The 57,671-nt window shown below is 47.8% G+C and carries 42 protein-coding genes and 1 tRNA gene (1 of these 43 running past the window's edge); 26 read left to right on the forward strand and 17 right to left on the reverse strand.

Features of this window, described 5'->3' with window-relative positions; translation table 11 throughout:
- Positions 1-76 precede the first annotated feature (76 nt).
- From DWY55_RS16710 to DWY55_RS16740, 7 genes are all read right to left on the reverse strand, one after another.
- Positions 77-829, reverse strand: a complete 753-nt coding sequence (locus DWY55_RS16710) for a carbohydrate-binding family 9-like protein (RefSeq protein ID WP_119993114.1) — start codon at positions 827-829, stop codon at positions 77-79.
- Positions 826-2,226: a family 10 glycosylhydrolase gene (locus DWY55_RS16715; RefSeq protein WP_008662717.1), complete on the reverse strand. Its 1,401-nt coding sequence runs from the start codon at positions 2,224-2,226 to the stop codon at positions 826-828. The genes DWY55_RS16710 and DWY55_RS16715 overlap by 4 nt, the downstream gene beginning before the upstream one ends.
- Positions 2,227-2,231: 5 nt before the next feature.
- Complete coding sequence (locus DWY55_RS16720) at positions 2,232-3,458, reverse strand: DUF5009 domain-containing protein (protein ID WP_008662716.1); 1,227 nt, start codon at positions 3,456-3,458, stop codon at positions 2,232-2,234.
- Between the two features lie 11 nt (positions 3,459-3,469).
- The gene (locus tag DWY55_RS16725) at positions 3,470-5,920 is read right to left on the reverse strand and encodes a glycoside hydrolase family 9 protein (protein WP_120178160.1); all 2,451 of its coding nucleotides are present in this window, start codon (positions 5,918-5,920) and stop codon (positions 3,470-3,472) included.
- 424 nt (positions 5,921-6,344) lie between these two features.
- Positions 6,345-7,946, reverse strand: coding sequence for a SusD/RagB family nutrient-binding outer membrane lipoprotein (locus DWY55_RS16730; protein WP_005834583.1), 1,602 nt, complete (start codon positions 7,944-7,946; stop codon positions 6,345-6,347).
- A 15-nt stretch (positions 7,947-7,961) separates the two neighbouring features.
- Entirely contained in the window at positions 7,962-11,051 is a 3,090-nt protein-coding gene (locus tag DWY55_RS16735) for a SusC/RagA family TonB-linked outer membrane protein (protein WP_005830357.1), read from the reverse strand.
- Between the two features lie 947 nt (positions 11,052-11,998).
- Entirely contained in the window at positions 11,999-13,804 is a 1,806-nt protein-coding gene (locus DWY55_RS16740; protein WP_119958541.1) for an AMP-dependent synthetase/ligase, read from the reverse strand.
- Positions 13,805-14,021: 217 nt separating this feature from the next.
- Between DWY55_RS16740 and DWY55_RS16745 the strand changes: the two genes are divergently transcribed.
- On the forward strand, positions 14,022-14,639 hold the full coding sequence (locus DWY55_RS16745; RefSeq protein WP_005834577.1) for a porin family protein: 618 nt from the start codon (positions 14,022-14,024) through the stop codon (positions 14,637-14,639).
- Between the two features lie 90 nt (positions 14,640-14,729).
- On the forward strand, positions 14,730-15,800 hold the full coding sequence (locus tag DWY55_RS16750; protein ID WP_005830364.1) for a M20 family metallo-hydrolase: 1,071 nt from the start codon (positions 14,730-14,732) through the stop codon (positions 15,798-15,800).
- A 7-nt stretch (positions 15,801-15,807) separates the two neighbouring features.
- Here the strand turns inward: DWY55_RS16750 and DWY55_RS16755 are convergent, their stop codons facing one another.
- From DWY55_RS16755 to dut, 4 genes are read right to left on the reverse strand one after another with little or no spacing between them, the layout of a single operon-like run.
- Positions 15,808-17,109, reverse strand: coding sequence for a murein hydrolase activator EnvC family protein (locus DWY55_RS16755; protein WP_057253814.1), 1,302 nt, complete (start codon positions 17,107-17,109; stop codon positions 15,808-15,810).
- 49 nt (positions 17,110-17,158) lie between these two features.
- Positions 17,159-17,746: a DUF4292 domain-containing protein gene (locus tag DWY55_RS16760; RefSeq protein ID WP_119958693.1), complete on the reverse strand. Its 588-nt coding sequence runs from the start codon at positions 17,744-17,746 to the stop codon at positions 17,159-17,161.
- Positions 17,724-19,574 (reverse strand): tetratricopeptide repeat protein, encoded by a 1,851-nt coding sequence (locus tag DWY55_RS16765; RefSeq protein ID WP_005830367.1) that lies wholly within the window; start codon positions 19,572-19,574, stop codon positions 17,724-17,726. The genes DWY55_RS16760 and DWY55_RS16765 overlap by 23 nt, the downstream gene beginning before the upstream one ends.
- 46 nt (positions 19,575-19,620) lie before the next feature.
- Entirely contained in the window at positions 19,621-20,055 is a 435-nt protein-coding gene (gene dut / locus DWY55_RS16770) for a dUTP diphosphatase (protein WP_025831605.1), read from the reverse strand.
- Between the two features lie 212 nt (positions 20,056-20,267).
- Between dut and DWY55_RS16775 the strand changes: the two genes are divergently transcribed.
- The gene (locus DWY55_RS16775; RefSeq protein ID WP_005830369.1) at positions 20,268-21,596 is read left to right on the forward strand and encodes a deoxyguanosinetriphosphate triphosphohydrolase; all 1,329 of its coding nucleotides are present in this window, start codon (positions 20,268-20,270) and stop codon (positions 21,594-21,596) included.
- A gap of 28 nt (positions 21,597-21,624) precedes the next feature.
- Here DWY55_RS16775 and DWY55_RS16780 read toward each other — a convergent pair whose 3' ends face one another.
- Together DWY55_RS16780 and DWY55_RS16785 are read right to left on the reverse strand one after the other, a co-directional pair.
- The gene (locus tag DWY55_RS16780) at positions 21,625-22,602 is read right to left on the reverse strand and encodes a GNAT family N-acetyltransferase (protein WP_005830370.1); all 978 of its coding nucleotides are present in this window, start codon (positions 22,600-22,602) and stop codon (positions 21,625-21,627) included.
- Between the two features lie 43 nt (positions 22,603-22,645).
- Positions 22,646-23,464 carry a 1-acyl-sn-glycerol-3-phosphate acyltransferase gene (locus tag DWY55_RS16785; protein ID WP_005830371.1) on the reverse strand — a complete coding sequence of 273 codons (819 nt, stop codon included), beginning with the start codon at positions 23,462-23,464 and terminating at the stop codon, positions 22,646-22,648.
- Positions 23,465-23,679: 215 nt separating this feature from the next.
- Between DWY55_RS16785 and DWY55_RS16790 the strand changes: the two genes are divergently transcribed.
- The 17 genes from DWY55_RS16790 to DWY55_RS16875 all read left to right on the forward strand — a co-directional run bounded on the left by DWY55_RS16790 (position 23,680) and on the right by DWY55_RS16875 (position 43,841).
- Complete coding sequence (locus DWY55_RS16790) at positions 23,680-24,183, forward strand: RNA polymerase sigma factor (RefSeq protein ID WP_008662699.1); 504 nt, start codon at positions 23,680-23,682, stop codon at positions 24,181-24,183.
- A 376-nt stretch (positions 24,184-24,559) separates the two neighbouring features.
- Positions 24,560-25,063, forward strand: coding sequence for an RNA polymerase sigma factor (locus DWY55_RS16795; protein WP_008662696.1), 504 nt, complete (start codon positions 24,560-24,562; stop codon positions 25,061-25,063).
- Positions 25,064-25,231: 168 nt separating this feature from the next.
- Entirely contained in the window at positions 25,232-26,653 is a 1,422-nt protein-coding gene (locus DWY55_RS16800; protein ID WP_085931532.1) for a glycoside hydrolase family 125 protein, read from the forward strand.
- A 521-nt stretch (positions 26,654-27,174) separates the two neighbouring features.
- Positions 27,175-27,651, forward strand: coding sequence for a division/cell wall cluster transcriptional repressor MraZ (mraZ, locus tag DWY55_RS16810; protein ID WP_005834563.1), 477 nt, complete (start codon positions 27,175-27,177; stop codon positions 27,649-27,651).
- A gap of 10 nt (positions 27,652-27,661) precedes the next feature.
- A complete protein-coding gene (gene rsmH / locus DWY55_RS16815) occupies positions 27,662-28,582 on the forward strand; it encodes a 16S rRNA (cytosine(1402)-N(4))-methyltransferase RsmH (RefSeq protein ID WP_008662693.1) in 921 nt (306 codons plus the stop codon).
- Between the two features lie 9 nt (positions 28,583-28,591).
- Entirely contained in the window at positions 28,592-28,942 is a 351-nt protein-coding gene (locus tag DWY55_RS16820) for an FtsL-like putative cell division protein (protein WP_005830386.1), read from the forward strand.
- Positions 28,943-29,029: 87 nt separating this feature from the next.
- Positions 29,030-31,168 carry a penicillin-binding protein gene (locus DWY55_RS16825; protein ID WP_044467417.1) on the forward strand — a complete coding sequence of 713 codons (2,139 nt, stop codon included), beginning with the start codon at positions 29,030-29,032 and terminating at the stop codon, positions 31,166-31,168.
- A gap of 45 nt (positions 31,169-31,213) precedes the next feature.
- Complete coding sequence (locus DWY55_RS16830; protein ID WP_120178161.1) at positions 31,214-32,662, forward strand: UDP-N-acetylmuramoyl-L-alanyl-D-glutamate--2,6-diaminopimelate ligase; 1,449 nt, start codon at positions 31,214-31,216, stop codon at positions 32,660-32,662.
- A 121-nt stretch (positions 32,663-32,783) separates the two neighbouring features.
- Positions 32,784-34,052 (forward strand): phospho-N-acetylmuramoyl-pentapeptide-transferase, encoded by a 1,269-nt coding sequence (gene mraY, locus DWY55_RS16835; protein WP_117878558.1) that lies wholly within the window; start codon positions 32,784-32,786, stop codon positions 34,050-34,052.
- A gap of 95 nt (positions 34,053-34,147) precedes the next feature.
- The gene (murD, locus tag DWY55_RS16840; protein ID WP_117878560.1) at positions 34,148-35,482 is read left to right on the forward strand and encodes a UDP-N-acetylmuramoyl-L-alanine--D-glutamate ligase; all 1,335 of its coding nucleotides are present in this window, start codon (positions 34,148-34,150) and stop codon (positions 35,480-35,482) included.
- A gap of 91 nt (positions 35,483-35,573) precedes the next feature.
- Positions 35,574-36,890 carry an FtsW/RodA/SpoVE family cell cycle protein gene (locus DWY55_RS16845; protein WP_005830397.1) on the forward strand — a complete coding sequence of 439 codons (1,317 nt, stop codon included), beginning with the start codon at positions 35,574-35,576 and terminating at the stop codon, positions 36,888-36,890.
- Positions 36,891-36,989: 99 nt separating this feature from the next.
- Positions 36,990-38,213 (forward strand): undecaprenyldiphospho-muramoylpentapeptide beta-N-acetylglucosaminyltransferase, encoded by a 1,224-nt coding sequence (murG, locus tag DWY55_RS16850; protein ID WP_117878562.1) that lies wholly within the window; start codon positions 36,990-36,992, stop codon positions 38,211-38,213.
- A 69-nt stretch (positions 38,214-38,282) separates the two neighbouring features.
- Positions 38,283-39,728 carry a UDP-N-acetylmuramate--L-alanine ligase gene (murC, locus tag DWY55_RS16855; RefSeq protein WP_230372730.1) on the forward strand — a complete coding sequence of 482 codons (1,446 nt, stop codon included), beginning with the start codon at positions 38,283-38,285 and terminating at the stop codon, positions 39,726-39,728.
- A complete protein-coding gene (locus tag DWY55_RS16860) occupies positions 39,721-40,458 on the forward strand; it encodes a cell division protein FtsQ/DivIB (RefSeq protein WP_057256315.1) in 738 nt (245 codons plus the stop codon). The genes murC and DWY55_RS16860 overlap by 8 nt, the downstream gene beginning before the upstream one ends.
- Before the next feature lie 83 nt (positions 40,459-40,541).
- Positions 40,542-41,975: a cell division protein FtsA gene (gene ftsA / locus DWY55_RS16865; protein ID WP_117878564.1), complete on the forward strand. Its 1,434-nt coding sequence runs from the start codon at positions 40,542-40,544 to the stop codon at positions 41,973-41,975.
- 33 nt (positions 41,976-42,008) lie between these two features.
- On the forward strand, positions 42,009-43,322 hold the full coding sequence (gene ftsZ, locus DWY55_RS16870) for a cell division protein FtsZ (protein ID WP_005830408.1): 1,314 nt from the start codon (positions 42,009-42,011) through the stop codon (positions 43,320-43,322).
- Between the two features lie 69 nt (positions 43,323-43,391).
- Entirely contained in the window at positions 43,392-43,841 is a 450-nt protein-coding gene (locus tag DWY55_RS16875; RefSeq protein ID WP_005830410.1) for a GatB/YqeY domain-containing protein, read from the forward strand.
- Positions 43,842-44,178: 337 nt separating this feature from the next.
- On the opposite strand, the gene recO is transcribed toward DWY55_RS16875, so the two are convergent.
- On the reverse strand, positions 44,179-44,907 hold the full coding sequence (recO, locus tag DWY55_RS16880; protein WP_005834546.1) for a DNA repair protein RecO: 729 nt from the start codon (positions 44,905-44,907) through the stop codon (positions 44,179-44,181).
- Between the two features lie 287 nt (positions 44,908-45,194).
- Here recO and DWY55_RS16885 point away from each other — a divergent pair.
- From DWY55_RS16885 to gyrB, 3 genes are all read left to right on the forward strand, one after another.
- Positions 45,195-45,266 (forward strand) — tRNA-Glu (locus DWY55_RS16885).
- Positions 45,267-45,306: 40 nt separating this feature from the next.
- On the forward strand, positions 45,307-45,561 hold the full coding sequence (gene rpsT, locus DWY55_RS16890) for a 30S ribosomal protein S20 (protein WP_005830420.1): 255 nt from the start codon (positions 45,307-45,309) through the stop codon (positions 45,559-45,561).
- Positions 45,562-45,766: 205 nt separating this feature from the next.
- A complete protein-coding gene (gyrB, locus tag DWY55_RS16895) occupies positions 45,767-47,728 on the forward strand; it encodes a DNA topoisomerase (ATP-hydrolyzing) subunit B (protein ID WP_005830422.1) in 1,962 nt (653 codons plus the stop codon).
- Positions 47,729-47,859: 131 nt separating this feature from the next.
- Here the strand turns inward: gyrB and DWY55_RS16900 are convergent, their stop codons facing one another.
- Positions 47,860-48,441, reverse strand: a complete 582-nt coding sequence (locus DWY55_RS16900; protein WP_008662683.1) for a DUF3109 family protein — start codon at positions 48,439-48,441, stop codon at positions 47,860-47,862.
- Between the two features lie 112 nt (positions 48,442-48,553).
- Complete coding sequence (gene gpmI / locus DWY55_RS16905; protein ID WP_117680932.1) at positions 48,554-50,068, reverse strand: 2,3-bisphosphoglycerate-independent phosphoglycerate mutase; 1,515 nt, start codon at positions 50,066-50,068, stop codon at positions 48,554-48,556.
- Positions 50,069-50,334: 266 nt separating this feature from the next.
- On the opposite strand from gpmI, the gene DWY55_RS16910 reads away from it, so the two are divergent.
- Positions 50,335-51,261, forward strand: coding sequence for a magnesium transporter CorA family protein (locus DWY55_RS16910; protein WP_005834540.1), 927 nt, complete (start codon positions 50,335-50,337; stop codon positions 51,259-51,261).
- A gap of 6 nt (positions 51,262-51,267) precedes the next feature.
- Here the strand turns inward: DWY55_RS16910 and DWY55_RS16915 are convergent, their stop codons facing one another.
- Complete coding sequence (locus DWY55_RS16915) at positions 51,268-51,876, reverse strand: ribonuclease HII (RefSeq protein ID WP_005834538.1); 609 nt, start codon at positions 51,874-51,876, stop codon at positions 51,268-51,270.
- Positions 51,877-51,973: 97 nt separating this feature from the next.
- Between DWY55_RS16915 and DWY55_RS16920 the strand changes: the two genes are divergently transcribed.
- On the forward strand, positions 51,974-53,596 hold the full coding sequence (locus tag DWY55_RS16920) for a tetratricopeptide repeat protein (RefSeq protein ID WP_117878572.1): 1,623 nt from the start codon (positions 51,974-51,976) through the stop codon (positions 53,594-53,596).
- A 1,027-nt stretch (positions 53,597-54,623) separates the two neighbouring features.
- A protein-coding gene (locus tag DWY55_RS16930; RefSeq protein WP_005830477.1) for a SusC/RagA family TonB-linked outer membrane protein crosses the window boundary here: on the forward strand, positions 54,624-57,671 show its 5' portion. The gene runs 30 nt beyond the window's last position; only the first 3,048 of its 3,078 coding nucleotides appear in the window; it begins with the start codon at positions 54,624-54,626; its stop codon lies beyond the right edge, outside the window.

Here is a 57,671-nt window from a genome sequence, read left to right on the forward strand (position 1 = left end):
ATGAATGATGCCGATTCAGATCAACTGAACCTATGGGAAAATTTCTTTGGACAGTAGTGCAGAACACCCTAAAGATTTATTCAAAAAACAAGGTGCCGAAAAAGGCCGGACAGTGAAACATGGGGTGTTCCAGCCGGATAGGACTCCAAGAAAGGAAATGGGGAGTCTGGAGCTTGTCACCACACTTGTAGAAATTCCCTCTCATTGTTTTCCCATCCAGAGAACCGACGGAATGCTGGAAGAAAGCAGAAACGGGAATAACCATGACCAGTTCCCAGCTGCACTCGCCCAAACGTTCCTCGAAAGGTTCGCCGCCCAACGAACTCCAACGTTTCACCATGCCCAGCACCTCCTGACTCGCCGTGGGACGGCGCTCATTGACTGCACCTCCCTGAATCAGTAGTCTGCCGACGCAGTTACATTCGAAATTGTAATAGCGGTCATCACCTTCGGGAGATACGAAGAATTCCACACAAGCATCCTCCCATACCCGGCCATTGTCTCCGGAAGCCACTGCACGCACACTGGCTTCCTTCACTTTGTAGTGGAGCAGGATTTCGCGCCCCGTATGGGCTATGCGGAAACTCACTTCCGGCTTATAGGGGTAATCTTTCCAGTTGACCACATCAAGGGGCTGAAACTCTATCCCGTTCCCGTCCAGCAAGGACGGCACAGCCCCACCTTCCGGTGAAGCCGTACACATTACTTTCCTTACGGGCAAACTCTTTCCACTCTGAGCATTGCAATAAACCATGCCTACCATCGAAAACACAAAGAGCAGAAAGAGTTTGCTCCCGTAATCTCTCACTATCATAAAACGTCCTTTCATTTCTTAGAAGAATCCTTGTCTGCCACTGTCACATCCCATCCGGAAACGACATCGCCGTAAAGATAGAACGTCACGTCAAAAGTAGTCTTGCTATTATTGTCTACCACCTGATAACAGCGCGTTGCGTCGTAGGAATCCACCTCCTTGTACTCGCCCAATGCCAGCGGAGCCGGCTCTTCCTTACCGGCAGCCGTGGCTATGATTTGCTGCATGCGTTCCTGCATCAGTTTCATAATGCCTTCGTGTTTGAACGGATCCGGTTCGGCCACCTTAGGATAGGTTGCCTTTATCACTCCACCGTTGGCGGCACGCACGGCTCTGACACTGTCCGTATAAGCCTTGAACTGCTTCTTCACCTCCGGAGAACGCAGACCGAGCATCGTAAACACGGCAATTCCCTGGGCGCCGTTGTTCAAGGCGGCATCCATGCACTCAAACATCATCGGCCCGTCCGTGGCGGTCATGCCACAATACAGCGTCGTCATGTCGTTCTTGTCGCGTGCATTCTCCACCGTACAGTCGGAAATGAAGCTGGCATCGCCCGTATAGAAAGTATGGTAAACCATCGGGAATACAATGTCAAGATTCCATTTGCCCCAGTCCTGACGTACCATGCGCGAGGACATCTTCGGAGTAGGGAACGGAGAGGCAGCCATTGTCTTGCCGTAGGAGTGTACCACTTCGGCAATCATATTGGCCACTTCGGTTATCTGGTCGCAACGGAACTGACGCCACTTCACATCAAGCGAAGGGTCTTCCTGTTCGCGAGGGTCATAACCATGCTGCTCCTTGAACTTCTTGAGCATTTCCGGATGATAGCCGTAATCCCATGCAGCGTATTCACGGTCCTGCACAATGCCGTAGCGAGGCCACAAGGTAGTAGGAAGCACCACATCCACAAAACGGTGGTAGTCGATGGCAATGCCGTTCAAACCTTCCACTTCGCAATAGGCCTTGATTTTCTCCTTGATGAACTCACGGACTTCGGGCAGTGCCGGGCAAAGGAATTTGTAATAGCCTACGTAGGCGGTAGTGTCTGCCAGGCTCTTGCCGTTACGGTTCACACTGAACCATTCGGGATGTTCTTTCAATATTTTGTCACGGTCGTGTTCCAGATTCATGGTCCATAGCCAGGCATACACTTCGATTCCGTGTTTATGGGCAATCGGTATGGCTACCCGGTAATCGTCGGGAGTCGGTGCATTCAGCATGATTCCGTCCATGCCGATGTCGTTCATCACTTGGCAAATGGAGTCGAAGTTCATACCGGGACGATAGTCCAGCCACGTCCAGAACATGGGATATTCTTTGTTTGTCTCTTTAGTTCCCTGCTGGCACGAAAACAGGCCCAGCGCCAGGAACAGCAATAAGAATGCAGGTAAAAAGTTCTTTTTCATTCTATCTAAATTTTAAGTTTAACGTGCAGTTTTTCCATCACCCAGGTAACGCCGATTACCACAAAGGCAAAGCAGAGGCAATTGACCAGTCCCATGAATCCATGCGTAAACCAGTCCGGCAGGATAACACCGGTCACATCGGCGAATCCATAAAAGACATAAGGCACCAGATAGGTAGTCAGCGTAGCCGTTCCGGCAGGGCGTATCAGATTGAACCAGCCCGTGACCTGATGACTGACCAAGCAGCCAAGCACCGTATAGAGTGCCACGGAAATGGCAGTTACATAGAACACCCAGGGAGGAGTGCCGCCTATCTTGGCTACAATCCAAAAATGATGCGCCCCTATCCCGGCCAACAGAAGCAGGACAGCAGCCGTCAGCCCGTTGCGAAGTTTCCAACCGTCACCCTTGTCGGCATAGCGGGCACTGAGAATGGAAAGGATGATACCTCCCATTGTAAATGCGGGCAAAGCTCCGTTGCCGATGTGCAGGATGCCCAGCATACCTTGATAGAAGTTACGTTCGGGAAAGGTAAGAATGGCCTCGCCGCCAAAGCTTTCGCGCAAAGGCGTGCCCAACAGACATATCAGAATGAAGACTCCCCAGATGGGCAGCAGATACTTCAACCGGTCACGGCTGAAGAAATAAATCACGGCACATACCAGATAAGTCCAGCCGATGGATCCCAATATTCCCCAATAAGCCCCGAATACACCTTCCTGCGGATTGCGGAAGGTAAAGGCAAGGTAGAGAAGAACCAATACGCCGATTATCTTGAAAGCACGGAAAAGGTTCTTCTGAGTACCGGAAGCCGGTTTCGGATATTGGTTCCACACGCCGATAAAGCCTATGGCCATCAAGAACCAGTATACCCCTATCGGATAGGGAGCTTCCGGTGAAAGCCGGAACTCCGAGTTTGTGATGAATGCCCCCATCACCAGCAAAGCAAAGGTGCGGGAAAGGATATGTCCTAAGGTGGATTCTGCCGAAAAGCCTTTGGCATATCTGCGTTCGATGGCGTATGGTATGGACATTCCCACTGCAAACAAGAAGCAGGGGAATACAATATCCGCCAGTCCCATAAAGTCTTCACCATAAACGGCATGTTCCAGCCAATGGGGTACGTCATGCACTTTCCAGAAGTCATTGACGAAAATCATGGTGAACATGGTCAACGCCCTCAGCATGTCAATGGCCGGATTGCGCCGTGAATAAACAGTCTTGTCACTCATATCATCTTGCTTTAGAATTCGGAAACCAACATCAGCCATCTGGCAGCCGAAGAGCCCCAGACTTCCTTATAAGTAGCCGTATTGAACTGCGGCCAGTAGGGAGCATCTTCATTGAAATAAGACTGCATACCTACGGGTATCTCTCCTACCGTTTCTCCGGGCAGTGCCGTATAGAGCTGCGGATAGTTGCTGCCCTCCCCATAAATCATGGACTGTCCGAAAGGATTCCTGCCTACAACCCAGAAGAGCTGCTGTTCGGCAATGTCTTTCAGTTCCTTGTCCTTCAACACTCTGGCGCAAATGGCTGCGGCTTTTCCGGTAGACAAATGTACGGCAATATTTCCTTTGAACGAGAACCAGACGGGGAATATACGCAAGTAATGCTCCTTATCCAGACGGATACCGTTCTCGAGCTGTTCTTTGAAATCCTTCGCAGCACCACTGCGAATGCCTACCTGGACGGCGTAGAAGTTGACGGAGTCCTTCACTTCATCCTTGTGATAGATGCCGCTGGGCACCATTCCATAAGGATATACATACTTCATGATGTTCTTCAGATAACCGCCATAGAGTTTCATGGCACGAATCCACTGCTCATACTCGGCATGACGGGGCTGCGTTTCGCAGAGGGCGGCAAGGGCTTCCATGTAGGCATAATCGCGAGACTGATGAGTATAGTGTACAATGGACTTCTTTGCCAAATCGCGATAGAAGAAGCCGCAGGTCTTGTCTTTGTCTTTCAACGGTTCGGTGCGCTGGCACTGCAAGGTGTAGCGGATGGCTTTTACAGCCTCATCGGCATACTGCTGTTCGCCGGTCAGCTTATAGAGCATGCTGGCCGCCCATGAGATGTTGGCGTGATACTGGCTCTCGGATGCCATGGCGGCATGTCCCCCACCCTTCTTTATCAGCTCGGCAAAGCCAAGTTCGTTGAAGCGCTTCATGGCATAGCCGAAGTCTTCCTTTGCAATCTTCTTCAGATTACCCTTAAGCGACTCGTCATTTTCAATCCTCATGGAGGCATACGCTTCAATTCCTGCAAGCAGGAAATTCTCCAAAGCTCCGTTATGGACAAGCAGTTCGCGGCGACCGGCATCATCGTCGGTGCCCACCTTACCGTCGGTCCATAGGTTGGTGCCCCATGTCTGTGCACGGTAGCCATCGCCCAGACGGGTCTTCATCACATAGTCCATTCCCCACAAAGCCTCTTCCATCAGGCGGTTGTACAAGTCTATATTGCCTTTTTCTTTGGCACGTTCGGCCATCAAGAGCAAGGAATAGGCTATCTCTCCCGTCTGTAAGGTCTGTTGGGACATATCGGCGGCATCGTGCCATCCTCCGTTTATAGGAATGATATGTCCGTTGTAAGTGGCATGCAGGTCATTATGACAAGCCCCGTGCTTTCCGGGAACGGGATAACCGCAACGCTCGCAGAACAGGAAGTTCACCATACGCCAGGCAGAATCATCCCACACATCCTGATGGATATAGAAAGGCAAGGTGGTGACATCCCCTACCTGAATGACGTAACGGCCTTGTGTCTTGAAGTCCGAGAAGTCTATTGTCTCGAACTCTCCCAGGCCGGTCTTTTCCTTACGAACGGGACCGGTATAAACAATGGCCTGCGTAGCGGCATCCTTCAACTGGAACTGTCCGCCGTGCTTTTCCACATTGACAATGGCGCTTTTGGGGCTCTCTATACTATAACCGGTAGTAGAGAAGATAATGCGGTTCTGTGCAGGCATCCAGCCTTTCACGGTTTCCGGGTTCTCCACCTTCTGAAGTTCCACGGCATCTACATCGAAGCGAAGGAAGTCGCCCATAGTACGTTCTTTGCCGAACACTTCGATGGCAAATGAAATCTTGGTTACCTTGTCGCGCGCCAGTCCAGACATCTCGACGAAGCATTCGTTCCATTGGTTATTTTTCAGATTGATTTCGTGGTAGCCTTCCCGACCGTAAATGTCGGGTACTTTTATTTCTCCGTCATTCTCCACATAAAGGTTGAGGTAGATGCTGCGTGCTCCTTCGCACGTGGGATAGATATAGAACTTCAGGCGGTTGTAACCTTCCCAGTTCACACCTCCTATATCATAAGAGGCCATGCAAGTACCGCGTCCCAACCCCCAGCCGAGAATCTTTTCCGGATGGGCGGGCGCTTCCAGGCGCAGGCTGTACTTGCCGGACTTGCTCCGTTCGTCAGTCAAACCAATCTTACCGATGCCCTTGTGCGACCATTTGGAGAAATCCTCCATATCACACAGCATCACAGTTTCCAACACTTTCTTTTTCAAGCCGAATGTTTCGAAAGCCTTTGTCTCGTCGAGCGGTAACGGACTGTGCACGTAGCCCGTGCTGACGATGTCGGCTTTCAACTTTTCATCTACTTGGGCATGAAGCAAAACAGCCGGGGCACAAAGCAGACCGGTCAACAAGCAGAGAGGTTTAATGAGTTTCTTCATAATATATTTTTTAAGATTAAATCAGGCTATTGAAAAATGGGGTTCAGTAGCCTGATTGTGCTAAGTTAAGAATTCCCCTTTATAGTAAGAACCGACGAGAAGGTTCAAACCCTAATGTAAAAGCGCAGGTTATTAGTTAATTATTCTAAACCAAGTCAGTTCAGTCGTATACTGAATGCAGCGCATTATAATAACACTGATAATCAAGAAGCTGCAAAGCGAGTACAAAACATCGATAAATTACAACAAATTATTAAAATATCATTGTACTCACTTCGTAGCGGATACATAAAAGAATTTGGGTACGGTGACCCTATATCAATATAACATTAGGAGAAGTATGAAAAACAGATTTCATACTTCCCCTTAAAAAAACATGCTTCAAAAAGTCCTCATCACTTAATCTCTATGATAATAATGCGGATTAGAAGTTCGGTTTATCTACATCCCAGAAGATGCGAGTACCGCCATTGTCCGGTCCGCCCAACATTTCGACGGCTTTGGCATAACCGGTAGGATTATTGCCTTTTTCATTGATGGTGAAGGGTAAACGGCGTGGGCCAAGATCTGTATCAATCTCACCTTGACTGTAGTTCACCATTACCGGGAATAATTTGGGATAACCAGTGCGACGTATCTCAGCCCAGCCATTCATACCTTCAGGATAAATAGCAATCCAGCGTTGTGTGGCAATCTTAGCAAATTTTTCCTCGTTACTCAAAGACTCGTCCCATTTAGCAGTCACCTTGCTCTGGCCTTCAATGCTGGCAGCGGGAATAACGGGGTCTACATACGCTGCAGCAGTAGTCGTACTGCTTAAATAATCGCCCACAGCGGCTCCCCATTGTTCGAACGATGTCCGTATACCCTTTTCATACAAGCTCTGAGCGGTGCCCTTACCATTTACATCCCAACCACGCAAAGCAGCTTCGGCTTCCAACAAAATGGTTTCGGCAGCAGTTGCCAAAATAGCAGGAGAGGTTTCTGTCAAGTTGGGTCGACTTACAATCGCCTTATAGGCATCCGAAAACCCTTCTTCTTCCAGTCCTTTAATACCAAGACGAATACCAAAATATTCACTCTTGCTGTTCTGTGTAGCATACTTATCAAGACGCGCATCGCCCATACCAGACAAGATAGAAGGAATATTAGCACCTAAAACACCATCTCCATAGTTGAATGCAATACCGTAAAGCGGATTGACATAACCGTTTCCTGCAATGCCGAAATTAGCATCATTGGTTTCAATCAATCCATTACTATCGTTCATGGCAGCTTCCGCCTCACTTTTTGCCCAAGCAGCATCATACTTCACAATACGCATGGCCAAACGCAAACGAATGGTGTTACACAACTGCGCCCATTTGTTCAAGTTACCTCCATAGGCATAATCAAACATCATAAACGAAGCCACATCCTTTTCTTTAGCAGTACGCAGCACGTCTGCAGCTTCTTTCAATTCTTCAAAGAATTTTTTATAAGCATCCTGTCCTGAATCATACTCACCACCAGTAGCCGATTCGCCATAGTGAGAATAGATAATACATCCGTATTGGTCGGCAAGACGCGACATAGCTATTACGCGGCAGATGGTATTGATAGCCTCGAAATGGGCATACGTCTCCATATCGTCTTTGCACTTGTTGGTGATTTTCAAGCTTTCCACCATTACGTTTCTATAAGCATAATCCCAACAGTTGTCATTCCATCCTGCATTCATGGCATAGGTCACATTACTTACATTGCCGGCAAATGCAGTAGCCGTACTGATATAGCCTGACCACAAATCGGCATTCAAATTTTGAATAAGCTGATATTCCCATACATTGACACCTGCATTTTTATTATAATAGATAGACTGCATCATGGGAATGAAGTGCATACCAATGTAGTTGTTATCTTGTTTTAGTTCTTCATCGCTCACTCCCTTCGGATTAGTGTTCATATCCTCGAACGCTCCCGTACATGCCGAGAATAAGGTAGCTGCCAGCAGCGCTACAGCTGTAAGTCTAAATATATTTTTCATAATCATATCTACTGTTTAAAAATTAACTTTCAAGTTGAACCCAATCGAACGGTTGGTAGGCATACCAAACACATCAACTCCTTGCAGACGGTTGCTGGTAGAAAGCATGCCATCAGGATCATATGGAGCATTGTTCTTGAAGAAGAACAGATTGCGGCCTACAAGTGAAACCTGTGCGTTCTTAATGACACCAGTCTTTGCCAACCAAGCCTGAGGCAGACTATAGCCAATGGAAAGTTCGCGCAAACGTATGTTGGTAGCACTGTACATATAATGCTCGGTCACACCCGCACGGCCACCAACCTGATTATAGAAGCCTTCCACATCTGTAATTTGACGGCCTTCCAGCATCACGTAACCACGGTCACGAGCATCACCCGTTGCCTTGCTTACTCCCTGCTGATCGAGGTCAGCTTCCGTCAAAGACATCACTTCACCTCCAAAACGTCCATCAATCAAGAAGTAAAGAGAGAAGTCCTTCCACGTGATTGTATTGCTCCACCCCAAGTTAAAATCAGGAGTAGAATTACCCAGTTTCACCGGATTTGTCTTATCCACCAATGGAAGTCTATCACTATCTTTTTGTCCTTCTTTTGCAGGTTCATACTGAATATTGCCTTTTTCGTCACGTACAAAAGTAGTACCGTAAATGTCACCAAACGAACCACCTACTTCTAAACGACTCCATACATTGTTACTTTCGCCACCGCTAAATGTAAAATAACCAAAGTCATCACCAGCCAGTGCCTTTGCTTCGTTCTTATTGGTTGCAAAATTAACACCGGTTTTCCAGCGGAAATCCTTAGTCATGACAGGAGTTCCATTCAACATAACTTCGACACCGGTATTCTGAATATCACCGGCATTGATGTAATATCGGGCGTATTGTGAACCTGACGGAGCATCCAACGTAAAGAGTTGATTCTTTGTATTAGTCTTATAATAAGTGAAGTCGAACTCCAAGCGGCTATTGAAAAAGCGCCACTCAGTACCAAACTCAATGGAAGTAGTCATTTCCGGTTTCAGTTCTGCAAACGGAGCTGTACTGTTGAAATTGATGCTACCACTCTTTGTAATGGAGTTGAGAGGATTTGAAGTATAAGTATTCAAACCGTTACCCACCTTTGACCATGCACCGCGAATCTTACCTAAATCAATCCAAGAAGGTAATTTCAATGTTTCGTTCAGCAACCATGTCACACCTACTGACGGATAGAAAAAGCCTTTGTTTTTGTATTTGGTAAATGCCAATGTTGAAGTCCAGTCGTTACGTGCTGTCACGTCCACATAAATCTGATCTTTGAAGCCTACCTGACCGGTGAAGAACACACTCTGGCTTTGAGTATGGGTTTTCCAATCGGTCAATGAGCCCTTGTTCAAGGAGCAGTTCTGCATAGTGAATACGTTGGGCACAGAGAGTATACCCGGATAGGAATCGAAACCTGTACCGTTTCCTGTATAATCGTTGATGCTGGCACCTACCGAAGCATTGACACTGAAGTTAGTGAATTGCTGTTGATAAGTAAACAAAACATCCCCATAAGAAGAAAGGCTACTTGATTCACCGTAGATGTAACGACCGTTAGTTCCTGTTCCAGCCGGATTCATACCACACAACACCGGGCTGGTACCTGCATACATACGTGTATTATTCTTGTCTACAACATAGTCGGCACTACCACGAGCCTGTATACTGAACAGGTCATTGAACTTATACTTCACACTCAGATTCAACAATGTACGATAACGGGTATCCTCATTCGGAACCTTATTAATCAACCAATAGGGATTCTGCTCCATATCAGTACCTTGAGATTTATACCAGTTCTGGTCCATTATGTTACGACCGGCATTAAGAATCTGATAATTATCTTTGTAGTAGTTAAAGTCCTTTCCACCTTCAACACCACCACGCGGGAAGTGATAAAGACCTACCAAAGGATTCATGTAATAACCTCCCGAAGTAGTACGGTTGTTCCCCCTTTGATACATCGCATTGATATTGGCATCAACAGTCAGTTTGTTATTGAGGAAGTTGGCAGTTTCGCGAAAATTGAAATTATGCTTCACCAAGCTATTACCTTCCACCACGCCCTTGCCGTAAGTATTAGCATAGGAAAAGTAAGTTTGCATAGCTTGCGAACCCATGCTCAACGAGAGCGAGTTGATAGTAGTGACACCTGTTTTGAAGAAATCGTCTGTATAGTCGGGACTACCTTTGATATCACTGCCCCAACTGGTTGACACACCCGTATAGTGATTCTGGAATTCGGGAATACCGTATGCAGCTATATCGAAAGTGGTGCTGGTATTGAAACTGATACTGGCGCGTCCTTCCTTGCCCTTCTTAGTGGTAATAATCACCACACCATTGGCAGCCGAACTACCGTAAAGTGCAGCAGCGGCAGGGCCTTTCAATATGTTCATGCTCTCAATATCATCGGGATTCAGATTGGAAATACCGTCGCCACGGTCGTAGTTACCACTGTCGTTGTCTCCGCCGATAGTAGTTGAGGTATTTTCGTTGGTAGATGAACCGAACGGTACACCGTCTATTACATACAACGGCTGGTTACTTCCGCTTACCGAACGGTTACCACGGATAATCACTTTGGAAGAACCTCCCAAACCGGAAGAACTCTTATTAATCTGCACACCTGCCGTCTTACCGGCCAATGCATTCATCATATTGGGGTCTTTCACACGTGCCAGTTCATCACCGTTTACCACCTGGGTAGAGTACGTCAGTGATTTTTCTTTCTTTGCGATACCCAATGCCGTTACCACCACTTCATCCAGCAGCTTGGCATCATTCTTTAATGTGACTCTTATCGTCCCCGGAGTGATGGGAACTTCTTGTGTTATCATACCTACGAAAGACACTTGCAGGATTTTCGCACCTGCGGGCGCATCTGTAATAGTGAATTTGCCGTCTAAGTCTGTTACGGCTCCGGTAGTGCTTCCTTTTACCAATACGGAAGCTCCGATAATCGGTTCATTGTCCTCAGCTGAAATAACGATACCGGTAATGGGGGAATTTTGGGCTGCTACCCAACCGATGGCTGCCAGCAGGCAAACCAAGGTCAGCATAATTCTTTTTTTCATAAGCTGTTTTTCGGAAAATAAATATTAGATTAAATGTGTGTTAAGTTAATAAACAGATTCTGATGGGGTCTGTCTTTCCGATTGACAAGCAGGGTTGAATGTCAATCTCATTTGTTTCTTTTTGTATGCTACATAGGCTATTAGAATGTTACGGTTAATACTCGAGCTTATTAAAATGTCTCTTATTCTGCAGATTTCTTTTTAAGCTTCGTATATAAAACCGGGTAGAGAACCGCAACCCTATCGAGAAACAGAAGTTTATTTGCTAATAAAAGTTAATCGGGTTCGGAAGAAGAAGGAAAAACTAATACGATTTTCTTAATGTTGCCCTCACCGCCCTCACTCACTTCCCGAACCGCCCTGTTCATCGGCATTACATGGGTGAGTGAGGGCAAATAAAAAGGGTGAGGGCAAATTTTGCCCTCACCGGTGTTCGGTCTGTCCCGTTCCCTTGCTTTCTCTTGTCTCGTCCCCTTCTTTCTCTTGTTGTGTCCGCTTCTTTGTCTTATAGAGGCTTTGAGTTTCTGAGCGGCTCACTATAGTGGTCTGACTCGTTCACTATAGTGAACGGAGTTGTTCACCATAGTGAGCTGATTTGTTCACCCGAGTGAGCCGACAATGAACAAAGGCTGTTTCGGGGACAGACACCAAGCGTTTGAGGGATAAAGCAACGGGGAAAGACGGACTGAACAAGGGGAGCGTTCCGGACTACGTGCTTGAATCCCGTGACAGATGACAGACGGTTCTTCCCCTTTATCTTTGAAGAAGCTGTTTTGAAATGATAAATCCCCATTTATCTACCAGGCTGTTTTTTAAGCCTAACTAACGTGCACATACTCGAGAGTCCTATCTGCCAAGGGCAAGTCCATACATAAAACAAACCGTCCGGCCCGGAATGAAAATAATTCACTCCAAGTCGGACGGTTCAAAAACAAACAAATGGAAATCTATTCCTCGTACATCTTGTCAATCAGCCCCTTGTAGTTCTTTGCCACTACAGAGCGTTTCAGCTTCAGCGTGTTCGTCAGCTCGCCACGCTCCATGCTGAACGGTTCGGTCAGGAGCGTGAAGCGCTTCACTTGCTCGTAATGGGCGAACTGTTGCTGCAAGGTATCGATACGGGCACGGAACAACGCTTGTATCTTGGAATGTTGCAGTAACTCATCCATATTGTTGTATGCAATGCCTTTCTCCTTGGCATAATCCTTCACAAAGCCATAAACGGGAACTATCAAAGCGGAAACAAACTTACGCTCATCGGCAATGACAGCAATCTGGTCAATGTAACGGTCAATAGCCAGCTTCGTTTCCAATGCCTGCGGTGAAATGTATTTTCCGTTGGAAGTCTTGAACAAGTCTTTGATACGCTCCGTCAGATACAGATGGCTATCCTTCAAATAACCGGCATCACCCGTGTGGAACCAACCGTCACGGTCGATGGCAGCAGCCGTTGCCTCCGGTTTCTTGTAGTAGCCGGTAGTGATAGTCTTACCACGAAGAAGTATCTCGTTGTTCTCGCCAATCTTCACCTCCACATCAGGCATCACCGTACCTACGGAACCAATCTCATAGCCTTCGTTGAGGAAGCAGGAAACGGTAGCCGTAGATTCCGTCAGACCATAGCCCACCACCATGTTTATACCTACAGAATGCACAAACTCGCAGATTTCATCGGGCACAGCAGCACCTGCCGTAGGGAAGAAATTACCGTTCTCAATACCTATCGTCTTCTTCAGCAGAGCATAAATGGTCTTTTCGTAGAACTTGTATTTCAGATGAAGCATCATCGGAGGAGTCTTTCCTTGGCGCAAATAATCAATGTTATGCGTCCTGCCCACCTTGATGGCATCCAACATCATCGCCTTACGCAGACCGGTTTCCTGGGAAATCTTCTCCTGCACACCGGCATAGACTTTCTCCCAAAAACGGGGTACACTGCACATCAGTGTAGGGCGTATCTCTTTAATAGTAGTTTGGATATCTTGTGGACGGAGATTGATGCAGACCTGCACTCCCCGATGTATACAAAGGTAGGTCCATGCCTTTTCGAATACATGGGTCAGCGGAAGGAAGTTCATGGAAACATCCCGGTCTGTCATGAAAGGCAATCGGATATCATGAATGCGGAAAGCCTCTCTATAATTGAAATGATGGAGCATGACACCTTTCGGCTCACCGGTAGTACCGGAAGTATAAAGGATATTGGCGAGGTCATCATCTGAGGCAGCTGCTGTACGTTCTTCTACAATGGCATTGTGCTGCAACTCTTCATCCATTGCCATAAATTCATCAAAATAGATGGAAGTCATGTCGCGCGGATCTTTCACCACAGCACGGTCGAAGATGATGAGCTGCTGCAGAGACTGGCAAAATCCGAACACGCTGAAAGCGGCATCGTACTGGAACTGCTCGCCTACAAACAGATAACGTATCTGTGCATCGTTGATGATATACTGTGCCTGGGCCGGTGAGCTGGTAGCATACAAAGGTATAGTCACCGCCCGGTTGGCGAATGCACCGAAATCAGTAAAGAGACATTCGGGTTTATTCTGCGAGAAGATACCGATATTCTCTTGTGGCTCTATTCCCAAAGCCACCATTGCATTGGCAGTCCGGCGTACAGTCTGTGAGAACTCTTTCCAAGAGATGGGTATCCATTGTGCAGTTTCATAGTCCCTGTATTTCAGGGCTATTTTGTCTCCATACTTCTCTGCCTGGCGGTGCACCAGAACAGACAAATGATGATAAGTCATAACTTTTGATATTGGTAAATACGGTACAAAGGTAGTGGTTTCATTTGAAACTAATTTGATATTAGCGGGTAATTATTCAAACTTTACCTTTAAAGTATCCGACCATCCGTTAGCAAATTATCCACAAAAGAAACTTTCTTTACCATTAAAACAATAGAAATATATTAAATATCTATATATTTGTGGTGATATACAAACTAAATCAAATTCAATGAACATGAAAAAAGTATTGCTTTTAATGGCTATGCTGACCATAGGTTTAGCAAGCATCAATGCTCAAGACAACCTCAGATGGGGAGCAACAGTCGGCATGAACTCCAGTAACTTCTCCATTACCGGTTTCGACAGTAAAATAGGCTTTCATGCTGGGGTAAAGGCTGAAGTAGGATTGCCTCAAATTTCAGAAGGAGTCTACCTCGATATGGGTGCATTACTTACGCTGAAAGGAGCCAAAATAGACGGAGGCTCTGCTGCTTCTATCAAGTTCAATCCCTACTACCTGGAAATTCCTGTACACATTGGCTATAAATATGCAGTGAATGAGAACTTTGCCATATTCGGCAATGCCGGTCCTTATTTAGCCATCGGTCTTTTTGGCAAAGCCAAGGCAGAAGGAGATATTCTTGACGAATATGAGTTTGATGATAACTCCACCAATGTATTCGGGGATGATGCCATGAAGCGTTTTGATTTCGGTCTCGGATTAAAAGCCGGAGTCGAATTCAGTCAGAAATATCAGATTTCCATCGGTTATGACTGGGGACTGGTAGAGAACATTAAAGATTCAGGCAACAAAAACCGCAACTTGATGATATCACTCAGTTGCTTCTTCTAAACAATATTGAAAAAACAGAAAGGATGTCGGTTTGGCGTCCTTTTCATTTTTTATCCGTAAGTTTGCGGCCAGATTATTTATTTACCGAATATGATTTACGATATACCGACTTTAACTTCCGAAGCAATCGGATTGCTCAAATCACTGATAGCCATTCCTTCCTTGAGCCGCGACGAGGAGAAGGCGGCAGATTATCTGCAGAACTATATCGAAATGCAAGGCATGGCAACAGGACGTAAAGGCAACAATGTATGGTGCCTCAGCCCGATGTTCGACTTAAAGAAACCGACCTTGCTGCTGAATTCCCATATCGACACCGTAAAACCCGTCAACGGGTGGCGAAAAGATCCTTTCAAACCAACGCTGGAAAGTAATGGAAAGCTCTACGGGCTGGGCAGCAACGATGCCGGAGCCAGTGTAGTCAGCCTGCTGCAAGTATTCCTGACATTGTGCCGCACCACTCAGGCCTACAATCTGATATATCTTGCCTCGTGTGAGGAGGAAGTATCAGGCAAGGGGGGAATAGAATGCGTATTGCCGGAACTCCCTCCCATACAGTTTGCCATTGTAGGCGAGCCGACAGAGATGCAACCTGCCATTGCAGAAAAAGGATTGATGGTGCTGGACGTAACTGCTACCGGAAAATCGGGACATGCTGCCCGAAACGAGGGAGATAATGCTATATATAAGGTATTGGATGATATTGCCTGGTTTCGTGATTACCGTTTCCCAAAAGAATCTTCCCTGCTGGGTCCCGTGAAGATGAGCGTAACCATGGTAAACGCCGGTACACAGCATAACGTCATTCCCGACCGTTGTACTTTTGTCGTAGACATTCGCAGCAACGAGTGTTATAGCAATCAGGAGCTATTCGATGAAATACAGAAACACATCACGTGTGAAGCCAAAGCCCGCTCCTTCCGGCTAAGCTCTTCACACGTAGCTCCGGAGCATCCGGTAGTGCAAAAGGCTATTGCCATGAAACGTACTCCTTTCGGCTCACCGACCTTGTCCGACCAGGCACTGATGCCATTCCCTTCTCTGAAGATGGGACCGGGGAAAAGTGCCCGTTCACACACTGCCGATGAATTTATCTTTGTCAAGGAGATAGAGGAGGCGATAGGGATGTATCTGGAGCTGCTGGAAGGAGTAAAAATTTAAATTATCATTATCTGTTCAGCCACGGCTCCGGATTCAGTTTTTCCTTCTCTTTCCTCAATTGGAAGTGTAGCACCGTACGACCATTGTCGGCCCCATCCGAGAAGATTTGTCCGAGAGTCTGTTTGGTGGTAACATCATCGCCCTGCTTCACCGAGGCCGATGACAAGTTGCAATAGACTGATATATAATTCCCGTGACGGACAAGGATATTGAACAGTCCGTTCAGTTTAAAGACAGCCGCCACTTTACCATTGAAGATGGCACGGGCTTGGGCACCCGGTTTCCCTTGTATATCGATGCCCTTATTGTCCAGCTTGACATTGCGCAAACCTTCCACAGAATACTGGCCGTAATGGCTGGTAATGATATACGCGCCGGTGATGGGCATCGGCAACTTACCGCGATTATTAGCAAAGTTCCCTGATAATTCACGGTCTGCCTTACTCATGGAGTAAGTTTCCAAAGGCTGTGCCTTCGGCTTTGCGGGCGTAGAGGCAGTTGCCGTTTTTTCGGTTTTCTCACCAGCCTTTTTACGTGCGGCTGCCTCACGGCGCGCTTCTTCTGCCGCACGCTTACGCGCTTTCTCTATTTCTTCCGCTATCAGACGGTCAATGCGTGCATTGAGCTGATTGGCTTCACGGCGTTTCTTATTCAGTTCGTTCTGTAAGCCCCGCTGTTTCTTTTTCAGATTGGCTACCAACAACTTTTGTTCCTTCTCCTGCGCTTCCAGCTTGACTTTCTCCTCTTCACGTTCTTTCAACAATCCTTCCTTGGCAACCTTCACTTGCTGAAGCTCAGTCTTCTTACGGTTCACCTGCTCCTGCTTTTTCAACACTTCCTCGCCTTGCAGGCGCTGATAAGTAGCATATTCACGTACATAGCGCATGCGTCGATAGGTCTGTGCCAGGCTCTTGGCAGAGAAAATGAACATCAGCTTCTCTTCAATGGAGCGGTTCTTATACAAATATTGAACGGACGATTCGTATTTCTTCTTCTTGTCCCTTAGGTCACGTTGCAGGCGGGTCAACTGACGTTCTAATGAAGACAACTCGCGCTCTATGGATTCCACATCATTATTGATAGTCAGAATATAGCGTTTGCGCTCTTCTATCTGTCCGGTCAGTGCAGCAAGACCGTTCAACTGGCTTCCCACATCCTTCTTGGTGGTTATCAACAGCGTTTCCGACTCTGCTATCTGTTTCTGCAAGGCACCACGCTTGCTTTCCAGTTCCTTAATCAGCTTGTTGGACTGGGCAAGGAGCGGAGAAACCGGCAAAAGGAGGAGAAAGAAGAGAAGGAGAAGCTTCATAAGTTATGAGTTATAAGTTATGAGGGATTATCTGACAATTATCAACTAATCAAAGGTCCATCAGCATTTCCAGCAGTTCTTCCAGCTCCACCTCTTTATATTTCTGTGAGAGCTGGGTAGGAGTCAGTGCAAAAGGCTTATCCGAGAAGTTGGAAAGTTCAATCTTTCCCTTTTCCAGAGAGGGTATCCCGAGTTCCTTGCCGGTAAGCACCTTCTTGCCATTGGGTTTGGAAGCAGCATAAAGCAGTTTCTCCAAATGGGCAAAATCCGCCTTCTTGGGCAGCACATCCTTCAGTTCCTTACGTGTTGCACGGACATAACGTTTTCCCATACGGTCTACCAACAGAATCTCATCCGGGGTGACTTCCATACGTGCCACCTCCGTACGAAGTATCGGCATCAGAAAGGAAATCTGCATGCATTCTTCCTTCTTCAACTTCATCGTACCGTTCACAGTAAGGGTGGCATCTTTATGGGGTACCGTCAGCTGCACTTTGGAGGAAAGGCAGACAGATTCTCCGGACAGAGAACTTGAGTGACGCGAAGTCTTGCAACCGGCAAGCCCCACAGCCAGCAACAACAGCAAGGACAATAGGCGGCACGTCCTTGCCATATCATTCAGCAGGTTTAGTTTCATCTGATATATATTTCTTTTTTTGTATTTTCTGTTTCAACGTATCAGAGCGATTGCCCTTATCCCAGGCTTGTTTCCAGTATTTCAAGGCACCTTCCGCATCGCCAGTCATGTAATAGATATCTCCGCAATGTTCCAAGACCACGTCACTGCTATCTTTATCATTCTTTATCGCCTCATCTATGTAGAGACGCGCCTCGGCATAATTACCTTTAACAAACAATATCCATGCATATGTATCGAGATAGGTGGAATTGTTCGGCTCGGCTTTCACTGTCTTGTAGCTCATCTCTTCCGCCTTGTCCAAGTCGCGGCGCTCCACGGAAAGATAATATGCGTAGTTATTCAAGGCACCGATGTTTGAAGGATTGTACACCAAAGCGGAATCATAAGCCGCATAAGCTTCCGCATGCAGATTCTTGGTGTGATAAGCATCACCGATAATGGCATAAAAATCTGATACGACCTCCTTCTTGCTGTCGTCCTTGACGTGCGACAAAGCCTTTTGACAGATGGCAAGGGCATCATCCGTCCGTTCCGCCTGGTTGTAGGCAATGGCCAGATAGAAATAGAACTCCAACATATCGGGATTGGACTCCACACCGGCTTCGCACAAATTCATTATTTCCTTGTAATCCTCCTGGCGCACAGCTTCCCCCAGCAATGTCATACGAGCCGCTGTGTTGGTAGGGTCTATCGCCAGAACCTGGCGCAGAACCGGTCCAGCCTCCTTGTTCATTCCTTTGGAAAGAAGATATTGGGCATACAGCAAAGGTAATTGTGCCTCATCGGGCTCCTGCTCCATGATACGGTTGAAGAGCGTAATGACACGTGTGCTGTCCTTGCCTGCCTGCTCGTTCTGCACGATGAACTGCCGCATCACATTCAGTTTGGTGTCCGAAGCCACTTTCTTGTTCAGCAACAGCGTGTCCAATTGCTGTTCATACAGCTCCTTCTGTCCGGTCTCTTCGTAGTAAGAAGCCAATGAGTACATGGCCATTGCATTGTCCGGCTCTTCGGCCAGCACCTTCTTGTAAATCTCATAAGCTTCCTGCTTTTTCCCGTTCTGCATATAGACATCCCCCAGCACAACCTGATAGCGCATATCGTTGGGATACTCTTCTACCAGACTTTCTATTTCATGAAAGGCGCTCTTGTCGTCCTTCTTTTGCAGATAGATGCGGAACTTCTCCATACTGAGCTGTTCATTCTTGCCCATCCGTTCCTCGAGCTTGTTCAGTATACCGATAACTTTGTCATACTCTTCCTGGCGGTTGTAAATCTCCAGCAAGTTGTATAGCGGGTCCAGCTTATCCGAGAAACGTACCGCCATATTTTCCAACAAGGCAGCGGCTTTCTCCGTTTCGTTTTGCTGCATATACAGATTGGCAAGTCCCTGGGCATACCAGTAATTATCGGGAGCATTCTCCACCGCCTTTTCCAACGCGGCTTGTCCCAACGGCACCTGCTTGAGGTACATATAATACTGGGCCATCTCATACAAAGCCGATGATGCGTTCGGGTTTATCGTCAGGCAATGTTGCAGGACATCGAAAGCCGCATCATAGTCTTTCTGGACTTTCAGACGGGCGGCTTCAAGAAAGAAGTAGTCGTAACGGCGCTGCTGTTCGGGGGTAAGCTCCTTTACGGGCGAAACGTCGGCTTTCTTCGACTTCTTCCGTTTCTTCAATTCCTTCCGTGCCTTTTCAGACCGACCGTACCCGCTCATTTTCTCCTTAGAAGCTTGAACATTGGCAGCCTGCACTCCGTACGTAGTAAAGCAGAAGGTACCTATCAACAACGCAAGTATTATTTTTACTCTGATTCTCATCTATTTAATTATAAATTCTTAACCCGTAAAACGGAACAATATCCATTCATTTTTTACCCGTATGCCCGAAGCCACCGGCACCGCGCTCCGTCTCATCCAGCACTTCCACTTCCTGCCAAAGAGCTTGTTCGTGACGCGCTATCACCATTTGTGCAATCCTCTCCCCATCTTCGATGACGAAGGTTTCTGCAGAAAGGTTGACGAGAATAATACAAACTTCACCACGGTAATCGGCATCAATCGTTCCAGGGGAGTTCAGCACGGTAATCCCCTTCTTAATGGCCAATCCGCTACGCGGACGCACTTGCGCCTCAAATCCTTCAGGAAGAGCGATATAAAGGCCAGTAGGCACCAGACACCGCTGCATCGGAGCCAGCGAAATAGGTTCATTAAGGTTTGCACGGATATCCATTCCTGCAGACAGCTCAGTGGCATAAGCCGGAAGCGGATGCTTTGATTTATTGATGATTTGTACGTTCAACATGATGTTATTTACGATTTGACGATTTACTATTTACGATTGGGGCTACTTCTATTCTTACAATTCGAGTAATTCAAGTTTCGCAATTCATCTTCCTTTTACTATAAACTTGGGCGAAAATACGGCTTTTTATACAAAATAGTGATACATTTGCAGTTAAATAATAGTAACTTCAATCGTAAATAGTAAATCGTCAAATCTCAAATAACATCATGATGAATTGGAATACGCTCATATCTGCCAAACGCTTCGGACTGGAAGAGTTTCACCAGGAACGCCATGAAAACCGCTCGGAATTCCAACGTGACTATGACCGCCTTATCTTCTCTGCCCCCTTCCGCCGTCTGCAGAACAAAACCCAGGTATTCCCTCTTCCCGGTAGTGTATTCGTCCACAACCGATTGACACACAGCTTGGAAGTATCATGCGTAGGCCGCTCATTAGGCAACGATGTATCGAAAGTTCTCATTGCCCGCCACCCGGAACTGCAAGGCAGCTACCTCACCGAAATAGGCTCCATCGTTTCGGCCGCCTGCCTGGCACACGACTTGGGAAATCCTCCTTTCGGACATTCGGGAGAACGAGCTATTTCCACCTTTTTTTCTGAAGGAAAAGGAATGTCCCTGAAGGGCCAACTGACACCTTCCCAATGGGAGGACCTTACCCACTTTGAAGGGAATGCAAATGCGTTCCGCCTGCTTACCCACCAGTTTGAGGGAAGGCGACAGGGAGGATTTGTACTCACCTACTCCACCTTGGCAAGCATCGTGAAATATCCCTTTTCATCGAGTCTTGCAGGCAAAAAGTCAAAATTCGGTTTCTTCATCACAGAGGAAGAAAGTTTTCGCCGCATAGCAGAAGAGTTGGGTATGGAGAAGCAGAACGATGCCCCGTTGAAATATGCCCGCCACCCGCTGGTCTATCTGGTGGAAGCCGCCGATGACATCTGCTACCAGATGATGGATATTGAGGATGCTCACAAACTGAAAATTCTGACTACACAAGAAACCAAAGAGTTGCTTCTTTCTTATTTCTCGAAAGAGCGCCAAGCACACCGGCTCAAAACGATGGAGATAGTAAGTGACACCAATGAACAAATAGCCTATCTGCGTTCCAGCGTTATCGGACTGCTTATCGGCGAATGCGTGCAAGCCTTTGTAGACAATGAAGAAAAGATTCTGAAAGGAGAATTTGAAGGAAGCCTCATCAACCATATATCCGAGGTACCAGCCAATGCCTACAAGCACTGTGCAGACATCTCCCTGAAGAGGATTTACCGTTCACGCGATGTACTGGACATTGAACTTGCCGGTTTCCGCATCATCAGTACCCTGCTCGAACTGATGATTGACGCCGTGCGTTCTCCGGAAAAGGCATATTCGCAACTGCTCATCAATCGCGTATCGGGCCAGTACAACATAAAAGCGCCTGCACTCTACGAAAGAATACAGGCGGTATTGGATTACATCTCCGGAATGACGGATGTATTTGCACTCGATTTATATAGGAAAATAAACGGGAATAGCTTGCCAGCGGTATAACAGACGACAAACATTCCTCCGGATAGTCCTATGATACAACCTTATTTGCTCCCGACGTAAGCTTGCACGCCTCCGGTTCGCTCGCTATGAACGACTCGATGTGGCGAATGCGCTTTTCTGCCAAAATCTCGTCCACGGCAATTAGGATACCCGTTTCCTCCACATCTCCGAAACCGTAATTGATGGCTGTACCGAACATACGCATGGTAGGGCTGAGACTCATATAGGCATTCACCAGCGGGGGAATATTATACCCCGCCTTACGGATTTCACAATTCAAAATCTTATAGTCTTCCTTAAAAGAGTCTTTACAGAAGAGAGCCGCCAATTCATTCTCGTCCGATTCCAGAAGCAACGGCTTCATCGGAGTAATCAGGTTGTCCTTATCCGCAAAGTGTTTCCGAAGAAAATAAAGAATCTTATCACGACTCTGACGATGATAGCTGGGATACATAGTCACCTTTCCGAAGAAATACTTCACATTGGGCATGACTACGGTCAGTGCGCCCAAACCATCCCACAGATTATCCAACGCAAACAGACCTTTACTGTCTGCACGCGTAGACTGATACTCCAACGTAACGAACGAACGTCCTAACTCGATGGTCGTAGGAAGATAGTCCTTCAAAAACTTATCCGAAAAGTTAAACATATGGGCAGTTGCCAGAATAGGGGCACCATGTTCATCAAAACGCACATCCGTACCTAAGATATAACGGTATCCACCCAAAATTTCTTCTGCTTCCGGATTCCAGACAATCAACTGCTTGTACGGGTTGTCCATGATGTCATATTCATCAATATCCATAGACTTGCCCGTTCCTCCTCCCGCAGCACGGAATGCAATCTCGCGCAAACGGCCGATCTCCTTCATTGTATTCGGAGAGTCTTGGGCAGTAATGATATATATCTGATTATGACTTCTATTGGTCATGCGCAGACGCTTTTCCTCAGTCAACTCCGCTTTCAACAGCTCCTTGCTTATCGGTGCAATAACATCTTCCATATTTTTCTGTTAGTAGTTCTTCTTTAATATAAATACGGTCTCTCTACAATTTATATACAATATCCTTCACATATTGCGCCCATCCGGCCGGGCTTTTCGATTTGTCGAAAGTTTGCCAGGGGATAGGCTTCCCTATGGTGATGGTAAATGTTTTATGGCGATTCTTCAGCATTTCATCTGCCAGGTAAAGCATGGCGATATTGAACTTGATGCCCAACATCTTACAAAAATTGGCAAGATTATAAAAGAAGTTGGAGTTCCGCCCCTCGAAGTGGATGGGAACTACATCACGGTGGGCTTCGACACTCTTCACGATAAAGGTCTTTTTCCAATCCAAGTCACGGATGACCCCATTCTGCCTACGCGAACAAAGCCCTGCGGGAAACATGATGAGCTGATTGTCCGAAGCAAATCCCGCCTCCACCATTCTGGGGAAGTCTTTGGCCTGCTTTCCCGTCTTGTTGATGGGGATGCAAAGCGGCGCCAGTCCGTGCAGGTTCATCAGCAGGTCGTTGACCATATATTTCACCTTGCCACCATAAAAGGAGCCCAGGACATAACCCAGTGCCACTCCATCCTGCCCACCCAGGGGATGGTTGGACACAAAAGTATAAAGCCCTTCTTTAGGCAGATTTTCCTCCCCCTTTACCACAATATTGGCATCAAGGAACTCCAGACAAGCTTTCAGGAAATCTACACCGACTTTATCTTTCGACTCCCGCAAAAAGACATTCAATTCCTCTTGATGAACGATGTGCTTCAAATAAGAAACCACGAACTTGGGGATATACTTAGACTGCTTCGGAGCCTTTTCCCGAAGTATCTTGTCTATGTCAATCAAAAATAAAGAGTCGTCAGCCATTCTTCTTTTGATGAAATGAATGCGCAAAATTAACTCATCTTTTTAATTAATCGCAAAAAAATGACAGAAAACTGCACCCGAAATCTATCAAATAGCACCTAAAAACTGTCAATTGATAGTTTTTCCCCTAAAGTATGTTTGAAATCCGTCTGCCTGAAAGAGAAAACTTCCGTAAACTTGCAATATCAAGATTAACGAAAAAAAACATAGCACATATGAACAATATAACATTTAAAAAAGACCTGCTCGGAGTTCAAGACGATTTATTGCGTTTTGCATACAAACTTACTTCCGACCGTGAAGAAGCCAACGACCTCTTGCAGGAAACATCCCTGAAAGCTCTGGATAACGAAGAGAAGTATACGCCCGATACTAATTTCAAAGGATGGATATACACCATCATGCGCAATATCTTCATCAACAATTACCGCAAAGTGGTGCGTGACCAGACTTTCGTGGATACCACGGACAATCTCTATCACCTGAACCTGCCGCGCGACGCCGCTTTTGAAAGCACAGAAAGCGCATATGACCTGAAAGAGATGCACCGCATTGTCAACGCCCTTCCACGGGAGTACAAGATTCCCTTCTCCATGCATGTCTCCGGCTTCAAATACCGCGAAATTGCAGAGAAGCTAGGGTTGCCCTTAGGCACGGTAAAGAGCCGCATTTACTTCACCCGCCAAAAACTACAACAAGACTTGAAGGATTTTGTTTAAGCACTCAGCATATAAAACCAGTGATTTCCATAAATTAAGAAGAGTACAGATTTTAGTTGTATCAAAAGAGAGAAAGGCAGGCCGGGACAATCCCGCGTCTGCCTTTCATGGTCTCGCCCCTTGTATTTCGTACACAAACTCATTCAAGCCGTTACGCTTTGCGACAATATTATTTACAAAAATCAGGATAGCAATCTCTGGCTACATCCCACTTTTCCACCTATCCGAGGCACTGAAAGCTAACCAAAGCCACCCGAAAACTGCCAATTGTTAGATTTTACCCCAAAGAGAGTTTGATTTCCGTCTATCAAAAAGAGAAATCATCCGTAGCTTTGCATCATCAATAAAACGAACAATAATTTAAAAAACATCCATTATGAATAATAGAACATTTACCCAAGACCTACTCGGAGTTCAAAACGACTTATTACGCTTTGCATATAAATTAACCTCCGACCGCGAAGAGGCCAACGACCTGCTTCAAGAGACATCCCTGAAAGCTCTGGACAATGAAGAGAAGTACACACCTGATACCAACTTTAAAGGATGGATATATACCATCATGCGTAATATTTTCATCAACAATTACCGTAAAGTGGTACGTGACCAGACATTTGTAGATACCACAGACAATCTCTATCATCTGAACACGCCGCACGACCTCACACTCGACAGCACAGAAGGCGCCTACGACCTGAAGGAAATGCACCGCATTGTCAATGCCTTGCCACGTGAGTACAAGATACCTTTCTCCATGCATGTCTCCGGTTTCAAGTACCGTGAAATCGCAGAAAAGCTGAACCTCCCACTTGGAACAGTAAAGAGCCGCATCTTCTTTACCCGCCAGAAACTGCAGCAGGACCTGAAAGATTTCAGATAAGAGAATACGGCAACCTAAGAATTGTTTATTAATTGGCCGGATAAAAAAGTAAATATGCTTATCTTTGGGCAATCATGGGACACAAACCAAGATACCTAAAGAAAAACCGAGTAATTAATAAACAACATGAAGAAACAGACAATCATTACAGCCTGCACATTTGCAGCAATGACAATGGCTACTCCTGCCGTTTTTGCCGTACAGCCGGCCATGAGTAACCACGTATGCGCCTCCGACGCTATCAAGAAAGACAACCGACCGGTAGAATCAAAACGACTGTTCCGTTCCAAAGCCGTAGAAGAACAAATTCAACGGATACAGCAGCTGCTGAAAAATCAGAAGCTGTCATGGATGTTCACTAACTGCTTTCCCAACACGCTGGACACCACCGTCCATTTCCGCAAGGACAAGAAAGACGGGAAGCCCGACACATTTGTCTACACCGGAGATATCCATGCCATGTGGCTCCGCGACTCAGGTGCGCAGGTGTGGCCCTACGTACAGCTGGCCAATGAAGACAAGGAACTGAAGACGATGCTTGCAGGAGTCATCAACCGCCAATTCAAGCTGATTAATGTAGACCCGTTTGCCAACGCCTTCAACGACGGCCCCATCCCCGACGGACACTGGAAAACCGACCTTACCGACATGAACGACGAGGTGCACGAGCGTAAATGGGAAATCGATTCACTGTGTTATCCGCTACGCCTTGCCTACCATTACTGGAAAACGACCGGTGATACAAGCATCTTCGATGCCGAGTGGATAAAAGCAATCCAAAACATCCTGACCACCTTCCGCGACCAACAGCGCCGTGACGGACGCGGTTCCTACCATTTCCAGCGGGTAACTGAACGCGCACTGGACACGATGACCAACGACGGCTGGGGCAATCCGGTGAAACCGGTCGGACTGATTGCATCTTCTTTCCGCCCTTCCGATGACGCCACCACCTTCCAATTCCTGATACCCTCCAACTTCTTCGCCGTATCTTCGCTGCGTAAGGCAGCCGAGATTCTGACTGAAGTCAATAACCGCCCGGAGCTTGCAAAAGAATGTACCGACCTGGCTGGAGAAGTAGAAACCGCCCTACGAAAATACGCTACCTACAACCATCCCAAATACGGCACCATCTATGCCTTCGAGGTAGACGGTTTCGGCAACCACCTTCTGATGGACGACGCCAATGTACCGAGCCTTATCGCACTGCCCTATCTGGGCGATGTGGACATCAACGATCCTATTTACCAGAACACCCGTCGTTTCGTATGGAGCGAGGATAACCCATACTTCTTCAAAGGTACGGCAGGCGAAGGCATTGGAGGTCCGCACATCGGCTACGACATGATTTGGCCGATGAGCATCATGATGAAAGCCTTCACAAGCCAGAACGATGAAGAGATTAAAACTTGCGTGAAGATGTTGATGGATACAGAAGCCGGAACCGGCTTTATGCACGAGTCTTTCCACAAAGACAATCCCGCCAAGTTCACCCGCGCCTGGTTTGCATGGCAAAACACATTGTTTGGCGAACTCATTCTAAAACTGGTGAACGAGGGCAAGCTAGACTTGCTGAACAGCATACAGTAAAAAAACATTTATCCCCCCTGGATTCTGTGGATGAATGTAATAATCAACCACTCCAGGGGGAATATTATCACTCCTCCCTCCCATCATCTTCCGGTAAGTAGTAACGTTCACAAAATAGACGGGAAGTTAACAAAAAAAGTTTCAGAAGTTAATACTAAAACAAGAAAGAGTTAAGAAAGAGCTTTATCCCAAACTTTGGTTTTTCCAAACCAAGCCTGGGGATAGAGAAACCAAGTCTTGGTTTAGATATCCGCAAAGCTGGGAAAGAAGTTTCCCACCCAAGACACCATTCCACCAACAAGCGACTTTCAAACCAAAGACCGTCATCCTCAACTGAATCTTTTCAAAAGAGACTACACGAATCCCCCACCAGCAAAGCGTTTCAAAAGCAGCTTCATTATCAAATGAATAAGCTATCAACAAGGTGTTGAAAACTTCTTCCTAAGATTTTAGTTAAAAGATTGTGGGGAATTGTGGGGAAATGTGTATTTTTACCGTCGCTTATTATAATAAGGTGAGAAATGATACAATTTTTAGGTAATATCGAGGCTAAGGCGGATGCAAAAGGAAGAGTTTTCATCCCGGCCACCTTCCGGAAACAGCTGCAAGCCGCTTCTGAAGAAAGACTCGTGTTGCGTAAGGACGTGTATCAGGATTGCCTGGTGCTCTACCCGGAAAGTGTATGGTTTGCCACTCAAAACCAACTTCGCTGCCGACTGAATAAATGGAACGCCAAACAACAAATGATTTTCCGCCAGTTCGTAAGTGACGCGGAAGTCATGACCCCTGACGGGAACGGACGCATCCTGCTCCCAAAACGTTACCTGCAAATGGCGGGTATACAAAGTGATGTCCGCTTCATTGGTGTGGACAACACAATAGAAATCTGGGCTAAGGAACGTGCCGACCAACCATTCATGAACCCCGACGAGTTCAGCGAGGCTCTTGAAGAACTGCTGGGAGACGAAAATATTTGTTGTGACGAAAATAAGCTATAAACAACAGATGATGAAAGAAGAAACAACATATCACATCCCCGTATTGCTGATGCCGAGCGTAGATGCAATGAACATCCGTCCGGACGGCACGTATGTAGACGTAACGTTTGGTGGAGGAGGACATTCGCGCGAGATACTGTCCCGCCTGGAAGACGGCGGCCGGCTGCTGAGCTTCGACCAGGACGAGGATGCGGAACGCAACATTGTGAACAACCCGCATTTTACATTCGTACGCAGCAACTTCCGCTACCTGCACAACTTCCTACGCTATCACGGCATCGAAAAAGTGGATGCCATACTTGCCGACCTCGGCGTATCTTCCCATCACTTTGATGACAGCGAACGGGGATTCTCCTTCCGCTTCGACGGGGCACTGGATATGCGTATGAACAAGCGTGCCGGCCTGACCGCTGCCGACATCGTGAATACCTACGAAGAAGAAAAGCTGGCCGATATTTTTTATCTGTACGGCGAGCTGAAGAACAGCCGGAAACTGGCATCTGTCATCGTTAAGGCACGGGCTACGCAGAGAATTGCCACCATCGGCGAATTTTTGGAAATCGTCAAGCCACTCTTCGGCCGCGAACGCGAGAAGAAAGAACTGGCAAAAGTATTCCAGGCATTGCGCATTGAGGTAAACCAGGAAATGGAAGCACTGAAAGAAATGCTGTATGCGGCAACAGAAGCGCTAAAGCCGGGAGGCCGCCTGGTGGTGATAACCTATCACTCCCTGGAAGACCGTATGGTGAAGAATATCATGAAAACCGGTAACGTGGAAGGCAAGGCCGAAAAAGATTTCTTCGGGAACGTATTGACCCCGTTCCGGCTAGTCAACAACAAAGTGATTGTACCGGACGAGGAAGAGATAGAGCGCAATCCGCGTTCGCGCAGCGCCAAGCTGAGAATTGCAGAAAGAGTAATGAATGATTAGTGACTAGCAATGGAAAAGAAGCAAGAAGAAAAGAATACGGAAAAGGTGAAAAAACGCACCTCACTGAAGAACATTATCGGAGGCGACATTCTGGCCACAGACTTCTTCCGCCGCCAAGCCGGATTGTTGTTCCTTATCATGGTGCTTATCATTATTTACATCAACAACCGTTACGAATGCCAACTGCAACTGATAGAGATAGACAATCTTAAAAAAGAGCTGATAGACATCAAGTACGATGCCCTGACACGCAGTTCGGAATTGATGGAGCGGAGCCGCCAATCGCGCATCGAGGAATACATCGCCACCAAAGAAAGCGATTTGCAGACTTCCACTAATCCACCGTACTTACTAAAATAATGGAGAATTGAGGATTAAAGTAATTTCAATAGTACATCGTAAATCGTTAAATCGTAAATAACATTGGCTGTAAATAAAAAAAACATAATGACCCGTTACTTCTTCGTCGTCCTACTCATGGGGTTGGTGGGGATAGCTATTGTTGTGAAAGGCGCCATGATTATGTTTGCTGAGCGACAGTACTGGCACGATGTAGCCGACCGCTTCGTAAAAGAGAATGTAACGGTGAAGCCCAACCGGGGAAATATCCTGTCCTCGGATGGCAAACTGATGGCAAGTTCGCTGCCGGAATATAAAATATATATGGACTTCATGTCCGGCGAAAGGGACGAGAAGCGCCGCAAAAAGGACCAGCAGCGCAAGGATTCTATCTGGAAAGCCAATTTCGATTCTATCTGTATCGGGCTTCATCAGATTTTTCCAGACATCAGTGCCGCCACCTTCAAAAGCCATCTGCGCAAGGGGCGGGAGATGAAGAGCCGGAACTACAACATTCTTCCCAACCGCAACCGGCGCATCTCTTACATTCAGTATAAGGAAGCCAAACGGTTACCCGTATTCAAGATGAACAAATACCGAGGCGGTTTCCACGAACAGATATACAACCAGCGTAAAAAGCCGTTCGGTTCTTTGGCAGCCCAAACCCTGGGCCGTCTCTATGCCGATACAGCCATGGGAGCCCGTAACGGCATTGAACTGGCCTTCGACACCCTGCTGAAAGGACGAAACGGTATTACCCACCGTCAGAAGGTGATGAATAAATACCTGAATATCGTAGACCTTCCCCCGGTAGACGGTTGTGACATCATATCCACCCTCGACGTAGGCATGCAGGACATCTGCGAAAAAGCCTTGGTGGACAAGTTGAAGGAAATCAATGCCAACGTCGGGGTAGCCGTACTGATGGAAGTGGCTACCGGAGAAGTAAAGGCCATTGTCAACATGATGAAAGCCGGAGACGGCAATTACTACGAAATGAACAGTAATGCCATCAGCGATATGTTGGAACCGGGCTCCACCTTCAAGACAGCCTCCATTATGGTGGCACTGGAAGATGGCAAGATAACCCCGGATACCGAGGTAGACACGGGCAACGGTATTATGAATATGTACGGCAGTAAGATGAGGGACCACAACTGGCACCGGGGAGGTTACGGAAAGATAGATGTGACACGTATTCTGGAAGTTTCTTCCAATGTGGGTGTCTCCTACCTCATCGACAAGCACTACAAGGATAATCCGCAGAAGTTCGTGGACGGTTTGAAGCGCATGAGCATCGACCAGCCGCTTCATCTGCAAATACCCGGTGAAGGGAAACCCAACATCAAAGGGCCTAAAGAGCGTTATTTTGCCAAAACGACTTTGCCGTGGATGAGTATCGGTTACGAAACCCAGGTACCTCCCATAAACATACTGACCTTCTACAATGCCATAGCCAACAACGGAGTCATGGTACGCCCCAAATTTGTGAAAGCAGCGGTAAAGGACGGTGAGGTAGTGAAAGAATATCCTACGGAAGTAATCAATCCCAAGATATGTTCCGACCATACCTTGACACAAATCCGCGAAATCCTTCGGAAAGTGGTATCGCAAGGATTGGCAAAACCTGCCGGCAGCAAACAGTTCTCCGTATCGGGCAAGACGGGTACGGCACAGATTTCTCAAGGAGCCGCCGGATATAAGTCGGGACGGGTGAACTACCTTGTAAGTTTCTGCGGATATTTCCCCTCGGAAGCACCCAAATACAGTTGCATCGTTTCCATCCAGAAGCCTGGGTTACCAGCTTCAGGCGGTCTGATGGCAGGTAGTGTCTTCGGGAAAATAGCAGAAAGAGTGTATGCCAAAGACCTGCGTTTTGACATACGCAGTGCCATAGACAGTACCACCAATGTGATTCCTCCCGTGAAAGCCGGAGAGATGAACGAAGCACTCCTTGTACTGAATGATTTGAAAGTGCCCGTTCAGAAACAGTTCGCCGGACAAAAGAAAAAGGAACAGTGGGGGCATACACAAGCAGCTCCGTCGGCAGTCATCCTGCAAGACCAGGAACCGGCCTCGGGCACCGTGCCCAGCGTGGTCGGTATGGGAGCGAAAGATGCTGTCTACCTTTTAGAGAGCAAAGGACTGAAAGTAAGGCTAAACGGCGTAGGACGGGTGAGGAACCAGTCCATAGCAAGCGGTAGCCGGATAGTGAAAGGACAAACCATAGCCCTGACACTACGTTAACATGAGAATAAACAAGATTTGGATATACACTATATATAATAAGGTATGAGATTAAGTGATTTGTTGCAAACAATACAGCCGGTCCGGATTGCCGGAAGTACAAGCATGGAGATAACGGGGGTGAATATAGATTCCCGCCTGATAGGAACCGGACATCTGTTCATGGCCATGCGTGGTACGCAGACCGACGGGCATGCCTATATTCCGGCTGCCATCAATAAAGGGGCTGTTGCAGTATTGTGTGAAGAATTGCCGGAAGAGCTTAAGGCCGGCATCACCTACATTCAGGTGAAAGACAGTGAAGATGCCGTAGGGAAAGTGGCTACCACTTTCTATGGCGACCCTACATCCAAGATGGAACTCATCGGCGTGACCGGAACCAACGGAAAAACAACCGTTGCCACCTTATTATATAATACTTTCCGCTATTTCGGCTACAAGGTCGGACTGGTTTCCACTGTATGCAATTACATCGACGACCTGCCCGTACCGACCGAACACACCACCCCGGACCCGATAACCCTGAACCGCCTGCTCGGAGAAATGGCAGATTCCGGCTGCAAGTATGCCTTCATGGAAGTCAGTTCCCATTCCATTGCCCAGAAGCGCATCAGCGGTCTGAAGTTTGCCGGCGGTATTTTCACTAATCTGACCCGCGACCATCTGGATTATCATAAAACGGTGGAGAACTACCTCAAAGCCAAGAAAAAGTTCTTCGACGAACTGCCAAAAGGAGCTTTCAGCCTGACCAACCTGGATGACAAGAACGGACTTGTGATGACGCAGAATACCCGTTCGAAGGTATACACCTACTCTTTGCGTAGTCTTAGCGACTTCAAAGGCAAAGTCTTGGAGTCTCATTTCGAGGGAATGTTGCTCGACTTCAACAATCACGAACTGGCAGTACGTTTCATCGGAAAGTTCAATGCCTACAACCTGCTGGCGGTATTCGGTACTGCCGTATTGCTTGGCAAGAAAGAAGAGGATGTACTGGTTGCCCTCAGCACGCTGCATCCGGTAACCGGCCGCTTCGATGCCATCCGTTCACCGAAAGGCTACACCGCCATTGTGGACTATGCGCATACTCCAGACGCCCTGGTCAATGTATTGAACGCCATTCACGGAGTGCTGGAAGGAAAAGGGAAAGTGATTACCGTTGTGGGCGCCGGCGGCAACCGCGACAAAGGCAAGCGTCCCATCATGGCCAAAGAATCCGCCCGCTTGAGCGACCGGGTCATCATCACCTCCGATAACCCGCGCTTTGAAGAGCCGCAGGACATCATCAACGACATGCTGGCGGGACTGGATAAAGACGACATGCAGAAAACCATCAGCATCACCGACCGCCGCGAAGCCATCAAGACAGCCTGCATGCTGGCACAGCCGGGAGACGTGATTCTCGTTGCAGGCAAGGGGCATGAGAATTATCAGGAGATTAAAGGCGTGAAACACCATTTTGACGACAAAGAGATATTAAATGAGATAATGTGCTAATATGCCAATGTGCTAATTGCCATGCGTCATGTAGGATATTCATTCCTTTACCAGCAGATATACCAGACATCAATTAGCATATTGGCACATTAGCACATTAAACAATTAAATAATTAACATCATGTTATACTATTTATTTCAATGGTTAGACAAATATGACTTCCCCGGTGCGGGCATGTTTGGCTATACATCCTTCCGTTCGTTGATGGCAATCATTCTGGCATTGCTCATTTCGAGTATCTGGGGAGATAAGTTCATCAATCTACTGAAACGCAAGCAGATTACCGAAACGCAACGTGATGCCAGCATCGACCCGTTCGGCGTAAACAAGGTGGGAGTACCCAGCATGGGCGGTGTCATCATTATTTTTGCCATACTCATTCCTTGCCTACTACTGGGCAAATTGAACAATATTTATATGATATTGATGCTGATTACCACAATCTGGCTGGGGTCGCTGGGCTTTGCCGACGACTACATCAAGATATTCAAGAAGGACAAGGAAGGCCTGCACGGTAAGTTCAAAATCATCGGTCAGGTAGGCTTGGGACTTATCGTCGGACTGACTCTCTACCTCAGTCCGCAGGTGGTTATCCGCGAGAACATAGAAATAGAGAAACCGGACGGACAGATAGAAGTGGTGCATGCCGCCAAGGAAATCAAGGCAACACAGACCACCATCCCATTCTTCAAGAGTAACAACTTCGACTATGCCGACCTAGTGGGCTTCATGGGTGAACATGCCCAGACAGCAGGTTGGATACTGTTTGTGATTATCACGATTTTCGTAGTTACCGCCGTCAGCAACGGAGCCAACCTGAATGACGGAATGGACGGAATGGCGGCAGGGAACTCTGCCATTATCGGACTGACCTTGGGAATACTCGCCTACGTATCGAGCCACATTGAATATGCCGGCTACTTGAATATCATGTACATTCCCGGCTCGGAAGAACTGGTAATCTTTATCTGTGCCTTCATCGGTGCACTTATCGGCTTCTTGTGGTACAATGCCTATCCGGCCCAGGTATTCATGGGCGATACGGGCAGTCTGACCATTGGAGGAATCATCGCAGTATACGCCATCATTATTCACAAGGAACTGCTGATACCCATCCTTTGCGGTATCTTCCTGGTGGAGAACCTTTCGGTCATCCTGCAACGCCTCTACTACAAGGCAGGCAAGCGGAAAGGCGTGAAACAACGCCTCTTCAAAAGAACACCGATACACGACCACTTCCGCACTTCCATGAGCCTGATAGAGCCGGGATGCAGCGTAGTATTCACCAAACCGGACAAGCTGTTCCACGAATCCAAAATCACCATCCGCTTCTGGATTGTGACGATTGTATTGGCAGCGATAACGATTATAACATTAAAGATTAGATAATAATTATTCAATATGCTAATGTGCCAATGTGCTAATTGCCATGCGGCACGACAGCGCAGCTCATTAGCACATTGGCACATTAATCATATTAGTACATTATGAGAATTGTAGTATTAGGAGCTGGCGAAAGCGGCGCAGGCGCTGCCGTACTGGCCAAAGTGAAAGGATTCGACACGTTCGTCTCCGACATGTCCGCCATCAAAGACAAATACAAGGAACTGCTGGATAAATACGGCATTGCCTGGGAAGAGGGGCACCACACAGAAGAGCTGATTCTGAATGCTGACGAAGTAGTGAAAAGCCCCGGTATCCCCAACGACGCTCCGCTCATTATAAAATTAAAGGAAAAAGGTACGCCCATCATCTCTGAGATAGAGTTTGCGGGACGGTACACTGACGCAAAGATGGTCTGTATCACCGGCTCGAACGGAAAGACTACAACCACCTCGCTCATTTATCACATCTTCAAGAGTGCAGGCCTGAACGTCGGCCTCGCCGGCAACATCGGCAACAGCCTGGCCTTGCAGGTAGCCACGGAGCAGCATGATTACTACGTCATTGAGCTGAGTTCCTTCCAGCTGGACAATATGTATAACTTCCGTGCCAACATTGCCGTACTGATGAACATCACACCAGACCACTTGGACCGTTACGACCACTGTATGCAGAAATATGTGGACGCCAAATTCCGCATCACCCAAAACCAGACACCGGAAGACGCTTTTATCTTCTGGAACGACGACCCCATCATCAAGCGCGAGCTGGACAAGCATGGCCTGCGCGCCCATCTCTACCCGTTCGCTGCCGTGAAGGAAGACGGGGCCATCGCATACGTGGAAGACGGTGAAGTGGAAATCAACGAACCGATAGCCTTCAATATGGAGCAAGAGGAGCTGGCGCTGCACGGCACACACAACCTATACAATTCGTTAGCCGCCGGCATCTCGGCCAATTTGGCCGGCATCCGGAAAGAATATATCCGCAAAGCCTTGTCCGACTTCAAGGGAGTGGAACACCGGTTGGAGAAAGTAGCCACCGTACGCGGCGTGAGCTTCATCAACGATTCCAAGGCTACGAACGTAAACTCCTGCTGGTATGCCCTGCAAAGCATGACCGGCAAAACCGTACTTATCCTCGGCGGTAAAGACAAAGGAAACGATTACACGGAAATCGAAGACCTCGTACGCGAAAAGTGCTCTGCCCTGGTCTATTTGGGATTGCACAACGAAAAGCTGCACGCCTTCTTCGACCGTCTGGGACTGCCCGTAGCCGACGTGCAGACCGGCATGCAGGATGCCGTAGAAGCAGCCTTCAAGCTGGCAAAGAAAGGTGAAACCGTGTTGCTCAGTCCTTGCTGTGCCTCCTTCGACCTCTTCAAGAGCTATGAGGACCGCGGCAATCAGTTCAAAGCATGTGTCAGAGCACTATAAGATACGGATGCCGCAACAGTCCTATTACGCATCCCGTAACAAGAACGGCAACTTTTAATTCTTTAATTATTAATTTTTAATTTGCGAAGCATTGGATTTATTAAAGAGCATATTCAAAGGCGATAAAGTGATTTGGATTATTTTCCTTTTCCTTTGCCTCATCTCCATCACAGAGGTATTCAGTGCTGCCAGTACGCTGACCTACAAGAGTGGCGACCACTGGGGACCGATTACGCAGCACAGCATCCTCCTGATGGTAGGCGCCGTCATTGTAGTACTGGTACACAACATCCCCTATAAATGGTTTCAGGTGTTCCCGGTATTCCTGCTTCCGATATCCATCGGACTGCTGGCTTTTGTGATGCTGATGGGATTCATTACCGGCGACCGCGTAAACGGCGCAGCCCGCTGGATGACCTTCATGGGCATTCAGTTCCAGCCGTCAGAAATAGCGAAGATGGCCGTTGTCATCGTTACCGCCTTTATCCTCTCGAAAGGGCAGGATGAAGACGGTGCAAGTCCGAAAGCCTTTAAGCGCATCATGATTATTACCTGCATTGTCTGTGGCCTTATCCTGCCAGAAAACTACTCGACGGGAATGCTGCTCTTCGGAACGGTCTACCTGATGATGTTCATCGGGCGGGTATCTGCCAGGAAACTGCTGATACTGGGAGGAGGAATTGTGGCATTCGTAACAGTCTTTGTCGCCTTCCTGCTGGCCACGCCAGACAAGACATTGGAAAATATACCGATGGGGCACCGCTTCACCACTGTAAAATCCCGTATTGCAGACTTTACCAACAAGGAGGAAGTTCCTGCCGCCAAATTCGACATCGACGGCGACGGGCAAGTGGCACATGCCCGTATTGCCGTAGCTACGAGCAACGTTGTAGGCAAGGGTCCGGGAAACTCCGTACAGCGTGACTTTCTGAGCCAGGCATTCTCCGATTTCATCTATGCCATCATCATCGAGGAACTGGGACTGGTAGGCGGAATAGTCGTTGTGTTCCTTTATGTCTGCCTATTGGTGCGAGTGGGCCGTATCGCCAAAAAATGCGACCGCACTTTCCCCGCTTTCCTCATTACCGGAATAGCCTTGCTGCTCGTCACGCAGGCGCTGTTCAACATGATGGTTGCCGTAGGTCTGGCACCCGTCACGGGACAACCGCTTCCACTCATCAGCAAGGGTGGTACATCCACTTTCATCAACTGTGCCTACATCGGCATGATACTGAGTGTCAGCCGCTATACAGCCAAGCTGGAGGAACAGCGGATGCATGATGCGCAAGTGCCGATGCTGATAGATGCCGGAAATGCCGAGCACCCGGAACAACCGGCCGATAGCGAAGCACAGACAGCCGCCGAGCCGACAGCAAAGGTACTGAACAGTGATGCGGAGTTTGAATAACAGCCTCTCCCCCAACTCCTCCCCCGTAGGGAGGGGAGAAAAGAATAATAGAGTAATGGAGAGCATGCCAATAATACAAAAATAAAAAAGAACAAGAATATGAGTAAAGAGGCGAACAACTATACAACCCAAAGTAACTCTACCCCTCTCCCTACGGGGAAGGGGGTGAGGCTTATCATCAGCGGCGGCGGTACCGGAGGACATATCTTTCCGGCCATCTCCATCGCTAACGCCATAAAAGAGTTGTGTCCCGACGCGGAGATTCTCTTCGTAGGTGCCGAAGGAAGAATGGAAATGCAGCGTGTTCCAGATGCCGGTTACCGGATTATAGGCTTACCCGTTGCCGGATTCGACCGTAAACATCTGTGGAAGAACTTCTCCGTACTGCTGAAACTGATACGAAGCCAGTGGAAAGCACGGAGCATCATCAAGGAGTTCCGCCCGCAAGTAGCCGTCGGTGTAGGTGGCTATGCCAGTGGTCCTACGCTGAAAATGGCGGGCATGATGGGTATTCCCACGCTGATACAAGAACAGAATTCCTACGCCGGTGTCACCAACAAGCTGCTGGCACAGAAGGCATGCAAGATTTGCGTGGCCTACGAAGGTATGGAAAAATTCTTCCCGGCAGAAAAGATAATCATGACAGGTAATCCGGTGCGCCAGAACTTGCTCGGACATTCCATCCTGCACGCAGACGCCGTAAAGTACTTCGGATTGAACCCGGAAAAGAAGACTATCCTCATTCTGGGCGGCAGCCTGGGAGCCCGCACCATCAACCAGACACTGACCGCCGGCCTGGATATCATTCGTACCCACCCCGACGTACAGTTTATCTGGCAGACTGGCAAGATATACATTGACCAAGTCAGAGAAGCCATTACAGCCACTACGGGAGAAGCCGTACGTAACCCGCATATCAGTGCCATTCCGAATCTGTATGTGACGGACTTCATTAAGGATATGGCAAACGCCTATGCCGCTGCCGATCTGGTGATTTCACGTGCCGGAGCCGGTTCCATCTCCGAGTTCTGCCTGCTGCACAAGCCGGTCATCCTGGTTCCCTCACCCAATGTGGCCGAAGACCATCAGACCAAGAATGCGCTGGCGCTGGTGGATAAGGATGCAGCTATCTATGTGAAGGATGTGGAAGCGAAAGAGAAGCTGCTGCCGGTGGCGTTGGAGACAATCGCTAACCCCGAGAAGCTGCAAGACTTGAGCAAGAATATCGCCAAGCTAGCGTTGCCGGACTCGGCGACAATTATTGCGAAGGAGGTATTGAAGAGCCTCTCCCCTTGTCCCTCCCCCGTAGGGAGGGGGGAATAGATAGTACTGTTATCGTTCTTTTTATAATATCATACTTTTGGAAGAAGAGTTTGAAGAAAAAATTTGAATATGAATAAAAATATAAGCAATAGTAACTCATCTCCCCTCCCTACGGGGGAGGGGCAGGGGGTGAGGCTTGAAGCCATTCGCTCCGTTTATTTCGTCGGTGCCGGCGGCATCGGCATGAGCGCTCTGATACGCTATTTCCTCTCTAAAGGAAAGACAGTAGCGGGCTACGACCGTACGTCGAGCGAACTGACAGAACGTCTGATTACGGAAGGAGCACAGATACACTACGAAGAGGATATCAACCTTATTCCGGAGGAGTGCAAAGACAAGGCAAGCACGCTCGTGGTCTATACCCCCGCCGTGCCGCAAGAGCATGCAGAACTGACCTATTTCCGTGAAAACGGTTTCGACATACATAAGCGCTCCCAAGTATTAGGCATTATAACCCGCAGCAGCAAAGGCCTGTGCGTGGCAGGTACGCATGGCAAGACTACCACCAGCACCATGGCTGCCCACCTGCTGCACCAGTCACACGTGGGCTGCATCGCCTTCCTCGGAGGTATTTCGAAGAACTACGGTACGAATCTGCTGCTTTCCGCCACCAGCCCTTATACCGTTATCGAAGCGGATGAGTTCGACCGCTCCTTCCACTGGCTATCGCCCTGGATGAGTGTCATTACTGCCACCGACCCCGACCACCTGGATATATACGGCACCAAAGAAGCCTATCTCGAAAGCTTCCGCCACTACACCACGCTTATCCAGCCGGGCGGCGCCTTGATTCTACACAAAGGACTGGAAATGCAAGCCGACGTACAACCGGGCGTCGCCACCTATACCTACTCGCGCAACGAAGGCGACTTCCATGCCGAGAATATCCGCATCGGAAACGGTGAAATCTTCATCGACTTCGTGGCGCCTGACACCCGCATCAACGATATTCAGTTGGGTGTTCCCGTCAGCATCAACATCGAGAATGGTGTTGCCGCCATGGCACTCGCCCATCTCAGCGGTGCCACCGACGAAGAAATCAAGCAAGGCATGGCAAGCTTCCGCGGAGTGGACCGCCGTTTCGACTTCAAGCTGAAGAATGACCGGATTGTATTTCTCAGCGACTATGCCCACCACCCGGCGGAAATAGCCCAAAGCGTGAAGTCCGTCCGCGAGTTGTACCAAGACAAGAAGATAACCGTCATCTTCCAGCCCCACTTGTACACCCGCACCCGCGACTTCTATCGTGACTTTGCAGACAGCCTTTCCCTATCCGACGAGGTGATTCTGACAGAGATATACCCTGCCCGCGAGCAACCGATTCCCGGCGTGACGAGTCAGCTGATTTATGACAACCTCCGCCCCGGCATCGAGAAATGCATCTGTAGGAAAGAAGACGTCCTCAGCCTCCTCACCCAAAAGCACACCGAAGTATTGGTAGTGCTGGGAGCCGGAGACCTGGACAACTATGCGCCCCAAATCACCCAACTATTATCAGAAAAATATCATGGTTAAAAGGATTCTACTTTCTATCGTTCTGTTGCTTGTCATTGCTTACCTGGTAGTGGCTGTCACAGCTTTCAACCGCAAGCCCACCTCGCAGGTGTGCCAAGACGTGGAACTGGTGATAAAAGACACGGTATATGCCGGCTTCATCACGAAGAAGGAAGTAGCTACCCTGCTGGAAAAGAAAGGTATCAGCCCCGTTGGGAAAGACCTGGAACGCGTGCGCACCAAGACCTTGGAGCGCGAACTTGCCAAGCATCCCCTCATCGACCAGGTGGAGTGCTACAAGACCCCGAGCGGCAAGCTCTGCATCGAAGTGACCCAGCGCATCCCCATCCTGCGCGTGATGAGCGCCAACGGCGAAAACTACTATCTGGACAACAAAGGTACCGTGATGCCCCCCGATGCAAAGTGCGTTGCACATCTCGCCGTTGTAACCGGAAATGTAGAAAAGTCGTTTGCCATGAGGGATTTATATAAGTTTGGTGTATTTTTGCAAAAGAATTCTTTTTGGAATGCACAGATAGAGCAAATTCATGTATTGCCCGGCAAGAACATCGAGTTAGTGCCCCGTGTCGGCGACCATCTTATCTATTTAGGCAAGATTGCCGGATTCGAGAAGAAGCTGAAACGTGTAAAGGCATTCTACGAAAGAGGATTGAACCAGGTGGGTTGGAACAAATACTCCCGTATCAGCGTTGAATTTGATAATCAAATCATCTGCACAAAGAGAGAGTAGAGAAAGGGATTTACTAATAGTCCTTCTTTATCAAAGCGCAGCAAATAGTAAATTGTAAATAGTAAAATAGTAAATAAATAGATATGGCAACAACAGATTTCATCGCCGCTATCGAGTTGAGTTCTTCCAAGATTTCCGGTATCGCAGGAAAGAAGAACAGTGACGGAAGTATCCAGGTGTTGGCTTATGCACGCGAAGATGCATCCCCGTTTATACACAAAGGGGCCATCTACAACATTGACAAGGCCGCACAAGCGCTGACTTCCATCATCAACAAGCTGGAAGGCCAGCTGAACAACTCCATCGCCAAAGTATATGTAGGCATCGGCGGACAATCATTGCGCACGGTGAGGAATGCGGTAAGCCGTACGCTGGAGGAAGAGAGCATCATTTCGCAAGAACTGGTAGACGAGATTTGCGACGAGAACCGTGATGTACCCTTGGTAGACATGAGTGTGCTGGATGTAGCCCCGCAAGAATACAAGATAGACAACACGCTGCATGTGGAGCCCGTAGGAGTTGCCGGAAGATACATCACCGGGCAGTTCCTCAACATCGTAGCGCGTGCCTCGCTGAAGAAGAACCTCGAACACAGCTTCGAGCAAGCCAAAGTGGAAATTGCCGACGACCTGCTCGTGGCCCCCACTGCGTTGGCCAAAGCCGTGCTGACCGAAAACGAGATGCGTTCGGGCTGCGCACTGGTGGACTTCGGTGCCGACACCACCACCGTGCTGGTCTATAAGAACAATATCCTGCGCTACCTCAGCGTACTGCCGCTGGGTGGAAACAACATTACCCACGACATCACTTCCCTGCAAATGGAAGAGGAAGATGCCGAGAAGCTGAAACTGCAATACGGTGATGCCCTCTACGAGGAGGAAGAAGACGCCGAGACCCCTGCCGTATGCACGTCGGAAGACGGCCGTACCTTCGAACTGGCCCTGCTGAACAATATTATCGGAGCACGTGCAGAAGAAATTCTTGCCAACGTATGGAACCAGTTGCAACTTTCCGGCTACGAGGACAAACTTTTCTCCGGTGTTGTATTCACCGGTGGAGGAGCCAATCTGAAGAATCTTGAGAAAGCCTTCCATAGAGTGAGCAAGATTGAAAAGGTAAAGACCGCCAAGTTCGTACAGACCACCGTCCACACACGCAGCGACGAGCCCAAGAAGGACGGCATGCACAACACACTGCTGGGCCTGCTGGCTGCCGGCAACGAGAATTGCTGCCTGCAAGAGGTGAAGCCGGTGCAGCAGCCTGCCTCCAATGTTCCTCCCAAACCGGTCGACATATTCGTTGACGACGAAGCGCTGAAAGAGCAGGAAGCCGCCGCACGCGCCGCCAAGGCACAGCGCGAGAAGGAAGAGAAAGAACGCAAGGAGCGTGAGCGAAAAGAAAGGGAGCTGCGCGAAAAGGAAGAAAAGAAGAAGAAAAAGAAAGAAGGCCCCAGCTGGTTCGAAAAGACTTTCAACAAGCTTTCCAACGAAATCTTCTCGGACGACGATATGAAGTAATAATGTGATAATGTGCCAGAAAATTAAGTTATTATGGAAGATATAGTACAATTCGATTTCCCGACCGATTCACCGAAAATCATTAAAGTAATCGGTGTAGGTGGAGGTGGCGGCAATGCCGTGAACCATATGTACCGGGAAGGTATACACGACGTGACGTTCGTACTGTGCAACACAGACAACCAAGCGTTGAAGGACTCTCCCGTGCCCGTGAAGTTACAGCTTGGAAAAGAAGGTCTGGGAGCCGGAAACCGCCCTGCCCGTGCCCGCAAGGCAGCAGAAGAGAGCATCGAAGACATCAAGAATATGCTGAACGACGGCACCAAGATGGTATTCATCACTGCCGGAATGGGCGGTGGTACCGGTACGGGTGCCGCACCCATCATTGCACAAACCGCCAAGGAAATGGACATCCTGACCATCGGCATCGTCACCATCCCTTTCCGCTGGGAGGGCGACAAGAAGATAGACCAGGCACTGGATGGCGTAGAGGAAATCAGCAAGCACGTAGATGCCCTGCTGGTCATCAACAATGAAAAGCTGAGCGAGATATACAGCGAGCTATCCGTAGACGACGCGTTTGACAAGGCCGACGACACCCTTTCGGTAGCCGCCAAGAGTATTGCCGAAATCATCACCCTGCATGGAAAGGTGAACCTCGACTTCAACGACGTGAAAACAGTGCTGAAGGACGGCGGCGTAGCCATCATGAGTACCGGCTACGGCGAAGGTGACAACCGTGTCAGCGAAGCCATCAAGAACGCGCAGCACTCGCCGTTGCTGAACAACAACGACATCTTCAACTCCAAGAAAGTACTCCTCAACATCTCTTACAGTGCACAATACAAGCTGATGATGAGCGAAATGGACGAGGTGAAGGAGTTCATGAACCGTTTCAGCCGCGACTTCGAAACCAAATTCGGTATGGCCATTGACGACAAGCTGGAACAGAAAGTGAAAATCACCCTGCTTGCCACCGGTTTCGGTATCCAGGACATCCACATGAAGGAAATGGACGACCGCATCACCCAGCGCACCGCCGAAGAACAGCAACGCCTTGCCGAGCTGGAGGAGGAAGAGGAACAGAGACGCAACCGCCGCGAAGTGTACTATGGCAAGGATGCCAATGCCCGTTCCCAGCGCAGCCGCCGTCGCCATATCTATCTCTTCAATCCCGAAGACATGGACAACGCCGACATCATCAGCATGGTAGAGAATTCTCCGACCTATCTGCGTGACAAAAGCACGCTGAACAGCATCAAGATGAAGGCAGAGCAGGAAGGGCAGCTCGCCACCGAAGCCGCGCAAGAGGCAGAAGGCGGTGCAGGGGGAGTCATCACCTTCTGATTTTTCCGTTCCCGATATGTAAAACCATCCTCCTCCCCTTCGGGGGAACAGGAGTAAACCTATAACAATATGGATTTATTTGAAAAAGTCAGCGAAGACATTAAAACAGCCATGAAAGCCAAAGACAAAGTGGCTCTCGAAACATTGAGAAACGTAAAGAAAGTATTCCTTGAAGCCAAAACCGCTCCCGGAGCCAACGATACCCTGAGCGATGCAGATGCTTTGAAGATTATCCAAAAACTGACCAAGCAAGGCAAAGACGCCGCTGAAATCTATGTACAGCAAGGTCGCCAGGACTTGGCAGACGATGAGCTGGCACAAGTAAAGGTGCTTGAAACCTATCTGCCCAAGCAGATGAGCGCCGAAGAACTGGAGGCAGCCTTGAAGGAAATCATAGCCGAAGTCGGCGCCACCAGCGGCAAGGACATGGGCAAGGTGATGGGTGTAGCCAGCAAGAAACTTGCCGGACTTGCCGAAGGCCGCGCCATCTCAGCCAAAGTAAAAGAGTTGCTGGGATAAAGAAATACACTTCCCCTATCATATAAGCCGTGCTTCAACAGAGGGACTCAGCGTCCAAAGTCTGTTGAACACGGCTTTTTACATACCAATCCATATCCTCCCCCACAAGAGATTATACGCTATCTATCAACGCATTATATTTACCGACCGTTTACCATAAGATGTAAAAGCCGTTACCTAATGATGTAACGACGGTTACCCTATATTGAAACGGTCGTTACCCTATATTGTAACGACCGTTACAGCTTATCGTAACGACCCTTACAGCAGTAAGTAAAACTCCCTACTCCTATAATAAAGGCAGCGCACACTTATTGGGCCGTTACATCGACGATAATCAATCAAAAAGCTCCTTCAATACCTCAAGTGATTTCAATACCGGGAAATCCGGCAGATGCAGACGATAATATTCATTCATAATGTTCAGGCAGCGGGTACGCTCCAACCGGTTCATGGTGAAAAGATGCATCGTTTCATAATTCATGCGCATCAGCTGTGTCAGGCGGGCCGCCTCCTCGGGAGCGATGTAATTGGAATGGAGCTGCGGACGCAAGGGAGTGAAACAAGCATTCTGCAAATCGAAGTAATCTCCGGCATGATAATCCTCCAGGTTGGGATACAAACCGAGAAAACGGGAAAGGCGCATCAGGAAGACCAGATGGAAATTGGCAAACCCCTCCCTGCATTCATCCAGCCAGATGACGGAATGATACAGATAAGCAAACAGCGGACGGTTCTCCGCCTCCTCCCGGACGGCGCGATAAAGGAATTCCGAAAGAAACAAAGCGATGGCAGATTTGTAGGGATCGTAGGGAAGCGTGGCGAAAGGATAAAGAGACTTCGCCTCCTTCACCTTATATATAGTGGCATTAGGACGGAAATCGGCTTCAAGTTCCACCAATGCCAGCGGCTGGAAGAGTACCGGCTTCACCGCCGCCTTGCGCGAACGGGGTATGGACACCATGAAGGAAGCCCTGCCAGCCACCTCCGTATAGATGTCTGCAATGAGAGATGTATCCTTATATTTCAAGGTATGCAGCACAATTCCCAGTGTTTTCTGTAACATTCCCGATTTCTTTATCTGGTTTCAATCTGATAACAAAGCTACAAAAAAAGCCCGAAAGAAGAGAAACAAAAGGAGAAGAATAAAAAAACAAGGTAAGGAGTGCAAAAAGCAAAAGCACGTATTACACTGATTTTCAACAAACAAGACGCTAACCTATGACAAAAAGCAACAAAAAGCTATATTTTTTTCTTGCGAATGTTTTGGTAATTCAAAAATAGTTTCTACCTTTGCATCCGCAAACGAGAAATAAAGGCTCTTTGCAAGAGCGGAAACGCTCACCAAAGGATGGCCCGTTCGTCTATCGGTTAGGACGCAAGATTTTCATTCTTGAAAGGGGGGTTCGATTCCCCCACGGGCTACAAAATAAAAAAATAAACGAATTAAAAAAGATTAGTCGAGATGGCAAATCATAAATCATCACTGAAGAGAATCAGACAAGAAGAAACAAGAAGACTTCACAACAGATATTATGGCAAGACCATGAGAAACGCTGTTCGTAAGCTTCGTGCTACTACAGACAAAGCTGCAGCAACAGCAATGTATCCGGGTATCACAAAACTGTTGGATAAATTGGCTAAGACTAATGTAATCCACAAGAACAAGGCTAACAACCTGAAGTCAAAATTGGCTATCTATATCAACAAGCTGGCTTAAGTTGACTGTTACACAAAAGATATTACAAGGCTGGACTTTTTAGTCCGGCCTTTCTCATTTATACCTCTCTATTTACCTGCTTCCACACAAGTTTCTTTTCTGTGCTAAAAAGCTGTAAACTACCCGAATTTATCCGTTTGTTTAGCACCATATCCCGAGGATTTTCACTATATTTGCTCTGTTATTACAATAAGGAAAAAAGATTATGACTGAAGAACAGATTCACTCCAATAACGGGAGCTATTCTGCCGAAAACATCCAGGTACTGGAAGGTTTGGAAGCAGTGAGAAAGCGTCCCGCGATGTATATTGGCGACATTAGCAGCAAAGGACTTCACCACCTAGTGTACGAGGTTGTGGACAACTCCATCGACGAGGCACTTGCCGGCTATTGCGACCACATCGAAGTCACCATTAACGAGGACAACTCCATCACCGTACAAGACAACGGACGTGGTATCCCGGTAGACTATCACGAAAAGGAAAAGAAATCCGCACTGGAAGTTGTAATGACCGTACTGCATGCCGGAGGTAAGTTCGACAAAGGTTCCTACAAGGTATCGGGAGGTCTGCATGGTGTAGGTGTATCTTGCGTAAACGCCTTGTCTACACATATGACTACCCAGGTTTTCCGTAACGGAAAAATCTATCAGCAGGAATATTCCTGCGGACATCCGCTCTACTCCGTCAAGGAAGTGGGCACAACAGACATTACCGGTACACGCCAGCAGTTCTGGCCGGACGATACCATCTTTACGGAAACAGTCTACAACTATGATATTCTTGCCACCCGCATGCGCGAGTTGGCTTACCTGAACGCAGGCATCAAGATTTCACTGACCGACCTTCGCGTAAAGGACGAAGAGGGAAATGCCAAGAAGGAAATCTTCTACTCGGAAGAAGGCCTGAAGGAATTTGTGCGCTACGTGGACTCCTCACGCGAACACTTCATGAACGATGTAATCTACATCAACACCGAGAAGCAAGGCACACCGGTGGAAGTAGCCATCATGTACAACACTTCTTATAACGAAAATGTACACTCTTACGTAAACAACATCAATACCATTGAAGGGGGTACCCACTTGGCTGGTTTCCGCCGTGCACTGACCCGTACATTGAAAAAATACGCCGAAGACAACAAGATGCTGGAGAAAGCCAAGGTAGAGATTGCAGGCGACGACTTCCGCGAAGGATTAACTGCCGTTATCTCCATCAAGGTGGCAGAGCCTCAGTTCGAAGGACAGACCAAGACAAAGCTGGGTAACAACGAAGTGATGGGTGCCGTAGACCAGGCTGTGGGCGAAGCCCTCACCTACTACTTGGAGGAACACCCGAAGGAAGCCAAGTTGATTGTAGACAAGGTGATTCTTGCCGCCCAGGCACGTATCGCCGCACGTAAGGCACGCGAATCCGTACAACGCAAATCGCCGATGTCCGGCGGTGGCATGCCCGGTAAGTTGGCCGACTGCTCCAGCAAGGACCCGGAAGAATGCGAATTGTTCCTCGTCGAGGGTGACTCGGCAGGCGGTTCAGCAAAGCAAGGCCGTAACCGTGCGTTCCAAGCTATCCTGCCGCTTCGCGGTAAGATTCTGAATGTGGAAAAGGCCATGTGGCACAAGGCATTCGAGAGCGACGAAGTAAACAATATCATCCAGGCGCTGGGCATCCGTTTCGGCGTGGACGGTGAAGACAGCAAAGAAGCGAACATTGACAAGCTGCGCTACAAGAAGATTATCATCATGACCGATGCCGACGTCGATGGTTCTCACATCGACACGCTGATTATGACGCTTTTCTTCCGCTACTTCCCGCAAGTCATCCAGCAGGGTTGCTTGTACATCGCCACTCCTCCCCTTTACCTTTGCACCAAAGGCAAGGCGAAAGAGTATTGCTGGACAGACCAGCAACGCCAGAAGTTCATCGACACTTACGGCGGCGGTTCGGAAAACGCAGTACACACCCAACGCTACAAAGGTTTGGGTGAAATGAACCCGGAACAGTTGTGGGAAACCACCATGAATCCGGAAAACCGCATGCTGAAGCAGGTGCATCTTGAAAATGCAGCCGAAGCCGACTATATCTTCTCCATGCTGATGGGTGAAGACGTGGGCCCGCGCCGCGATTTCATCGAAAAGAATGCAACGTATGCAAATATTGACGCTTAATAAATAATAAATAACCAACCTCACATCTTACAACGAGGAAGCCCCGGACGGGCAGGATAATCCTGCTGACCGGGGCTTTTCCTTTATCCCTCTTCTCCTCCAAAGAAGAGGCCCGTCTCCGCACGGAAGAACTATAGGATTCCTTGTTTTTTCATCTCTTCCACTACCAATTCCAGCTCTGCATACCAGTCCTCACCAAACTTACGGATAAGCGGCTCTTTCAGAAACTTATACACGGGCAGATTTTCCTTTTGTCCCAACAGCATAGCGGCTTTGCAGACATCCCAACGATGATAGTTCACTGCCTTATAGAGTCCGTAGTTCCCCACCCTTATCGGATAGAGATGGCAGGATATAGGTTTGTAGAAGTTGGTCCTACCCTCACGGTAAGCCTTTTCGATGGCACAATAGCAACAGCCTTTATCATCATAGCAGGTAAAGACGCAATCCTTGTTGTTTACAATAGAAGTCACCAGGTCACCTTCACAATCGGTATAGACCACACCTTGCTCCTCTATCACGGTGCGGGCTTCGGGAGAAAGCTCGTCCCAAATCAGCGGAAGCACCTCTTCCAGTTTCTCCACCTCGTCCAGCTCTACGGGAGCACCGGCATCGCCCTCAATGCAGCAAATCCCCTGGCAGGCACCCAAGTCACACAAGAACTTCTCGCGCAAGACATCGAAAGAAACCACAACATCACCAATCTGTATCATAATCGTTCTATTGAAAAAAGACGCGGATTATCCGGATTGCACAGACTCAACTTTAAGAGCATCCGTGGAATCCGTATAATCCGCGTCTAAATATTGTTACGGCTTTGACGCCTTACTTAATCAAATCCTTACCAGTCATTTCAGCCGGCTGCTCCATACCCAAGATATGCAGGATAGAAGGAGCTACGTCAGCCAATACACCGTTCTCAACCTTGGCGTCCTTGTTTGCAGTAACGTAAACGAAAGGAACGGGGTTCAGAGAGTGGGCAGTATTCGGAGTACCATCCTCATTCAGAGCATGGTCGGCATTACCGTGGTCGGCGATGATGATTACTTCATAATCGTTTGCCTTGGCAGCCTCAACGGTGTCTTTCACACATTCGTCGATGGCTTTCACTGCCTTCTCGATAGCTTCGTAGATACCGGTATGTCCCACCATATCACCATTGGCGTAGTTCACCACGATGAAATCGAACTTCTGGGTCTTGATAGCTTCAACCAACTTGTCCTTCACCTCGTACGCACTCATTTCAGGCTTCAAGTCGTAAGTGGCAACCTTCGGAGAAGGAACCAGGATGCGCTCTTCAGCATCGTAGGGAGTCTCGCGGCCACCGTTGAAGAAGAAAGTCACGTGTGCATACTTCTCTGTTTCGGCAATGTGCAGCTGGGTCTTGCCATTGGCAGCAAGATATTCGCCCAATGTGTTCTGTACATTCTCCTTATCAAAAAGGATATGTACACCCTTGAAGCTGGCGTCATACGGAGTCATGCAGTAGAACTGCAGGCCCGGAATGGTTTGCATGCCTTGTTCGGGCATATCTTGCTGGGTGAGGACAACGGTCAATTCCTTGGCACGGTCGTTACGGTAGTTGAAGAAGATTACAACATCACCTTCCTTGATGGTACCGTCGAAGCCACCGTTCACAATCGGCTTGATGAATTCATCCGTAACGCCTTCGTCGTAGGACTCCTGCATAGCCTGGACCATATCCGTAGCGACCTTCCCTTCACCGTTTACCAACAAATCGTAGGCAACCTTCACACGTTCCCAACGTTTGTCACGGTCCATGGCATAGAAACGTCCCACGATGGAAGCAATCTTGCCGGCAGACTTCTCGCAATGGGCAGTCAGCTGCTCAATGAAGCATTTACCGCTCTTCGGGTCGGTATCACGACCGTCCATAAAACAGTGGATGAAGGTATTCTCGATACCGTATTCCTTGGAAATATCGCAGAGTTTGAACAAATGGTCAAAAGAGCTGTGCACGCCACCGTTGCTGGTCAGTCCCATAAAGTGGATATTCTTGCCGTTTTCCTTTGCATATGAGAAAGCAGAAACAATTTCCTTGTTCTTCAGGATGCTGCCATCGGCACAAGCACGGTTAATCTTCACCAAATCCTGGTAAACAATGCGTCCGGCACCGATATTGAGGTGACCTACTTCAGAATTACCCATCTGTCCGTCGGGCAAACCAACGTTTTCACCGCTTGCCTGAAGCTCGGAATGCGGATAAGCTGCCAACAGACTGTCCCAATACGGAGTAGGTGTATTGAAAATCACATCATCTTTGCCTTGATCGCCGATGCCCCAGCCATCAAGAATCATTAAAAGGGCTTTCTTACTCATAATATTAATCGAATTTAATTGTATAATCTTTTTGTATGATACAAACGTTCTTTATAGTAGGAACCTGTTTTTGCGCTGCAAAGGTACAAAAAACAGCTGTTAAAGCGTACTGTTTCAAATGATTTATGTACTTTTGCCACGCTTAAAAAATAAAAAACAAGAAATATGGACGATTCAAACCCACGAACGTGCAATAGTATTCACCAATAAAACGAACGGAGACGTTGACTGCAATGCCTCTGTTCCAACCTGAAAGGAGGCAAACAATGAGAAAGTATCTCTACAGTGAAAACGGCTTCACTGAAAAGGCCGAATGGCAACCCAACTGCTGGGTCAACGTAGAATGCCCGGACAACGATGATTTCAAATTCCTTACCGAAGAGCTGAAAGTTCCCGAATCATTCTTGGAAGACATAGCCGACGTGGACGAGCGCCCGCGTACGGAAACAGAAGACAACTGGCTGCTGACCATCCTCCGCATCCCGATGCAGAGCAACCAACGCGGCGTGCCGTTCATCACCGTGCCCATCGGCATTATCACCAATGACGGAATCATCGTTTCTGTCTGCTATCACCACACGGAGCTGATACCGGACTTCATCCAGCACACACGCCGGAAGAACATAGTCGTCAACAATAAACTGGATTTGATTCTGCGAATCATCTACTCTTCTGCCGTCTGGTTCCTGAAGTATCTGAAACAGATAAACAACGACGTGGCCACCGCCGAAAAAGAGCTGGAGAAAAGCATCCGCAACGAAGACCTCCTGCAACTGATGAAGCTGCAGAAGACGCTGGTCTACTTCAACACTTCCATCCGTGGCAATGAAGTGATGATAGGACGGCTGAAAAACATCTTTCAGGACACCAATTATCTGGATTTGGAATTATTGGAAGACGTGGTCATCGAGTTGAAGCAGGCATACAATACCGTGAACATCTACAGTGATATTCTGACGGGAACCATGGACGCCTTCGCCTCCATCATCTCCAACAATGTGAATGCCATCATGAAACGTATGACAAGCCTCAGCATTACACTGATGATTCCCACGTTGATAGCCAGTTTCTACGGCATGAATGTGGACATCCACCTGGAGAGTTTTCCGCACGCGTTTATTTTCATCATACTTTTGTCAGCAATATTATCAGCAGTGACATTCGTATGGTTCAGAAGGATTAAGTGGTTCTAAACAGCATCATTGTCCGAAGTTCAGCGACAACTGCCCATCCCCCAAGAGATTGAACGTCAAGCGATGATAGGGTGTAGTGCCCCGCTCAGCAATGGCGGCACGATGTTTCTTGGTGGGATACCCCTTGTTACGATTCCAGTCATAATACGGATATTCCTCGTGAAGGCGGTTCATGTAGTCATCACGATAGGTCTTTGCCAAAATGGAGGCGGCAGCGATGGAAAGGTACTTCCCGTCTCCTTTCACTACGGTAGTATGCGGCAAGTCCCGATATTTTTTAAAGCGGTTGCCGTCTATCAGCAGATGTTGCGGACGGACATTCAGTTGGTCAACAGCACGATGCATGGCAAGAAAGGAGGCATTGAGAATATTGATTTTGTCAATTTCTTCGGGAGAGACGACGCCCACCGCCCATGCCAGAGCCTCTTTCTCAATCACTTCACGCAAGGCATAGCGTTGTTTTTCCGTCAGCTGCTTGGAGTCGTTCAAAAGTTCATTCTTAAAGTCCGTTGGCAGAATAACAGCAGCGGCATAGACCGCACCGGCCAGACAGCCGCGACCGGCCTCATCGCATCCTGCCTCTATCAAATCTTTATTCAAATAAGGTAATAACATATATATCGCTATCTTTGAGGCACAAAGATAAATCTTTTTGGAGGGAAACCGGACTTCTAAGAAGAATTAATTAAATTTGCAGAAACAAGACGATGCCATGAAGAAAAACCTATGTCTACTACTCGTATGTCTTCTGTCAGCAGCTGCCCCACTGCAAGCTCAAGACATGCAGCAAGCACAGAAATTGATTGACCAAGCACAGAAATACCTGTACAACAACCCCAAACAAGCTTCCTACTATGCAGCTCAGGCTTCTGCCTTGTTTCCCGAAGATGAGCCCAGTGAGGTCCGCGCACAAGCTATGATTCTCTACTGTCAAGCCGAACAATTGTTGGGGAACTTCGACCTAAGTATCAAGAATCTTTATGACACCCAAAAATATATCCATCCCACCAACAAAAAACAAATGGCACAACTCTGCTCCTTGATGGGGCGTGTATACAGCAAACTAGGCGATTACAACAAAGCCATTGAACTGAACGACAAAGCAACCTCCATCTTCAAATCCATCGGCGATTCCACCTCTGTGGCCGGATGCTATAACGAACGTGGAGTAATGCACCACTTCATGAGTGAATTTACCGTTGCCGAGCGTTTCTTCCAGCGTGCGCTGGCCATCAACCGTGCCCAACGAAACCTGAAAGAGATTGCAACCAACCTGAACAACCTCTGTCTGTACCGGGGAAATACGGAAGAGAAACTTTCTTTCATCCAGGAAGCCATCACCATCAACAAGAATCTGGATGCCCAATGGTCTCTTGGCGAAAACTACAACAACATGGGGAAACAGTATTACTATGACAAGCAATACTCCAAAGCCTTGGAAGCCTTGCATAAAGCCTACGAGTATGCCCACAACATCGGAGCCCGCGAACTGATTTGCGACAATTACGAATATTCGTCCATGGTATATGCAGCTATAGGTGACTATGCCCAAGCCTATAAGTATCTGAACAAGAGGTACCACCTGGGCAAGGAACTGCAAAGTAGCAACAAGCTACGCAACATCGAGCAGGAAATTTCCTACAAAAGATACCAAGACCAAAAATATGCTACTGAAATGCAGGAACAAACCTACAAGATAGAGCTACTGAAACGCAATTTGTGGCTTTTGGGCAGCGTACTTATTCTGGGAATAGCTTTCAGCATCTTTCTATATAAATGGTATAAACGCCGAAAAGATTTGCAACTGATAGAAGCACGCTACCAATTGCAACTGTCCGAAAAAGAAGTGGCCGAACTGAAGATGCATCAGCAAGAGCTGGAACTTCAAAATGTACACAATGCCCTGGCTACCAGTCGGCAGGAGGCAACCAGCTTCGCCGTATTCCTGAAAAGCCGCAATGAACTGCTGGACAAAATACGCGGAATGGTGAAAGAAGGATATAAGATGGACGCGCAAGCCATCACGCCCCACCTGAAGAAAATCAACGCATTCATCAGCCAGAGCCAAAGCGGAGACAAAACCAACAGTGCCCTATTGACAAACATCGATGATAAAAGCAATGAATTCCTCCAAAGACTGGTAGCGATTCATCCCAAACTGACACAAGGCGAGAAATATCTTGCCACCCTGCTAAGGGTGAACCTGTCTACCAAAGAAATATCCATGTTGACCGGCACCACCCCCAAAACCATCAATATGAACCGATACCGCCTGCGCAAATCCCTCAACCTCTCTTCCGAAGAAGACCTAACCAACTATCTACAGAATATATAACCCGGCTCAAGGCTGAAAATATTTATTTTGCATTTCTACCCTCACCGCCCTCACTGCTTACCTAAAAGTCTTTATTCATCGGACTTTCAGAGGTGAGTAAGGGCAATTTCAAAAAGGTGAGGGTAAAGTTTGCTCTCACTTTGTCTCAGTAGAAACAAGGCATCGAACAAGTAAGCATAGGCTCGCAAGTCCGGAAGAAGGGACTACTGTATCAGTATGCAAATGAAAGAACCGTCTACTGATGACGTTTATAAAGAAAAAAAGTGTCTAGTGAAATCAGGAAAAGACAGCTTTCTTTTTGTTTCCCCCAATATAACCGCTTGTTTCAACACACAGAACGGTTTATTTCGACGTGTAGAACAATGTGTTTCATTAGGGCGAACACTTTGTTCCATTATAGTGAACACTTTGTTTCATACTATATAAACACCTTGTTTTATGTTGTGCAAACAAAACGTTTTATACTACATGAACGAAGTGTTTTGTACTGCAGAAACAAAGTGTTCATCACTATGAACTAATAAGTTATCCGTATTTTGCAAGAGATAAGATATGAATGTCATCCGTCTTATACTCGACTTCCTCTTTTACAGATGGCTTGCAGATAAAACATCTGCAAACCATCTGCAAGGGACATCATTGATAAACAGTAGTATCTCAACTCTCCTCCGAGGAGGAGAGTTGAGATACTACTGTTTATCAATGATTATAAAAGACTTGCGAAACTTGAGTTGCTTGATATTTCTAAAAGAGTTGGTTTCCTTCTTCATCTAATCACCGTTTACTTGCGCAACTCAATAATTAATGTAAATCGGGAAAAGTTTATGTGGATATAGTTTTGTAGATATAGAATATCTCATTTACTCCTATTTATCAAATACTTACAAAACTATTTGTAGATAATAAAACAAAGAATATCCCTCTCTTGTAGTCTGCTTGTAGATAACATTCATTAGCAATTCCTGTTTATGAAGCTTAATTTAGCATTGTGAAAAACCAATAGTATTAACCTTAAAAACTTATTCAAATGAGTAAAAGTAACTACTACAAAGAAAGAGTCATTCAGCTACTTCTCTTCTTTGCTTTTATGCTGCCTATGGGCGCATTGGCACAGAACATTCAGCTGAACGGTACCGTAACCGATGTTTCCGGTGAATCTGTCATCGGAGCCAGTGTATTAGAGAAAGGAACAACAAATGGAGTAATCACTGACATCGACGGTAACTTTACCCTCAGCGTTTCCCCAAAAGCCACTATTATTATCTCTTACGTGGGCTATGCTCCACAAGAAATCGCCCTCAATGGTCGCAAGGAATTGAAAGTGGTGCTGAAAGAAGACACCGAACTACTGGACGAAGTAGTCGTTATCGGTTATGGCACACAAAAGAAATCGGATGTTTCCGGTTCGGTAAGTTCCGTATCGGGCGATAAACTAAACAACATACCTACCGCTAATGCCGAAACTGCCCTGCAGGGTATGGCTCCCGGTTTGATAGTTAACTTTGGTAGCGGTGCCGCCGGCTCCACTCCCAGCCTGCAGGTGCGCGGTGTAACCACTTATGGAACAGACAACTCTCCGTTGGTAATTATCGATGGCGTTCCGGGTGATATGAGTTTTCTGAACCCCGAAGACATCAAGTCAATGTCTGTATTGAAAGACGCTGCCACCGCCGCTATTTACGGAGCACGCGCCGCCGCAGGCGTTATCCTGATTGAGACTTACCGTGGTACCAAATCCAAACCCAAAATCACGTTCTCAGCTTATTGGGGAGTGGATCAGATAGCCAAGAAACTGGATGTCTGCAATGCCGAAGAATTTATCCACATGGCAAAGATGGCCCGTACAAACGCCGGTCAAAACCCCAAAAACTGGCCTGCTTACATTGCGGCTTATGAGCAAGACCCCACACAGTTTGGCGACACCGATTGGCAGGACGAATACTACCGCAACGGCTTCACACAGAAATACAATGTGGGGTACACTAGTGGCAGTGAGAATGCCAACGTAGCTTTGTCCGTATTCTATTCAAAAAACGAAGCCATCGTGACCGGCACGGGTGACGAGAAATATGGCTTCCGCTTAAACTCAGACATGAAACGCGGCAAGTTCAAAGTGGGCGAATCAGTAAACTACAGCCGTTGGGAATCGGAAATGGAAGCCAACTCAGGTTTTCCCGGCATATACCAAGTGACCAACATGGAACCTATCGCACGTCTGTATGACGAGAATTGTGACGGCGGATACGGTGGTGCCATCCCCGGCATGAACATGAGCGATGCTGCCAACATGGTAGGTTATAATAACCTGATTGAGAACACCCGCGCCACAGATTACATCAAAGGATCGGGCTATCTGCAATATGAGCCCATCAAGGGACTGGTAATCAAGGCACAAGCAAGCCGTAGCCTCCTTTTCCGCGAAACCCGCGTATTCAAACCTACTTACGAACTGGGTGCCATGAAGTGGAACGAAAGCGCCTCACTATCACAGACCCGCACCAGAAGCGTCAACGACCTGCTGGAACTGACTGCCAACTACAACTTCACCATCAAAGACAGTCACGACTTCGCCTTCCTGCTGGGAGCTTCACAAGAAGAAAGCACTTACGACCTATTGGGTGCATCGGGTTCCGAATTCGAGAACAACGACATGGGCATTCTGGGCCAGGCACGCAAAGACTATGGTGTGCAAGGTGAAAAGACCCGTAGCGGCTTGCGTTCCGTATTTGGCCGTGTGAACTATAGTTGGAAAATGCGCTACATGTTAATGGCCTCGTTCCGCTATGACGGTTCTTCACGTTTTGCCGACGGTAACCAGTGGGGGTTCTTCCCCTCTGTATCAGTAGGCTGGAACATTGCCAACGAACCTTTCTGGGAAGATATGAAAGAAACAGTCAGCTCCTTCAAATTGCGTATGAGCTACGGCGCCCTCGGTAACCAATCGGTACCTCTCTATCTCTACATTCCCAAATTGGACTCCAACGCCGACAACATCAACTACCCCTTCGACGGCAAAGTCGTAAACCAGGGATATGCAGTACGTAGCCTCCCCTCAAGGAACATCAAGTGGGAAACTACCTTCTACAAAAACATCGGTGTGGACATGAGCCTATGGAACAACAAACTGGAATTCTCGATTGAAGGTTACATCAAGGACACCAAGGACATGCTTTCCGAAAAGAACATCAGTCTGTCTACCGGTTACGGTGCACTGACGGTGAACGACGGTGAACTGCGCACCACCGGTATGGAAATGCAACTGATTTACCACGGTAATGCAGGTAAGGACTTCAAGTATGACCTTGACTTCAACCTGAGCCACTTCAAGAGTAAACTGAAATCAATGGCAGACCCCAACTATATGTACGAATATGGTGCTTCACGTACCTACGTGGGTGGTTACTTCGGTGAATTCTGGGCTTACGAAACCGCAGGCATCATCCAAAATGAAGCAGAAGCCAAACTTTGGAAAGAATCACACGGACGCAAGGACAGCAAAGGCAACTGGATTCCCATGCAGCCCAACGCAGAACCCGGTGACCTCCGCTTCGTAGACCAAAACGGTGACGGCATGCTGGACAGCGATGACAAGAAGCTTCTGGGCAACGGTTGCCCCAAGGCCTCTATCGGCTTCAACGTAACACTGAATTACAAAAACTTCGATTTGGTAGCCAACTTCTACGGTGACCTCGGTGTAGACCGTTACAACTATACCAAATATCAATTGGAACGTATGGATACCAAGTTCAACTATGGCAGAAACGCACTGAAAGCATGGACTCCGGAGAACCCCAACACCAACATTCCACGTGCCGTATACGGCGACCCGAACAAGAATGCTCGCACTTCCGACCGTTTCATCGAACGAGGCGACTTCTTCCGCCTGAACAACTTGCAACTGGGCTACAACCTGCCTGCTACAGTTTGTGGTAAGTTGGGCATCAGCAACCTCCGTTTCTATGTAGGTGGTACACGCATCTTTACCATCACCGGTTACAGTGGCTATGACCCCTCTACCAACGGTGGTATTGACCGCATGGGTTACGACTATGCTTCATCACCTCTATGCCGCACT

Origin of the sequence: Bacteroides sp. AF25-38AC (assembly GCF_003602995.1) — a bacterium.
Lineage (GTDB): Bacteria > Bacteroidota > Bacteroidia > Bacteroidales > Bacteroidaceae > Bacteroides > Bacteroides uniformis.

What these genes read in the sequence shown, in the direction of transcription:
- DWY55_RS16775 (WP_005830369.1), top strand. Translation starts at nt 20,268, where the DNA reads ATGATGAATTGGAATACGCTCATATCTGCCAAACGCTTCGGACTGGAA.
- murG (WP_117878562.1), top strand. Translation starts at nt 36,990, where the DNA reads ATGAGTAAAGAGGCGAACAACTATACAACCCAAAGTAACTCTACCCCT.
- DWY55_RS16910 (WP_005834540.1), top strand. Translation starts at nt 50,335, where the DNA reads ATGAGAAAGTATCTCTACAGTGAAAACGGCTTCACTGAAAAGGCCGAA.
- gyrB (WP_005830422.1), top strand. Translation starts at nt 45,767, where the DNA reads ATGACTGAAGAACAGATTCACTCCAATAACGGGAGCTATTCTGCCGAA.
- DWY55_RS16795 (WP_008662696.1), top strand. Translation starts at nt 24,560, where the DNA reads ATGAATAATAGAACATTTACCCAAGACCTACTCGGAGTTCAAAACGAC.
- DWY55_RS16875 (WP_005830410.1), top strand. Translation starts at nt 43,392, where the DNA reads ATGGATTTATTTGAAAAAGTCAGCGAAGACATTAAAACAGCCATGAAA.
- DWY55_RS16825 (WP_044467417.1), top strand. Translation starts at nt 29,030, where the DNA reads ATGACCCGTTACTTCTTCGTCGTCCTACTCATGGGGTTGGTGGGGATA.
- DWY55_RS16800 (WP_085931532.1), top strand. Translation starts at nt 25,232, where the DNA reads ATGACAATGGCTACTCCTGCCGTTTTTGCCGTACAGCCGGCCATGAGT.
- DWY55_RS16820 (WP_005830386.1), top strand. Translation starts at nt 28,592, where the DNA reads ATGGAAAAGAAGCAAGAAGAAAAGAATACGGAAAAGGTGAAAAAACGC.
- DWY55_RS16760 (WP_119958693.1), bottom strand. Translation starts at nt 17,746, where the DNA reads ATGAAACTAAACCTGCTGAATGATATGGCAAGGACGTGCCGCCTATTG.
- DWY55_RS16710 (WP_119993114.1), bottom strand. Translation starts at nt 829, where the DNA reads ATGAAAGGACGTTTTATGATAGTGAGAGATTACGGGAGCAAACTCTTT.
- DWY55_RS16730 (WP_005834583.1), bottom strand. Translation starts at nt 7,946, where the DNA reads ATGAAAAATATATTTAGACTTACAGCTGTAGCGCTGCTGGCAGCTACC.
- DWY55_RS16920 (WP_117878572.1), top strand. Translation starts at nt 51,974, where the DNA reads ATGAAGAAAAACCTATGTCTACTACTCGTATGTCTTCTGTCAGCAGCT.
- DWY55_RS16745 (WP_005834577.1), top strand. Translation starts at nt 14,022, where the DNA reads ATGAAAAAAGTATTGCTTTTAATGGCTATGCTGACCATAGGTTTAGCA.
- DWY55_RS16790 (WP_008662699.1), top strand. Translation starts at nt 23,680, where the DNA reads ATGAACAATATAACATTTAAAAAAGACCTGCTCGGAGTTCAAGACGAT.
- DWY55_RS16740 (WP_119958541.1), bottom strand. Translation starts at nt 13,804, where the DNA reads ATGACTTATCATCATTTGTCTGTTCTGGTGCACCGCCAGGCAGAGAAG.
- DWY55_RS16915 (WP_005834538.1), bottom strand. Translation starts at nt 51,876, where the DNA reads ATGTTATTACCTTATTTGAATAAAGATTTGATAGAGGCAGGATGCGAT.
- ftsZ (WP_005830408.1), top strand. Translation starts at nt 42,009, where the DNA reads ATGGAAGATATAGTACAATTCGATTTCCCGACCGATTCACCGAAAATC.
- DWY55_RS16750 (WP_005830364.1), top strand. Translation starts at nt 14,730, where the DNA reads ATGATTTACGATATACCGACTTTAACTTCCGAAGCAATCGGATTGCTC.
- DWY55_RS16785 (WP_005830371.1), bottom strand. Translation starts at nt 23,464, where the DNA reads ATGGCTGACGACTCTTTATTTTTGATTGACATAGACAAGATACTTCGG.
- gpmI (WP_117680932.1), bottom strand. Translation starts at nt 50,068, where the DNA reads ATGAGTAAGAAAGCCCTTTTAATGATTCTTGATGGCTGGGGCATCGGC.
- mraZ (WP_005834563.1), top strand. Translation starts at nt 27,175, where the DNA reads ATGATACAATTTTTAGGTAATATCGAGGCTAAGGCGGATGCAAAAGGA.
- rsmH (WP_008662693.1), top strand. Translation starts at nt 27,662, where the DNA reads ATGAAAGAAGAAACAACATATCACATCCCCGTATTGCTGATGCCGAGC.
- mraY (WP_117878558.1), top strand. Translation starts at nt 32,784, where the DNA reads ATGTTATACTATTTATTTCAATGGTTAGACAAATATGACTTCCCCGGT.
- recO (WP_005834546.1), bottom strand. Translation starts at nt 44,907, where the DNA reads ATGTTACAGAAAACACTGGGAATTGTGCTGCATACCTTGAAATATAAG.
- rpsT (WP_005830420.1), top strand. Translation starts at nt 45,307, where the DNA reads ATGGCAAATCATAAATCATCACTGAAGAGAATCAGACAAGAAGAAACA.
- DWY55_RS16765 (WP_005830367.1), bottom strand. Translation starts at nt 19,574, where the DNA reads ATGAGAATCAGAGTAAAAATAATACTTGCGTTGTTGATAGGTACCTTC.
- DWY55_RS16860 (WP_057256315.1), top strand. Translation starts at nt 39,721, where the DNA reads ATGGTTAAAAGGATTCTACTTTCTATCGTTCTGTTGCTTGTCATTGCT.
- DWY55_RS16755 (WP_057253814.1), bottom strand. Translation starts at nt 17,109, where the DNA reads ATGAAGCTTCTCCTTCTCTTCTTTCTCCTCCTTTTGCCGGTTTCTCCG.
- DWY55_RS16735 (WP_005830357.1), bottom strand. Translation starts at nt 11,051, where the DNA reads ATGAAAAAAAGAATTATGCTGACCTTGGTTTGCCTGCTGGCAGCCATC.
- DWY55_RS16715 (WP_008662717.1), bottom strand. Translation starts at nt 2,226, where the DNA reads ATGAAAAAGAACTTTTTACCTGCATTCTTATTGCTGTTCCTGGCGCTG.
- DWY55_RS16725 (WP_120178160.1), bottom strand. Translation starts at nt 5,920, where the DNA reads ATGAAGAAACTCATTAAACCTCTCTGCTTGTTGACCGGTCTGCTTTGT.
- murC (WP_230372730.1), top strand. Translation starts at nt 38,283, where the DNA reads ATGAATAAAAATATAAGCAATAGTAACTCATCTCCCCTCCCTACGGGG.
- DWY55_RS16720 (WP_008662716.1), bottom strand. Translation starts at nt 3,458, where the DNA reads ATGAGTGACAAGACTGTTTATTCACGGCGCAATCCGGCCATTGACATG.
- ftsA (WP_117878564.1), top strand. Translation starts at nt 40,542, where the DNA reads ATGGCAACAACAGATTTCATCGCCGCTATCGAGTTGAGTTCTTCCAAG.
- DWY55_RS16900 (WP_008662683.1), bottom strand. Translation starts at nt 48,441, where the DNA reads ATGATACAGATTGGTGATGTTGTGGTTTCTTTCGATGTCTTGCGCGAG.
- DWY55_RS16780 (WP_005830370.1), bottom strand. Translation starts at nt 22,602, where the DNA reads ATGGAAGATGTTATTGCACCGATAAGCAAGGAGCTGTTGAAAGCGGAG.
- DWY55_RS16830 (WP_120178161.1), top strand. Translation starts at nt 31,214, where the DNA reads ATGAGATTAAGTGATTTGTTGCAAACAATACAGCCGGTCCGGATTGCC.